50 protein-coding genes and 1 riboswitch (2 of these 51 running past the window's edge) are annotated in these 57,671 nt (G+C 57.4%); of the genes, 19 read left to right on the top strand and 31 right to left on the bottom strand.

The annotated features are described in order from the left end of the window. The 11 genes from MWU55_RS10720 to MWU55_RS10670 all read left to right on the top strand — a co-directional run. On the top strand, nt 1-645 hold the 3' portion of the coding sequence (locus tag MWU55_RS10720; RefSeq protein ID WP_246936171.1) for an ABC transporter permease. 303 nt of this gene lie to the left of the window's left edge; only the last 645 of its 948 coding nucleotides appear in the window; its start codon lies beyond the left edge, outside the window; it ends in the stop codon at nt 643-645. After that, a complete protein-coding gene (locus tag MWU55_RS10715) occupies nt 642-1,466 on the top strand; it encodes an ABC transporter permease (RefSeq protein WP_246936170.1) in 825 nt (274 codons plus the stop codon). Before MWU55_RS10720 ends, MWU55_RS10715 begins: the two co-directional genes overlap by 4 nt. After that, nucleotides 1,463-3,040, top strand: a complete 1,578-nt coding sequence (locus MWU55_RS10710) for a dipeptide ABC transporter ATP-binding protein (RefSeq protein ID WP_246936169.1) — start codon at nt 1,463-1,465, stop codon at nt 3,038-3,040. Before MWU55_RS10715 ends, MWU55_RS10710 begins: the two co-directional genes overlap by 4 nt. Continuing rightward, nucleotides 3,041-4,480 carry an aldehyde dehydrogenase family protein gene (locus MWU55_RS10705; RefSeq protein WP_246936168.1) on the top strand — a complete coding sequence of 480 codons (1,440 nt, stop codon included), beginning with the start codon at nt 3,041-3,043 and terminating at the stop codon, nt 4,478-4,480. A gap of 3 nt (nt 4,481-4,483) precedes the next feature. Then, nucleotides 4,484-5,641 carry a crosslink repair DNA glycosylase YcaQ family protein gene (locus MWU55_RS10700; RefSeq protein WP_246936167.1) on the top strand — a complete coding sequence of 386 codons (1,158 nt, stop codon included), beginning with the start codon at nt 4,484-4,486 and terminating at the stop codon, nt 5,639-5,641. 65 nt (nt 5,642-5,706) lie between these two features. After that, nucleotides 5,707-6,447, top strand: a complete 741-nt coding sequence (locus tag MWU55_RS10695; RefSeq protein ID WP_246936166.1) for an SDR family oxidoreductase — start codon at nt 5,707-5,709, stop codon at nt 6,445-6,447. After that, entirely contained in the window at nt 6,447-7,433 is a 987-nt protein-coding gene (locus tag MWU55_RS10690; protein WP_246936165.1) for a P1 family peptidase, read from the top strand. Before MWU55_RS10695 ends, MWU55_RS10690 begins: the two co-directional genes overlap by 1 nt. A gap of 37 nt (nt 7,434-7,470) precedes the next feature. Continuing rightward, nucleotides 7,471-8,028: a hypothetical protein gene (locus tag MWU55_RS10685; RefSeq protein ID WP_246936164.1), complete on the top strand. Its 558-nt coding sequence runs from the start codon at nt 7,471-7,473 to the stop codon at nt 8,026-8,028. Between the two features lie 272 nt (nt 8,029-8,300). After that, nucleotides 8,301-9,779 carry an NAD-dependent succinate-semialdehyde dehydrogenase gene (locus MWU55_RS10680; RefSeq protein ID WP_246936163.1) on the top strand — a complete coding sequence of 493 codons (1,479 nt, stop codon included), beginning with the start codon at nt 8,301-8,303 and terminating at the stop codon, nt 9,777-9,779. A 108-nt stretch (nt 9,780-9,887) separates the two neighbouring features. After that, entirely contained in the window at nt 9,888-10,427 is a 540-nt protein-coding gene (locus tag MWU55_RS10675; RefSeq protein WP_246936162.1) for an RNA polymerase sigma factor, read from the top strand. Then, nucleotides 10,424-12,382: a VWA domain-containing protein gene (locus MWU55_RS10670; protein ID WP_246936161.1), complete on the top strand. Its 1,959-nt coding sequence runs from the start codon at nt 10,424-10,426 to the stop codon at nt 12,380-12,382. The genes MWU55_RS10675 and MWU55_RS10670 overlap by 4 nt, the downstream gene beginning before the upstream one ends. 65 nt (nt 12,383-12,447) lie before the next feature. Here MWU55_RS10670 and MWU55_RS10665 read toward each other — a convergent pair whose 3' ends face one another. Further along, nucleotides 12,448-12,717, bottom strand: a complete 270-nt coding sequence (locus MWU55_RS10665; RefSeq protein WP_246936160.1) for a hypothetical protein — start codon at nt 12,715-12,717, stop codon at nt 12,448-12,450. A 148-nt stretch (nt 12,718-12,865) separates the two neighbouring features. Further along, a riboswitch (FMN riboswitch) is annotated at nt 12,866-13,011 on the top strand. A 75-nt stretch (nt 13,012-13,086) separates the two neighbouring features. Here MWU55_RS10665 and MWU55_RS10660 point away from each other — a divergent pair. Then, nucleotides 13,087-13,965, top strand: coding sequence for a DMT family transporter (locus MWU55_RS10660; protein ID WP_246936159.1), 879 nt, complete (start codon nt 13,087-13,089; stop codon nt 13,963-13,965). A 53-nt stretch (nt 13,966-14,018) separates the two neighbouring features. Here the strand turns inward: MWU55_RS10660 and MWU55_RS10655 are convergent, their stop codons facing one another. From MWU55_RS10655 to MWU55_RS10610, 10 genes are all read right to left on the bottom strand, one after another. After that, nucleotides 14,019-14,471: an Hsp20 family protein gene (locus MWU55_RS10655; protein ID WP_246936158.1), complete on the bottom strand. Its 453-nt coding sequence runs from the start codon at nt 14,469-14,471 to the stop codon at nt 14,019-14,021. 122 nt (nt 14,472-14,593) lie between these two features. Next, nucleotides 14,594-15,400 carry a serine protease gene (locus tag MWU55_RS10650; RefSeq protein WP_246936157.1) on the bottom strand — a complete coding sequence of 269 codons (807 nt, stop codon included), beginning with the start codon at nt 15,398-15,400 and terminating at the stop codon, nt 14,594-14,596. 13 nt (nt 15,401-15,413) lie between these two features. Then, entirely contained in the window at nt 15,414-16,241 is an 828-nt protein-coding gene (locus MWU55_RS10645) for a trypsin-like serine protease (protein WP_246936156.1), read from the bottom strand. A gap of 80 nt (nt 16,242-16,321) precedes the next feature. After that, nucleotides 16,322-17,614, bottom strand: a complete 1,293-nt coding sequence (gene glcF / locus MWU55_RS10640) for a glycolate oxidase subunit GlcF (protein WP_246936155.1) — start codon at nt 17,612-17,614, stop codon at nt 16,322-16,324. Nucleotides 17,615-17,617: 3 nt separating this feature from the next. Next, a complete protein-coding gene (locus MWU55_RS10635) occupies nt 17,618-18,781 on the bottom strand; it encodes an FAD-binding protein (protein ID WP_348646231.1) in 1,164 nt (387 codons plus the stop codon). Further along, nucleotides 18,778-20,208: an FAD-linked oxidase C-terminal domain-containing protein gene (locus MWU55_RS10630; protein ID WP_246936154.1), complete on the bottom strand. Its 1,431-nt coding sequence runs from the start codon at nt 20,206-20,208 to the stop codon at nt 18,778-18,780. Before MWU55_RS10630 ends, MWU55_RS10635 begins: the two co-directional genes overlap by 4 nt. Nucleotides 20,209-20,286: 78 nt before the next feature. Next, entirely contained in the window at nt 20,287-22,371 is a 2,085-nt protein-coding gene (locus MWU55_RS10625; RefSeq protein ID WP_246936153.1) for a hypothetical protein, read from the bottom strand. A 5-nt stretch (nt 22,372-22,376) separates the two neighbouring features. Beyond that, nucleotides 22,377-25,136: a DUF4159 domain-containing protein gene (locus MWU55_RS10620; RefSeq protein WP_348646244.1), complete on the bottom strand. Its 2,760-nt coding sequence runs from the start codon at nt 25,134-25,136 to the stop codon at nt 22,377-22,379. A gap of 2 nt (nt 25,137-25,138) precedes the next feature. Further along, nucleotides 25,139-25,993: a DUF58 domain-containing protein gene (locus MWU55_RS10615; protein ID WP_246936151.1), complete on the bottom strand. Its 855-nt coding sequence runs from the start codon at nt 25,991-25,993 to the stop codon at nt 25,139-25,141. Nucleotides 25,994-26,013: 20 nt separating this feature from the next. Further along, nucleotides 26,014-27,018 carry a MoxR family ATPase gene (locus MWU55_RS10610; protein ID WP_246936150.1) on the bottom strand — a complete coding sequence of 335 codons (1,005 nt, stop codon included), beginning with the start codon at nt 27,016-27,018 and terminating at the stop codon, nt 26,014-26,016. A 58-nt stretch (nt 27,019-27,076) separates the two neighbouring features. Here MWU55_RS10610 and MWU55_RS10605 point away from each other — a divergent pair, with 58 nt between their 5' ends. Further along, nucleotides 27,077-27,679, top strand: a complete 603-nt coding sequence (locus MWU55_RS10605) for a DUF1285 domain-containing protein (protein ID WP_246936149.1) — start codon at nt 27,077-27,079, stop codon at nt 27,677-27,679. 53 nt (nt 27,680-27,732) lie between these two features. After that, nucleotides 27,733-28,848, top strand: coding sequence for a class I SAM-dependent RNA methyltransferase (locus tag MWU55_RS10600; RefSeq protein ID WP_246936148.1), 1,116 nt, complete (start codon nt 27,733-27,735; stop codon nt 28,846-28,848). 48 nt (nt 28,849-28,896) lie between these two features. On the opposite strand, the gene MWU55_RS10595 is transcribed toward MWU55_RS10600, so the two are convergent. Then, nucleotides 28,897-29,673 carry a transporter substrate-binding domain-containing protein gene (locus MWU55_RS10595; protein ID WP_246936147.1) on the bottom strand — a complete coding sequence of 259 codons (777 nt, stop codon included), beginning with the start codon at nt 29,671-29,673 and terminating at the stop codon, nt 28,897-28,899. Between the two features lie 154 nt (nt 29,674-29,827). On the opposite strand from MWU55_RS10595, the gene MWU55_RS10590 reads away from it, so the two are divergent. Together MWU55_RS10590 and MWU55_RS10585 are read left to right on the top strand one after the other, a co-directional pair. Then, nucleotides 29,828-30,517: an amino acid ABC transporter ATP-binding protein gene (locus MWU55_RS10590; RefSeq protein ID WP_246937872.1), complete on the top strand. Its 690-nt coding sequence runs from the start codon at nt 29,828-29,830 to the stop codon at nt 30,515-30,517. A gap of 10 nt (nt 30,518-30,527) precedes the next feature. Continuing rightward, nucleotides 30,528-31,295, top strand: a complete 768-nt coding sequence (locus MWU55_RS10585) for an amino acid ABC transporter permease (RefSeq protein WP_246936146.1) — start codon at nt 30,528-30,530, stop codon at nt 31,293-31,295. A 15-nt stretch (nt 31,296-31,310) separates the two neighbouring features. Here MWU55_RS10585 and MWU55_RS10580 read toward each other — a convergent pair whose 3' ends face one another. From MWU55_RS10580 to acs, 7 genes are all read right to left on the bottom strand, one after another. Beyond that, a complete protein-coding gene (locus MWU55_RS10580) occupies nt 31,311-32,726 on the bottom strand; it encodes an exonuclease domain-containing protein (RefSeq protein WP_281501855.1) in 1,416 nt (471 codons plus the stop codon). Beyond that, on the bottom strand, nt 32,726-33,253 hold the full coding sequence (locus MWU55_RS10575; RefSeq protein ID WP_246936145.1) for a hypothetical protein: 528 nt from the start codon (nt 33,251-33,253) through the stop codon (nt 32,726-32,728). The genes MWU55_RS10580 and MWU55_RS10575 overlap by 1 nt, the downstream gene beginning before the upstream one ends. 22 nt (nt 33,254-33,275) lie before the next feature. Beyond that, nucleotides 33,276-35,111: a DUF294 nucleotidyltransferase-like domain-containing protein gene (locus tag MWU55_RS10570; protein WP_246936144.1), complete on the bottom strand. Its 1,836-nt coding sequence runs from the start codon at nt 35,109-35,111 to the stop codon at nt 33,276-33,278. A gap of 102 nt (nt 35,112-35,213) precedes the next feature. Beyond that, a complete protein-coding gene (locus tag MWU55_RS10565; RefSeq protein ID WP_246936143.1) occupies nt 35,214-37,001 on the bottom strand; it encodes a sodium:solute symporter family protein in 1,788 nt (595 codons plus the stop codon). 15 nt (nt 37,002-37,016) lie between these two features. Next, nucleotides 37,017-37,277 (bottom strand): DUF4212 domain-containing protein, encoded by a 261-nt coding sequence (locus MWU55_RS10560; protein WP_246936142.1) that lies wholly within the window; start codon nt 37,275-37,277, stop codon nt 37,017-37,019. A 64-nt stretch (nt 37,278-37,341) separates the two neighbouring features. Next, the gene (locus MWU55_RS10555) at nt 37,342-38,025 is read right to left on the bottom strand and encodes an adenylate kinase (protein ID WP_246936141.1); all 684 of its coding nucleotides are present in this window, start codon (nt 38,023-38,025) and stop codon (nt 37,342-37,344) included. Further along, nucleotides 38,025-39,995 (bottom strand): acetate--CoA ligase, encoded by a 1,971-nt coding sequence (gene acs, locus MWU55_RS10550; RefSeq protein WP_246936140.1) that lies wholly within the window; start codon nt 39,993-39,995, stop codon nt 38,025-38,027. The genes MWU55_RS10555 and acs overlap by 1 nt, the downstream gene beginning before the upstream one ends. A 405-nt stretch (nt 39,996-40,400) precedes the next feature. Between acs and MWU55_RS10545 the strand changes: the two genes are divergently transcribed. Further along, on the top strand, nt 40,401-41,093 hold the full coding sequence (locus tag MWU55_RS10545) for a nitroreductase (protein ID WP_246936139.1): 693 nt from the start codon (nt 40,401-40,403) through the stop codon (nt 41,091-41,093). Here MWU55_RS10545 and MWU55_RS10540 read toward each other — a convergent pair. The 6 genes from MWU55_RS10540 to MWU55_RS10515 form a co-directional block, all read right to left on the bottom strand. Continuing rightward, nucleotides 41,090-42,193, bottom strand: a complete 1,104-nt coding sequence (locus tag MWU55_RS10540) for a thiolase family protein (protein ID WP_246936138.1) — start codon at nt 42,191-42,193, stop codon at nt 41,090-41,092. The two genes, MWU55_RS10545 and MWU55_RS10540, sit on opposite strands and share 4 nt — an antisense overlap. Then, nucleotides 42,190-43,353 (bottom strand): AMP-binding protein, encoded by a 1,164-nt coding sequence (locus MWU55_RS10535; RefSeq protein ID WP_246936137.1) that lies wholly within the window; start codon nt 43,351-43,353, stop codon nt 42,190-42,192. Before MWU55_RS10535 ends, MWU55_RS10540 begins: the two co-directional genes overlap by 4 nt. A 188-nt stretch (nt 43,354-43,541) precedes the next feature. Further along, nucleotides 43,542-43,976 (bottom strand): universal stress protein, encoded by a 435-nt coding sequence (locus MWU55_RS10530; protein WP_246936136.1) that lies wholly within the window; start codon nt 43,974-43,976, stop codon nt 43,542-43,544. Further along, complete coding sequence (locus MWU55_RS10525) at nt 43,973-46,588, bottom strand: TRAP transporter permease (protein ID WP_246936135.1); 2,616 nt, start codon at nt 46,586-46,588, stop codon at nt 43,973-43,975. Before MWU55_RS10525 ends, MWU55_RS10530 begins: the two co-directional genes overlap by 4 nt. Before the next feature lie 125 nt (nt 46,589-46,713). Then, complete coding sequence (locus MWU55_RS10520; RefSeq protein ID WP_246936134.1) at nt 46,714-47,682, bottom strand: TAXI family TRAP transporter solute-binding subunit; 969 nt, start codon at nt 47,680-47,682, stop codon at nt 46,714-46,716. Nucleotides 47,683-47,708: 26 nt separating this feature from the next. Further along, nucleotides 47,709-48,572, bottom strand: coding sequence for a MurR/RpiR family transcriptional regulator (locus MWU55_RS10515; RefSeq protein WP_246936133.1), 864 nt, complete (start codon nt 48,570-48,572; stop codon nt 47,709-47,711). A gap of 123 nt (nt 48,573-48,695) precedes the next feature. On the opposite strand from MWU55_RS10515, the gene MWU55_RS10510 reads away from it, so the two are divergent. Together MWU55_RS10510 and MWU55_RS10505 are read left to right on the top strand one after the other, a co-directional pair. Then, the gene (locus tag MWU55_RS10510) at nt 48,696-50,015 is read left to right on the top strand and encodes an aspartate aminotransferase family protein (RefSeq protein WP_246936132.1); all 1,320 of its coding nucleotides are present in this window, start codon (nt 48,696-48,698) and stop codon (nt 50,013-50,015) included. Then, nucleotides 50,012-50,782 (top strand): 3-keto-5-aminohexanoate cleavage protein, encoded by a 771-nt coding sequence (locus MWU55_RS10505; RefSeq protein WP_246936131.1) that lies wholly within the window; start codon nt 50,012-50,014, stop codon nt 50,780-50,782. The genes MWU55_RS10510 and MWU55_RS10505 overlap by 4 nt, the downstream gene beginning before the upstream one ends. Nucleotides 50,783-50,801: 19 nt before the next feature. Here the strand turns inward: MWU55_RS10505 and MWU55_RS10500 are convergent, their stop codons facing one another. The 6 genes from MWU55_RS10500 to lpdA form a co-directional block, all read right to left on the bottom strand. Next, nucleotides 50,802-51,767: a helix-turn-helix domain-containing protein gene (locus MWU55_RS10500; protein ID WP_246936130.1), complete on the bottom strand. Its 966-nt coding sequence runs from the start codon at nt 51,765-51,767 to the stop codon at nt 50,802-50,804. 74 nt (nt 51,768-51,841) lie between these two features. Continuing rightward, on the bottom strand, nt 51,842-54,697 hold the full coding sequence (gcvP, locus tag MWU55_RS10495; protein WP_246936129.1) for an aminomethyl-transferring glycine dehydrogenase: 2,856 nt from the start codon (nt 54,695-54,697) through the stop codon (nt 51,842-51,844). A 59-nt stretch (nt 54,698-54,756) separates the two neighbouring features. Further along, complete coding sequence (gene gcvH / locus MWU55_RS10490; RefSeq protein ID WP_246936128.1) at nt 54,757-55,122, bottom strand: glycine cleavage system protein GcvH; 366 nt, start codon at nt 55,120-55,122, stop codon at nt 54,757-54,759. A gap of 24 nt (nt 55,123-55,146) precedes the next feature. After that, nucleotides 55,147-56,244, bottom strand: coding sequence for a glycine cleavage system aminomethyltransferase GcvT (gene gcvT, locus MWU55_RS10485; protein WP_246936127.1), 1,098 nt, complete (start codon nt 56,242-56,244; stop codon nt 55,147-55,149). A 250-nt stretch (nt 56,245-56,494) separates the two neighbouring features. Then, nucleotides 56,495-57,442 (bottom strand): lipoyl synthase, encoded by a 948-nt coding sequence (lipA, locus tag MWU55_RS10480; RefSeq protein ID WP_246936126.1) that lies wholly within the window; start codon nt 57,440-57,442, stop codon nt 56,495-56,497. Nucleotides 57,443-57,452: 10 nt separating this feature from the next. Next, nucleotides 57,453-57,671 carry the 3' portion of a dihydrolipoyl dehydrogenase gene (lpdA, locus tag MWU55_RS10475; RefSeq protein ID WP_246936125.1) on the bottom strand. 1,158 nt of this gene lie beyond the right edge of the window, so only the last 219 of its 1,377 coding nucleotides appear in the window; its start codon lies beyond the right edge, outside the window — the gene reads right to left on this strand; it ends in the stop codon at nt 57,453-57,455.

Raw genomic sequence — 57,671 nt, 5'->3', positions numbered from 1 at the left:
GCGCTTTTTGCCTTGGTCTTGTCCACGCTGATCGCCATTCCCGTTGGCATGATCGCCGCCAGCCGTCGTGGAACCGGATCGGATTACACCATCATGGGGGTGACACAACTCGGCATCGCGGTACCCAATTTCTGGTTCGCGATGCTTCTGGTTTTGGTCTTCGCCGTGCAGCTTCGCTGGTTTTCTGCTGGGGGATTTCCCGGTTGGGACCAAGGCTTTGGCCCCGGAATGAAAGCGCTGACCCTGCCCGCCATCGCACTGGCTTTGCCGCAAGCCTCTATCCTTGCCCGCGTCATGCGGTCTTCGCTTTTGGACGTATTGCATCAAGACTATATGCGTACTGCGCGCGCCAAAGGGCTAAGCGTTGCGCAAGCCACAAGGCGGCATGCGTTGCGCAACGCCTTCATCCCAGTTCTGACCATCATTGGCCTGCAGTTCAGCTTTCTTCTGGCGGGTGCGATTATCATCGAAAACGTGTTCTTCCTGCCGGGTCTTGGACGGCTGATCTTTCAAGCGATTACCCAGCGCGATCTGGTGGTTGTTGAAAGCGTTGTCATGCTTTTGGTCTTCGCCGTGATCCTTGTGACGTTCCTTGTTGATGTCGCCTATGCGGTTGTGGATCCACGGCTTAGGAGGCGCGCATGACCCGCCTGCCTGCCCAGCTTCTGATCGGCGCCGCGCTTAGCGCTGTGTTGCTTGCAGCTGCTCTGATCTCGTACCTGTGGACACCCTATGACGTGACTGCGTTGAACATCGCGGCCAAGCTCAAACCACCCTCGGCCGAGTATCTTCTGGGTACGGACCATTTCGGCCGCGACCTTCTGTCCATGCTGATGGAAGGCGGGCGGATTTCCATCGCCGTCGCCGTTTTGGCGGTGGGCATCGGCATGGGCGCGGGCGTGCCATTGGGCCTGATGGCTGCTGCCAATCGCGGTGGCTGGCTGGACGAGGTGATTATGCGCGGCAACGACCTGATCTTCGCGTTCCCCTCGTTGGTGATCGCGATCCTGATCACGGCCACTTTCGGGCCCTCAGCCACCAATGCGATCATCGCCATCGGTATCTTCAACATTCCCGTCTTCGCCCGTGTCGCACGCGGCGGGGCGCTGACCATCTGGACGCGCGAGTTCATCATGGCCGCGCGAGTCGCTGGGAAAGGCAAAGCTCGGATCAGTATTGAACACATCCTTCCCAACATCGCCAACCTGCTGATTGTGCAAGGCACCATCCAGTTCTCGCTGGGCATTTTGGCCGAAGCCGGGCTGAGTTATGTGGGTCTTGGCGCGCAACCGCCCACCGCCAGCTGGGGTCGGATGCTCGCTGATGCGCAGACCATGATCTACACCACGCCCCGCCTTGCCATCGCGCCGGGGTTGGCGATTGTCGCCATGGTGCTGGGCTTGAACCTGATGGGCGACGGGCTGCGTGACCTGCTGGACCCAAGGATCCGGAGGGCGCGCGAATGATCGAAATCCGCAACCTCTCTCTGTCCATCCATGACACGCCTATCCTGCATGACGTGGACCTGTCCATTGCGCCCGGCCAAGTGGTCGGGCTGGTCGGCGAAAGCGGGTCGGGCAAATCGATGACAGCTTTGGCCTTGATGGGGCTTTTGCCACGTGGGTCCGAGGCCTCCGGGCAGCTCTTGCTGGATGATCAGGATCTCTCAACCCTATCAGAAGACGCGATGTGTGATATCCGCGGCCAGCGCATCTCGATGATCTTTCAAGAACCAATGACGGCCTTGAACCCGGTGAAGACCATCGGGGATCAGGTGGCAGAAACCCTTCTGATCCATACAGACACGTCCCGCACCGAGGCCTTGCGCATCGCGGCGGAAAAATTGGCCCGCGTAGGCCTGCCACAAGACCGCTTCCCGCTGGACCGCTACCCACACGAGCTGTCGGGTGGTCAGCGCCAGCGCGTCTGTATCGCTATGGCCATCGCGCTGCATCCGGACCTTTTGATCGCGGATGAACCGACCACTGCGCTGGATGTGACCACGCAAGCGCAGATCCTCGATCTGTTGAAAGAACTGGTCGCGGAAGAGAATATGGGGCTTCTGCTGATCACCCATGATCTGGCCGTGGTGGCAGGTATGGCGGATCACGTGGCGGTCATGCGCAAAGGATATGTGGTCGAACAGGGCGAGACCGAAACGCTCTTTCGCACCATGTCCCATCCGTATACCCGGCAGTTGCTTGAAGCGTCCGAACACCAGCCAGACGGGCAAACGACCGCAGCGGAAGCGCCGCTACTTGAAGTTCGCAACGCCGTGCGTGACTATGCCTTGCCCCGAACTCGCATCTTTGGCCCCGCCCCGCAATTTCGCGCCGTGAACGGGGTCAGCTTTACGCTGAACCGTGGGGAAAGCCTTGGGTTGGTGGGCGAAAGTGGCTGTGGAAAATCGACCCTGTCGCGCGCGATTCTTGGTTTGGAACCGCTGCAAGCGGGCGAGATCCTTTTGAACGGCCAGCCCATTTCGCCTGATATGAACCCAGCCCGCCGCGCCGGGCTACAGGTCGTTTTCCAAGACCCTTATGGCAGCTTTAATCCGCGTTGGACTGTGGAAAAACTGGTCGCAGAACCATTCCACCTGCTGAGCAATCGACCCGATGATTGGCAGGATCGAGTGCGACAAGCTTTGGCCGAGGTTGGCTTGAGCGAAGAAGCCATGACCCGTTATCCGCACGAGTTTTCAGGCGGTCAACGTCAGCGCATCGCCATCGCACGTGCGCTCATCCTGCGGCCCGAGCTGATCGTGTTGGACGAAGCGGTCTCGGCACTGGATGTTTCAATCCGTGCTGACATTCTGGACCTGTTGGCGGACCTTCAGGCAAAGCACGGCTTGGCCTATCTGTTCATCAGCCATGACCTCGGCGTCGTGCGCTCTATCACCGATCGCGTCCTGGTGATGCAATCAGGCGAAATCGTCGAAGAAGGCATAACCGAGGCCGTCTTTACGGCGCCCTCGCAGGACTACACAAAAGAACTGATCAACGCGGCGCCCCGCATTCCGCCCGCGTGGAAGGAGGCATAAATGGACGCTCTTTGGTTTGACCCGACCGAAATCCTGCTTGGTGGCATCTGGCAGAAAGCTGGCCAAACGATCGACGTCGAAGACCCTTCGACCGGACAGGTGTTCGCCCAAATCGGGCGCGGCAGCGTACAGGATATTGATAACGCCGTAGCCTCTGCCCGTGCCGCGCTAGATGGCGACTGGGGCCGGATGACCGCCACCGAACGCGGGCGCATCCTGACCCGGATCGGCCAACTGGTTGAAACCCGGATCGACGCACTGACCCAGCTTGAGGCGCGCGACGTGGGCAAGCCCCTGACGCAGGCGCGCAACGATGCAGTGGCGCTCGCCCGGTACATGGAGTTCTACGGCGGCGCTGCCGACAAGGTGATGGGCGAAACCATCCCCTATCTGGACGGATATACCGTTTACACGTTGCGTGAACCGCACGGCGTGACCGGGCATATCGTGCCTTGGAATTATCCGATGCAAATCATTGGGCGTTCGGTTGGCGCGGCGCTTGCAATGGGCAATGCGTGCGTGTTGAAACCCGCCGAAGAAGCCTGCCTGACCGCGCTTGCCTTCGCGCGTATCGCCGAAGAAGCAGGGCTGCCCGCAGGCGCCTTGAACGTAGTGACCGGATTGGGCGAGGAAACGGGCGCAGCGCTATCCGCCCATCCAGACGTGGATCACATCAGCTTCACCGGATCGGTTCCTGTAGGCGGCCTGGTGCAGTCCGCTGCGGCTAAAAACGTGGTGCCTGTCACGCTGGAACTGGGCGGCAAGTCGCCTCAGCTGGTTTTTGACGACGCCGATCTGGACGCAGCCCTTCGCTTTCTTGTTGGTGCTTGCATCCAAAACGCGGGACAGACCTGCTCGGCCAGTTCGCGTATCCTTGTTCAGCGGGGTGTCTATGACGACGTGGTTGCGCGAATGGGCACGGCTTACGACGCGTTGCGCGTGGGGCCAGCAGATGCGGATTTGAATGTTGGGCCGCTTATTTCGGCTCGCCAAAAGGAGATCGTAGAGAGCTTCCTCGCACAGGGTGCGGATCTGAAAACTGCCGGGCGCGGTCAAGTCACTGACGCAACAGAAGGCGGGCACTACGTGGCCCCGACGCTTTTCGCCGATGTGCCACCCGACCACCCGCTCGCGCGAGATGAGGTCTTTGGGCCAGTTCAGGTTGTCATTCCTTTTGACACCGAAGACGAGGCCGTCCAGATCGCCAACGCCACGGATTACGGGCTGGTTGCCAGCATCTGGACCGCCGATGGCGCGCGCCAGATGCGGCTGGCCAAACGGCTGCGCGCGGGGCAGATTTTCATCAATAATTACGGTGCAGGCGGTGGCGTTGAACTGCCTTTCGGCGGAGTTGGGAAATCCGGCCACGGCCGCGAAAAAGGGTTCGAGGCGCTCTACGGTTTCTCACAGCTAAAAACCATCGCGGCGCGACACGGATAAATCATGACCACCCCCCTTCGTCTTACCAATCGACAGGCGCGCCACCTGTGGCTTTGGACCAATCTTTTGTCCAACACCCCCACCGGACCAGTCGATTTGCAAGAGATGATCTGGCGGTTGGGCTTCGTGCAAATCGACACGATCCGAAATGTGACCCGTGCTCACAATCACATTCTGTGGACCCGCAATCAGAACATCCGTGAAAGCGAGATCTGGAAACGGCTGCGCGCGCGGGAAATATTTGAACATTTCACCCATGACGCCAGCCTGATCGACATGCGCGTGTTGCCTTATTGGAGGCGGCAGTTTGACCGGCTTGGCGCCTATGCCGGTCGGTCCGAATGGTATCAGTCCGGACTGGCACAAGAACAGATCGCCACGATCCGCGCCCGTATCGAAGCCGAGGGCGCGCTATCCACACACGCCTTCGACACCAAGGTTGAAAAGCGCGAGATGTGGGCACGCCCCCCGCACAAAAAAGCGTTGGATCAGATGTGGTATGCAGGTGATCTTGCCACCTGTCACCGCGAGAATTTTGTGAAGTTCTATGATCTGGGCGATCGGGTGTTTCCAACCCATGATCCAGTTCCTGATGAGTATGCCGTCCACTGGCTATGCGAAAACGCAATTGATCGCTTGTCTTTTGCAACTACCGGTGAGGTCGGGCGGTTCTGGGATGCGATGACAGCACGAGAGGCGAAAGCCTGGTGCAGCGCAGCCAAGTTGATACCCGTTGAAATTGAGACAGCCGACGGTGGCAGCTACTTGGCCCACGCCCCTGCAGATGTCGAGCAGAGATTGGCAAACACGCCCGCCCCCACCACGCGGCTGCGTATCCTGAACCCGTTTGATCCGGCGATCCGTGATCGCGCACGGCTTGAGAAGCTGTTTGGCTTTGACTACCGCAATGAAATGTTCGTACCGAAAGACAAAAGGCGCTGGGGGTATTACGTCTATCCGCTTTTGGAAGGCGATCGTTTCGTCGGACGGATCGAGCTTAAGGCCGACCGGAAAACAGGCGCGTTGTCCGTAATCGGCTTTTGGCCGGAACCGGGCGTGCGTTGGGGACCTGTACGCCACAAAAAACTTGATGCGGAGCTTGCACGCTTTGGACGATTTGCCAGCCTGTCCGCGACGAATTGGCAGGTTGGACGCGGGTGACTTGCACGGGTTGAAGAATGGGCGCAAGCTGCCTCAGACAATCCGATGATCATAGGGAGAGTGTGATGCGGCTTCGGGACAAAACAGCGATTGTAACCGGCGGGGCCTCGGGTTTTGGCGCGGGCATCGTGCGCAAATTCGCAGCCGAAGGGGCACGGGTTCTGGTGGCTGATCTGAACGACGAACTGGCACGCGAGGTCGCAGATGAAGTCGGCGGCACAGCCCATCATGTTGATGTGTCATCAAGTGACAGCGTGGCCCAGATGGCGCGCGCCGCGCATGAGCTTTGGGGCCATGTAGACATCGTGGTGAACAACGCGGGCATTACCCATCTGCCCAAGCCGATGGAAGAGGTTGACGAAGGCGAATTCGACCGCGTTTTGGCGGTGAATGCCAAATCTGTTTACCTGACCGCGCGCTATTTCGTTCCGTGGATGAAAGCCGCGGGCAAAGGCGCGGTCTTGAACGTCGCCTCAACTGCTGGGTTAAGTCCGCGCCCGAACCTGAATTGGTATAATGCCTCTAAGGGTTGGATGATCACGGCAACCAAAGCCATGGCGGTCGAACTGGCCCCGCATGGGGTGCGCGTGAATGCGATCTGTCCGGTTGCCGGTGAAACGCCGCTTCTGTCCAGTTTCATGGGTGAAGACACGCCCGAGATGCGTGCAAAGTTCGTCTCGACCATTCCCATCGGCCGCTTCTCGACCCCGGAAGACATGGGGAATGCAGCTTGTTTCTTGTGCTCAGACGAAGCCAGCATGGTCACGGGCGTTGCCATGGAAGTTGATGGCGGACGGTGCATCTGATGAAACCCGGCGCAAACAATCTGATCACCGATGTGGCAGGGCTGCGTGTCGGCAACGCGGAAGATCACACCATCAAAACCGGGGCAACAGTTCTGGTTGGCGATGCGCCCTTCACCACTGCTGTGCATGTCATGGGCGGCGCACCCGGCACGCGTGAAACCGACCTTCTGGCCCCCGACAAACTGGTGCAACAGGTGGATGCGCTGGTGTTGTCAGGTGGGTCAGCCTTTGGATTGGATGCAGCCTCGGGCGTGGCGGATGCGCTTCGTGCTGAGGGTCGCGGGTTCCAAGTCGGTGACCAACGCGTGCCAATCGTGCCCGGCGCGATCCTGTTTGATCTGCTGAACGGCGGGGATAAGGGCTGGGCCGAGAACCCGTACAAGGCCCTGGGCCGCGTGGCGCTTGCGGCGGCGGATACTTCATTCCCGCTTGGCAGCGTGGGGGCGGGCTGCGGGTCTACCACGGCCAATCTGAAAGGCGGGCTTGGATCGGCGTCGCTTGTGCTAGACTGCGGCATCACCGTGGGGGCGCTGGTTGCCGTAAACTCCTTGGGTTCTGTCACCATGGGCGACGGGCCAGAGTTCTGGGCCGCCCCATGGGAAATGAACGGTGAATTCGGCGGCCACGGCATGGGCAATCATGATCCAACCCAAGAGCCCCGCCCCGAAGCGCGCCTTGGTGAAAACACCACGATCGCAATCATCGCCACCGATGCGGACCTTACGCAGGCACAGGCAACCCGATTGGCCACAGCGGCACATGACGGCATGGCCCGCGCCATCCATCCCAGCCACACTCCGTTTGATGGCGATCTGATCTTTGTTGCGGCGACGGGCGCGAAACCTCTGCCTGATCCGGGGTTTGACGCACTTCGATTGGGCCATGCCGCCGCCACCTGCCTTGCGCGCGCCATTGCACGCGGCGTCTATGCGGCTAGCCCTGCGGAGGGGGATACACTACCCTGCTGGGCAAACGCATTTGAATAAAAGGCCAAGTAAGCGGCCAATTACTTAGGAGTTTACCATGACCCATTTCGCCAAACTGGCCCTTGTCACTGCGCTTGTGCTGCCGACCTTCGCGGTAGCTGATGAAGTGTCGGACACATTGAAAAGCGCGCTGACCGCCTATGAAGAAGGCGACGTTCAATACGCCTTGGAAGAACTGGAATATGCCAAGCAGTTGATGCAGTCGATGAAGACCGCCAACCTTGCAAAGTTTCTGCCCGAAGCCCCGGACGGATGGACCCGTGAAGTGTCGACTGAGGTGAGCGCAGGGATGGCGATGTTCGGCGGGGGTGCCGGTGCTGAAGCCACTTATAGCGATGGAAACGAAGAATTCTCGATCACGATCATGGCCGACAACCCGATGGTTGGTGCGCTCTCGGGCATGATGGCCAATGCGGGCCTGATGGGCATGAAGCTGGAGCGCATTGGTCGACTGAAATACCTCAATCAAGATGGCGAATTGTCGGGCATCGTGGACGGGCGTATTCTGATCCAAGCGTCGGGCGCTGATCCAGAAGTAATGAAGTCCCTTCTGTCCGAAATTGACCACCGCGGGCTGGAAGATTTCGGGCGCTGACCAAAGCGTCAGCACCGTCTTCTCTGCACGTTTCTTGTGGCAAAAACGACGATTCTTCGAAGAATTCTGCGCGGGCACAGAAAAGCCCGCGCGACCCTCCAAAAAATGATCAAAAAAATGTATCCAATTGGGATGAATTTCGGGCATTGATGCGCTATGTCCGAATCCAAGAGGACCGGCGTGCTTGCGCCAAAACTACTTAACATGTCAACATAAAGACACCACCGACCGGATCGCCGATCCCGTCGGCACCAGATTTGGGAGAGACAACCATGGCTGCCAATGCAACAGAGCTCAAGAAGCTGCTGAAAGACCCCTCGTTGGTTGAAACCCGCGCCTATGTGAATGGCGAATGGATTGACGCCGATGATGGGGCCACATTTGACGTGACCAACCCGGCCCGTGGCGAAGTGATCGCACAGGTCGCTGATCTGTCGCGCACTGAAGTGGCTCGCGCCATCGAAGTGGCTGACAAAGCGGGCCGCGAATGGGCCAAGCGCACCGCCAAGGAACGCGCCAACATCATGCGCAAATGGTTTGAGCTGATGATGGAGAACCAGGCAGATCTGGCTGTAATTCTGACCTCTGAAATGGGCAAGCCGCTGCCAGAGGCCACCGGCGAGATCGCATATGGTGCCAGCTTCATTGAATGGTTCGGTGAAGAAGCCAAGCGTATCTATGGAGAAACCATCCCCGGCCACCAGCCCGATAAGCGCCTGATGGTGATCCGTCAGCCGATCGGTGTTGTGGCCTCGATCACACCGTGGAACTTCCCCAACGCGATGATCACCCGCAAGTGTGGCCCAGCGATTGCTGCAGGGTGTGGTTTTGTCGGACGTCCGGCAGAGCTGACCCCGCTGTCCGCCACCGCTTTGGCCGTTCTGGCTGAACGCGCTGGCATCCCCGCGGGCGTCTTCAACATCGTGCCCAGCTCGCGCAGCTCGGACATCGGGAAAGAGTTCTGCGAGAACCCGCTGGTGCGCAAGCTGACCTTCACCGGCTCGACCAATGTGGGTCGTATCCTTCTGCGTCAGGCTGCTGATCAGGTGCTGAAATGCTCGATGGAGCTGGGAGGCAACGCGCCTTTTATCGTGTTTGACGACGCCGATCTGGACGCCGCCGTGGAAGGCGCAATTGCTTGTAAGTTCCGCAACAACGGCCAGACCTGCGTCTGTGCCAACCGGATCTATGTGCAGGAAGGCGTCTACGACGAATTCGCCAAACGCTTCTCCAAAGCCGTATCGGCCCTGCCCGTCGGCGACGGCCTGAACGAAGGCATCGCGCTTGGTCCGCTGATCTCGCCTGCCGCTGTTCAGAAAGTGCGCGAGCATGTGGCCGACGCGACCTCGAAGGGTGGTGAAGTGATCCTTGGCGGTAAGGAACACGAAAAGGGCGGCCTGTTCTTTGAGCCGACCATCATTAAAAACGCCACACGCGAGATGGACGTCGCCACGGACGAAACCTTCGGCCCGATGGCGCCCTTGTTCAAGTTCAAGGACGAAGACGACGTGATCGCGCAGGCCAATGACACGATATTCGGGCTTGCGTCCTATTTCTACGCCAACAACCTGAGCCGCGTTTACAAAGTGGCCGAAGCGCTGGAATACGGCATCGTCGGTGTGAACACTGGCATCATCTCGACCGAGACCGCACCGTTTGGCGGCGTGAAGCAATCGGGCCTCGGCCGCGAAGGCTCGCGCCACGGGATCGAGGATTTCCTTGAGATGAAATACATCTGCATGTCGGTCTGATCTGCGTGAATACCCAATTATTAGAAAGCGGCGGGGCAACCTGCCGCTTTTTTTTGTTTTTCCGCCAAGGATTGACCTTCGGGCCGCGTCTTACTCTATGTGAAGATGATGACGGAACAGGATGAAGAGCTGGCCCTAGCGGCCGCGACAGGGGACAGAGCTGCGTTTGCGGCCCTCTTGTCGCGCCATTATGATCGGCTGTTTGCATTCACGTTCCGCCTAATGGGCAATCGCGCAGACGCTGAGGATCTGACGCAAGATATATGCGCTGCCCTGCCCGCCAAGCTACAAAGCTTCCGAGTGGATGCGCGGTTTACGACGTGGCTCTACCGCGTTGCTGTGAACGCAGCCCATGATCGTCGCCGTCGAGCCGCAACGCATGCGAAAGCCGCCGACAGTTGGGGCGAGTGGGAAGTAAACCGGCGCGAGGCGATCCGTGAAGAAGCCGAGGCGCAGGACTGGTTAAGCCAAGCCATGACCGCTCTGCCCGATGAATTGCGCGATACCGTCGTGCTGGTTTTGGGTGAAGAACTGACGCAAGCCCAAGCAGGCGAGGTTTTGGGTCTGTCTGAAGGGACAGTCGCCTGGCGAATGTCCGAAGTTAAGAAACGCCTGCGCGACATGCGGGCAGAGGAGGACGCGATATGAGCGACGATCTTGACGATCTGAAGGCCGCCTTGCGCGCGGCTCCGCCTGCGCCAGAGCCTTCGAAGAAAGAGGCCGATTTAGCGCTGGCCATGAAAAATTTCGATGATTTCCAAGGATCGCGGTCTGACGCGCGTCCTACTTCTGACGCCCCAAGATTTGGGGTGATTGGAAAAGGAGTATCGAAAATGTTGAACGCTTTGAATACGCGCGGTGGATTGGCCGCAACAACCGCAATGGTCGCCGTTGGGTTTGCAGTTTTTGTGGTGATGCCGAATGTCGATCAGGTGGAATTGCCGGACGTGACCGTGATCCCCGCACAGCCCGTCGACGACACCTTGGTCGATCAAGAGATAATCGCGGCACCTGCCCCAACCACGTTGGGCAAAGTCGCTGAACAGCCTGCGCGGACCCGGGCGGACACCGCTAACGAACTTCGTGCACAAGCGGGTCAGACTGCCCCGGCTGTGGTTGCTGAACCTCTAATGGAGGCCGACGCGTCAACCTTTGCAGATACTGACGGCATGATCTTCGAAGAAGAGATTTCGATCATGCCAATGGCCGGTGAAGCGGGCCGCGAAGAATACGCCAACGAAGCCCCATCGCCCCTGAAGATCACCTCGGAAGAACCTGTCTCGACCTTCTCGATCGATGTGGACACGGCAAGCTATGCCGTCATACGGCGTGATCTAAAATCGGGTTACATGCCCAACCAAGATGCCGTGCGGATCGAGGAGATGGTGAATTACTTCCCCTACGCCTATCCCGCCCCCGATGGCCCACATCCCTTTGCGCCGACAGTCTCGACAATGCAAACTCCATGGAACACGGGCACGCAATTGGTGCAGATCGGCATTCAGGGTGACGTGGTTGACGAACGCCCGCCCCTAAACCTCGTCTTTTTGATCGACACATCCGGGTCGATGTCCGACCCGGACAAGCTGCCACTTCTGAAGCAAAGCCTACGGATGATGTTGTCTGAACTGCGACCCGAGGATGAGATCGCGATCGTCGCTTACGCAGGCAGCGCGGGTGAGGTGTTGAAGCCGACGAAAGCGGCTGAGCGCGCCACCATTCTGGCGGCGCTGGACCGGCTGGATGCTGGCGGCTCGACCGCGGGCGCACAAGGGATCGAGCTTGCGTATCAGGTTGCCGAACGCATGTTTGATGACGGCGAAGTGGGGCGGGTACTTTTGGCCACAGACGGAGACTTCAACGTCGGCATTCACGACCCAGATCAGTTGAAAGACTTCATCGCCAAAAAACGCGATACCGGCACCTACCTATCGATCCTTGGCTTTGGACGCGGCAATCTGGACGATGCAACCATGCAAGCGCTGGCCCAAAACGGTAACGGTCAGGCCGCCTATATCGACACGCTGGGTGAAGCCCGTAAAGTGCTGGTCGATCAACTGTCCGGCGCGCTGTTCCCGCTGGCAGATGACGTGAAAATCCAGGTGGAGTTTAACCCCGCCCACATCGCTGAATACCGTCTGATCGGCTATGAAACCCGCGCGTTGAAACGCGAGGATTTCAACAACGACAAAGTCGACGCGGGCGAGATTGGCGCGGGCCACCAAGTGACCGCGATCTACGAGGTCACGCCGGTTGGATCGGATGCCGTGCTGACCGACACGCTGCGCTATGCGCCCGAGGTGATCACCACCGACAACGAGGAACTTGGCTTCCTGAAACTACGCTACAAGCGTCCGGGTGAGGACATCAGCACTCTGATTGAAACCCCAATCATTGCGGGTGCAGATAACGCCGGTGTGGAAGAACAATTCGCCGCTGCAATTGCTGGCTTCGGGCAGCTTCTGCGCGAAGATAAGTACCTTGGCGACTGGACTTACTCGGACGCGATCAGTCTGGCCAACGGCGCTAAGGGAAGCGACCCCTACGGCTACCGCGCCGAGGCCGTCACGTTGATGCGCTTGGCCGAAAGTCTGTCTAAATAGGACTGCACAAACGGTCGAGATCGCGTTCTTCCCGATCTTCAAGAGGGTGCTTCGGCACCCTCTTTTTATGAGTCAGATTGATCGGTGTTACGCCCACGCCTCGGCCACTTCAATTCAAGCACCGTGGCAACTGCCAAGGGATAGGCAAGAACGGTGAGGACCAGACTCCATCCTGACTTCAGTCCGAGCTCATTCAACAGGAAATCAATGCTGAAAGGCTCAATCACGCGAAGCAGATCGAGCACCAAAAACGGAAAAGAGATCCACACAACAATCTGGCCAACTACCGTATCCCGCAGCCATTGGTCTTTATTTGGATCTGTACTCAATTTCATTGACCTAACTCAGATTTGTTTGCGAACGCTCCTAACACAAATAGTCGTTGTTGGTTTCCACGCAAGCCTCACATGAACACGACACGATGAGACTTGACCCTCCCCATCCCCCACCCTACGTTCCCCATCGCTGCCCCTGCCGGGGTGGCGACATTCTCAGGGCGGGGTGAAATTCCCCACCGGCGGTAAAGAGGACGCGTTTCTCAAGCCCGCGAGCGGCCCCCGTTGGGGGTGACAGCAGATCCGGTGAAACTCCGGAGCCGACGGTTAAAGTCCGGATGGAAGAGGATGGTCTAAGGCACGCGGTGTTCCCGTGCGCCTTGTCCTTCTGCCTTGGGTCAACGCGTAAGGAAGAAAGGACACTACGCAATGGCTCATCAGCTTACTATGACCGCGCCCGTGAAGGCGGCTGGTCTGATGGTTCTGGCAGGCGCAAGTTTCGCTGTCGTGAACACGGCCCTTCAAGGGGCCACAATGAAAATGGGGGCGTCTGCGCCCTCGGTCACTTTCTGGCAATATTTGATTGCATTGGGTTTTTATTTGCCTTGGGTGTTTCGACATCGCGCGGCGGTGATGAAGACTTCTCAGATCTGGTTGCAGGTGCTGCGCGTGGCCTTGGCCGCAGGTGGCGTACAATTGTGGACGCTGGGGCTGGCGCATGTGCCGATTTGGCAAGCGATTGCACTGATCCTGCTGTCGCCCTTCTTTGTGACGCTGGGCGCCGGACTGATCCTGCGCGAGCATGTCTCCGTCCATCGCTGGGGCGCGGTGGTGCTGGGAATTATCGGCGGTGCAATTATCTTGGAGCCGTGGTCGGACCGCTTCCAGCTGGCAGCCTTGTTGCCTGTTGGTGCGGCGGGTTTGTGGGCAGCAAGCTCTGTCGTGACGAAGTTCCTGACCCATCGTGACAGCACCGAGACGATCACGATTTACTTGTTGCTATTACTGAGCCCGATTAACGCCGGACTGGCCCTTAGCACTGGGTTCACATTGCCCGCGAACGCGATCTGGATGGTGGTGGGCGCAGGTCTGGTGACGGCCTTTGCCCAACACGTTCTGGCGCGTGCCTATTCGATGGCAGATGCGGCTTTCTTGCAGCCCTTCGACCATTTGAAACTGGTGTTCAACGTGGTGCTTGGTTTCGTTGTGTTTGGCTTCTTTCCCACAGGCTCCATGTGGGTTGGGACGGCCATCATTCTGGCCGCGAGCTTTTGGCTTCTCGAGCAAGAACGCCGTCAAACCGTCTGAAAACAGAAAGGGCGCGGATATACCGCGCCCTTCGCATCAGTAGTCAATCCGACTTAGGCTTCGATCGCCGTAGCTTCGACATCATCTTTGCCAGCAATCTCGATCCGGCGGGGTTTCAGTGCTTCGGGCACTTCGCGCACAAGATCGATATGAAGCATGCCGTTTTCATGGGCTGCACCTGACACGCGCACATGGTCGGCCAAGTGGAAGCGACGCTCAAACGCGCGGGTGGCAATCCCACGGTGCAGATAGGTGCGTTCATCGTCTTCAGCCTTCTTGGCCGATACGAACAGGGCTTTATCGCGCAGCTCTACCGAAAGCTCGTCTTCTGTGAACCCGGCGACAGCGACGGAAATGCGCCACGCATCTTCGTCTGTTTTTTCAATGTTATACGGGGGGTAGCTGTCACGGCTGACATCATTGGTCAGAACCCGGTCCATCAGGTCAGCAATCTGGTCGAAACCGACGGTGGCACGGTATAGCGGCGACAGGTCAAAATTACGCATTGGGTGTCCTTTCATAAAGCGACATATGTTTGGGCTTTCCCTTCAGGGACAAGCAGTTCACGGACCCGCCCGGCGGCATCCGTATAGTAAAGATATGTGGGATTTTTCCGGGTTCAAGCCCCTCAGGGCTTTACAAACCGCGCGCCGCCACCGCTTTTCTGTCCGATACCAATGCGCCGCGATTTCACGACAGTTCCACCGACCACTCCCCTGCCCGCTCGCAAGGCTTGCTTCAATTCCGACAAGCGCGCTGGCAACATCATCCCAAGCCCGGCTTTCTTACCCCGATAGTTCGTGACGGCGGAAACCAAAGATACAATCCGTGGACGCCGCCCGGATGTGTTGAAAACCGGAGCCCCTGAGGATCCGAACCAGATATCACAATCAAAAACGACCAACTCTGTATCTCGGTCAATCACTGCACATCGCGCTTCACGCGACAGGGCGTCAGCGCGCCCACGCGCATAGCTGACAACTGAAAGATCTTGTTCTTTCCGCGACAAGGCCTCAACCGCAAAGGGGGCAGCAACTGCTGTGGAAATTGGGGCTGCCAGCTCTACCAGTCCGATGTCATAGCGAATATTGCGAAAGTCTGGGTTCGGCCCGGTATCATAGCTGGGATGCATCACAATACGCTTCGCCGCGCTTGCTGCCACATGTTTGCCGTCCCGCAATCCGGCCCGAAACCTGAGGCCATCAAGTGACCCCGCCGCAACGGCATCTTCCAGACAGTGGGCTGCGGTGAGGACCATATCACTGGCGATCAACACGCCCGAACAAAACCCACCGGACATATCAAGCCGCCCGACCGCTTCGAACCCCAGTAGGTCACTGCGTAGGGTAAGACGCTTCAGCGCCCCGCCTTCTTGCGCGAAAAGGGATTGGGGCAAAAGAAAAAGCGCAACAACGAATGAAAGAATCTGCTTCATAATAGTCAGAGTACTAGGGCCGGACGAACTTGGCACCCCCTGCCCCTGCTGCACCGGTTCCAATCTGTTTCACCTTGGGTTTCTGCACGGATTCAACACGGGTGAATACGCCATCCCCAGCGGCCAACATTTCGTACATTTCGGCCAGAGGGGTTTCCAGATCTGTCCCCAGAGACACAGGGATGTCGCGCACCATTGCTTTGGCCGAAATCACCGAGACGATCCGCGGTTCTCCCCCTTCCAGCACGAAGACCGGGGCCCCGGACGATCCGAAATCAACGGTACAGCTTAGGATCAAAGCCCCGCCCTGGCGTGCCAGAACTTTACAGGTTTCCTGCAAGGCCGGGCTTTCTTTGCGGTCGTGGGCATAAGACACCACACCAACCTCCGCCCCTTTGCGCGGGCGCGAGAAAGTTTTGAAGGGCCGGACGGACATTTTGCGGATCGGAGTATCAAGCTCCAACAAAGCAAGGTCGTCCGCCACCCGGGTCGGGTTTTCGGATGCGGTGAACTGATATCCCGGATGGACAACGGCGCGTTTGACACCACGATAGGCCGAGGCGCGTCCTCCGCGCCAACCGGCCAGAAATTCGATCTCGGACAGTTTGAACCGTTCGCCCGTGTCGCGATCATACAGGCAATGCGCTGCTGTCAAAACAAGGTTTTCGTCGATCAAAGACCCGGTGCAAAAGCTGCCACCGCCGATATTCAAACGCCCGACAGCTTCCCAACCTTTGCTGTCATCCCCAGTCATCAGGGTGCGCAAAGGCGAGGGGTCAGATGCCCCCAACGGACTGGTCAGCCATAGGGCTGCGGCCAGCAATGCCAGTAATTTCTTCATACTCAACTACCTTTATCGGGGCGGTTGTTCCACCCTCTCACACATGTTTACGGCGAAAATCGGGGCGAGAGAAAGGAATTTTATCCATGCAGCGTCAATTTGCGCGGCTGTGGTCCCCCGGTCGCCCAATCGAGCAGCTCGACCGTATGCACAACGGGAATGCCCGTCCCCGATCCGATTTGCATCATGCAGCCGATATTGCCCGCCGCGATAATTTGGGGCGACTTGGCTTCCAGATTGGTCACCTTGCGGCGCTTCAGCTCCTGCGAAATTTCGGGCTGCATCAGGTTATAGGTGCCCGCCGAGCCACAGCAAAGATGAGGGTCTGCAGGCTCAACCACCTCAAAACCCGCTTGTTTTAAAAGGGTTTTCGGGTGCGTTTTGATTTGTTGGCCGTGTTGCAGGCTACAGGCAGAATGGTATGCCACCCGCATGCCCATCTCGGCATTTGATACGTCCAGATCCATCAAAAGCTCACTCACGTCACAGGCAAGGCGCGACACCTCCGCCGCATCTTCGGCAAGCGCGGCATCGTTTCGGAACATGTAACCGTAATCCTTCACCGTCGTACCACAGCCTGAGGTGTTGATGACAATCGCGTCTAGTCCGTCGGATCGCTTTTCCCCCATCCAGGCACGAATATTGGTCGCGGCCTGTGCGTGGCTCGCATCTTCCTTACCCATGTGATGGGTCAGCGCGCCGCAGCAGCCCATACCCTTGGCCACGACAACCTCACAGCCCAATCGGGTCAGAAGCCGGATGGTGGCGTCATTGATGTCGGTATCAAGCGCCTTCTGCGCGCAGCCCGTCAAAAGCGCCACGCGTTTCTTGCGTTCGCCCTTGGCCGGGAAAACCTGAGGCTTATCGTTTTCCGAAGGACGTGGAAGTTTCGGCGGTGCCATCTCTAACATCGCTTCAAGTCGGGGATCGGGCATGAACTTGCGCAAAGGCCGCATAAGCCGCGCGCCCTGCATGGCCAGCCGGAACCGCCCGGGATACGGGATGATCTGCGCCAGCGTCCAGCGCAGCACACGATCGAACAGAGGACGTTTGTAGGTCTTTTCGATATGCGCGCGGGCGTGATCAATCAGATGCATGTAATGCACACCCGAGGGACAAGTCGACATACAGGCCAGACAGGACAGGCATTTGTCCACATGCTCGACGGTCTTCTTGTCTGCAGGCCGCCCTGCCTCCAGCATATCCTTGATCAGGTAGATACGGCCCCGCGGGCTGTCCAATTCGTCGCCCAAAACCTGATAGCTGGGGCAAGTGGCCGTGCAGAACCCGCAATGTACGCAAGAGCGTAATATCTCGTTGGCGCGCTGGATCGCGGGGTCGCGCAACTGTTCCTCGGTGAAATGGGTTTGCATGGATCAGGCTCCCATCAGGCCGGGGTTCAGAATGCCGCGTGGGTCGAATTTCGCACGCAAGGCTTGGGACAAACGCGACAACACAGGAGACTGCAGTTGAAACTTCGGCCCTTCAAATGCGGAAGCACTATGGATAAGTGTCGCATGTCCACCAACCCGTGTCGCGCTGTCCTGAAGGGCGCCATGCAAAGCGGAATGGTCCACTTCCTCGCCAGCCCAAACCCAGACACGACCGCCCCCCCAATCGTAGCTGTAGAGAACATCGAACCGATCAGAGATTTCGGCCATAACCGGCGATGCATCACTCGGTTTAAGCGACAATTGCCAAAGCGCCCCGCCCGATCCACGCACCGGTTGGGAAAAGGCGACCATCTCACGCATAGCTTTCCAACCTTCTGCATTTTCAGACGTCGTTACGTCACCATATCGCCCGAGCAGCTCTTTCAACTTCTCAGCGCGATACTGGACGGAGCCCTCAAACCCTTCGACGCGGACCATGGTGAACGGCTCTTCCTCAATACAGGCTGGGGCATGCACGGCCCCGGTCACATCGAAAGGGGATCCCAGTGCTGCGGACATGGCCGCTACCGCGTCTTCGTCGCTAAGCCCCGTGACTGCAACAGTCATCACATGTTCCGGCATCGGTAGGACCTTCAGGCTGACCTCGCTTAGGACACCAAGCGTGCCCCAGCTGCCAGCCATCAGTTTCACCAAATCGTATCCGGTCACATTCTTCATGACCCGACCACCGTTTTTCAGAACCTGACCCTCCCCGTCGACAAATCGAACACCCAGTAGAAAATCCCGCGCCGCGCCGGCCTGCACACGCCGCGCGCCACTGGCATTGGTGGCGACCACCCCGCCTATGGTCGATGCGCCTTTCGCACCTGTGACACCTGTCAAATCATAAGGTTCAAAAGCCAGCATTTGGTTCTCTGCCCGCAGAGCAGCATCGATTTCGTCCAAGGGCGTTCCTGCTTTGGCGACCAAGGTCAGCGCGCCGGGTTCGTAAAGCGTAATGCCAGATAGGGCCGCGGTCGACAGAACTTGCGCGTTTGCCACATCTCCAATGGGCCGCGTACCGCCGCCCATGATCCGCAACGGGCCACTGGACGCACGCACCAGATCTGCCAGCTCCGCTTCGCTTTGAGGGGTCAGATTTGTCATCCGCGCCGCCCTTTCGAAGCTTCAAGAGGGAACACCTTCGCCGGGTTCAAAAGCCATTTTGGGTCAAACACGTCTTTTACAGCCATTTGGATTTCCAGATCCTCAGGGCGGTATTGCTTGGTCATCAGATCGCGCTTTTCGACCCCGACACCGTGTTCGCCAGTCAGACAGCCTCCAACTTCAACACAGAGGGATAGGATATCAGCCCCAAACGCTTCGCATTTCTCAAGGTCACCCGGTTTGTTGGCATCAAACAGGATCAAGGGATGCATATTGCCATCGCCCGCGTGGAACACATTGCCCACGTCCAGACCGTAGTCCTTCGACATCTCGCCAATGCGTTTGAGCACGCGCGGCAGCTCAGACACCGGGATCGTGCCATCAAGGCACATGTAGTCGTTGATCTGCCCCATCGCGCCAAAGGCCGACTTGCGCCCCAGCCAGATTTTCGCGCTTTCTTCGGCTGATTTGCTTTCGCGCACCTCGACCGGATCATGGGCTTTGGCGATTTCGACAATACGGGCAAGCTGGTCGTCGATCTCGGCGTCAGAGCCTTCGACCTCGATGATCAAAAGTGCCTCGCAATCGGGATAGCCTGCGCCTGCAAAAGCTTCGGTCGCGCGGATGCAGGGGCGGTCCATGAACTCGATCGCAACAGGCAGGATGCCGGACTTGATGATGTCGGACACGCAGTGGCCTGCCACTTCGTTTGTGTCAAACCCGATCAGTACAGGCCGCGCGCCTTCGGGTTTGGGAAGGATACGCAAGGTCGCTTCGGTCACGATGCCCAACTGACCTTCAGAGCCGCAAATAAGGCCTAGCAAGTCCAGCCCGGCTGCATCCATATAGCCACCGCCGATTTCCACCACTTCACCATCAGCCATGACCATCGTCACGCCGAGCAAATTGTTGGTGGTCACACCGTATTTCAGGCAATGCGCCCCGCCGGAATTCATGGCGATATTACCTGCAATTGCACAGGCCAACTGGCTCGAGGGATCGGGCGCATAAAAGAAGCCATCTTCCTCGACCGCCCCCGTTACTGACAGGTTTGTGCGCCCCGACTGCACACGAATGATACGGTCGTCATAGCTCGTCTCTAACACATCCGTCAGGCGCGCCACGCCAAGAATGACGCTGTCCTCGGTAGGCAATGCGCCCCCTGCAAGGGACGTGCCCGCACCGCGCGGAACGACCGGAACGCCTTCCTCAAAGCAGATGCGCATGATGGCCGAGACCTCTTCGGTCGAAGCGGGCAGCACAGCGCAGAGCGGGGGGCATTTGTATGCGGTCAGTGCGTCACATTCATAGGCGCGGGTCTGGACCGGGTCATGCACAACCGCCCCTTCTGGCAGCACGGATTGGAGCCGCGCCACGATGTGGCCCTTCCGCGAAAGAATACTGTTACTTGGTGTCGGCATCTGCATGGTGCATACCTCGTGATGCAAATTGGTAAAAAAATATAACCAATTTTTCATCGCGGACGCAAGCCGGATTCGACAAGGCTACGATGTGACTTGCTTGCGGCCCCGTCCCTCAAGCAGCCACGCGGCGACAAGTGCGAGCGCGGCGAGCGTTAAAAACAAGGCTGCCGGAGCGAGTGGGCGCAGGCGAATGGCGGTCGTGACATAGGCCTCTTGCGGCACGTAACCCAGCCAACCACGCCCGTGTGCGGGACGCCCAGCGCGTACTGATCGAAGCGATGGGACGCCAGCCTCAATCCGACGTGCATCCCCGCCTGTAGGGGATAAAACAGGTTGCAAAAGATCTCCCCGGGCCAAGGGATTGCTGAACTCTTCCGATGTTGCAGCCCCTCTGACGACGACCGTGGACAAGTCGCCTTGGGTCACGCGAAACAGCCCCGTTGCTTCTGTGGCGAATCCAGCTTCGAACACGCCCAAATCATCATCGGGCATCAATTCAACCAAAGCTTCGTCGCCGGAAGGCGAGGTGACAACCGCGTTGGGCAGTTCGGATTGCATGGTGTTACGCTGAATCGTAAGGCCATCTTCGGTCGCGCGCGCGGCAAGGGCTTCCTCTTCCAGCTCAGGTTCTCGCATCAACCAATGCGCCAGCCTGCGCAAGAGCTCCAATTGCGGCCCGCCGCCCTTATGGCCCCGTGCCCAAAGCCATGCGTGGTCCGAAGCCAAAAGTGCAACGCGCCCCTCATCGCTCCGATCCACCACAAGCAGAGGAGATCCTTCTTCAGCAGAAAGGATCACATGGCCACGATCAGGCTCCACTTCGATATGCCGCATCCACGGCCCCCAACCACCTTCCGGGGCATGGCGCAAAAGGTTACGAGTGACCGGATGGCGCAGGCCGTCATCTGTGACATCTGGCAAAAATGGCGCTTCAAACAAACGCCCTGTCGGCGTGGCGGGCAAGATGTCTGCAAGGCCTGTGCGCGCGATGCTTTCGGCGCTCGCAAGGGAGGGTCCTGCCGCGACCAAAACCGCACCGCCGCGCCGCACATAGTCACGCACACTGTTCAGATACCCACCCGGCAGAATGCCACGCAGCTGATAGCGGTCGAAGATGATCAAATCGAACTCGTCAATCTTATCGATGAACAGTTCTTGCGTTGGGAATGCAATTAAGCTCAGCTCGCTCACTGGCACGCCATCTTGCTTGTCGGGCGGGCGCAAAATGGTGAAGTGCACCAGATCCACGGCGCTGTCGGATTTCAGCAAATTGCGCCACGTGCGCGTGCCCGGATGTGGCGTGCCCGAGATCAGAAGAACCTGCAAACGATCCCGAACCCCATTCAGCTCGATCACAACTTCATTGTTGCGGCCTGTCAGCTCGCCATCTTCCACCGGCAATGTCACATGAATGAGGTTGCGGCCCGCATGGTCCAAAACCAAGGGAATAACGATGTCCTTACTGTCAGTCACCGGAATGTCCTCAACCGGGCGACCGTCATGTGAAACGCTTATCACCGCAGGGGGGAGCACATTCGGACTGGCCCCGAGCGTTTCCATCTTCAGGCGCAGCTCAACCTCTTCCCCCAAGATGCCAAATGCGGGTGCGTTCACGACACTTAGTCGTCGATCCCAGTCGCTGTCTCGACCCGTTATTAATGCGTGCATGGGGGCGGACAAACCCGGGGCATTTTCCAGATCGTGCACCACGCCATCGGTGATCAGAACGCCCCCGGCCAGACGATTGGAAGGAAGCTCGGCCAATGCCTGTTTCAACGCAGTCATCAACCGCGTTTTTTCATCTGTTTCCGCGTCGCTTGGCAGGGTAAATTCTGACAGGTTGCGCACCACTGGCTCAAGCGAACTGCGTGTTGCGATTTGCGCCAACACGCCATCGCGCGCCTGTGCCGTTTGCGCCGGACGATCTGACAGAAATTGCGAAGCACTGTCATCCACAAGGATTAGAAACAATTCAGACAAAGGATCACGGTCTTCTTCCTGAAGCGACGGGCCGCACAAAGCTGCCAGCACGACAAGTGCAGCCACAGCCCGCAGTGCCCAGCCCGAAAGCCCACGCCATAGCGCCACGCAGAGCGACAAGACCACCACTGCGGCAAGCAACCCGATCACCGGCCAAGGCAGTCCGGGTGCAAACTGAAGGGACATGGCGTTCATTCCCCTAGCCTTTCAAGCAGCGCAGGCACGTGGACCTGATCGGATTTATAGTTGCCTGTCAGCACATGCATCACCAGATTGACGCCAAACCGAACAGCCATTTCGCGTTGCCGTTCCCCAGCTTGTCCGCGACCCACGGGGAACATGGGACGTCCGTCGTCGCGGATCGCCCAAGCGCTGGCCCAGTCATTGCCCCCAACGATGACAGGCGTCACGCCGTCATTCAGATTGCGAAAGGGCATTCCTTCGGCACGTTCCGCATCTGGGGGCGGTGCTTCGGCCCAGACCGGACCGCGATATCGGCCGGGAAATTCCTGCAATAGATAAAAACTTCGGGTGAGAACGTGATCATGCGGCACCTGATCTAATAGCGGCAAGCCCAAAGGCAGCGCCACAGCACGAAGGCGACGGCTGGTCGATGAGTTGCCCCCGACCCCGGCATCACGCGTGTCGAACAAGATCAACCCGCCCGCAGCTAGATACCGTTTCACGCGCACAATAGCATCCGGGCTGGGAATGGGTGTCTGGTCTGTCAGCGGCCAGTAAAGCATCGGAAAAACCGATAGGTCGCTGTTTTCAATGTCGACCGCGACGGGGGGTGCAGGCTCGACGGAACTGCGCATGAAAAGCTGATCCGTTAGCCCCTTTAGTCCGGCCTGCGCGATCCGATCAATGTCTGCATCACCACTTAGAACATGGGCCAAGGTCACGATGCCTGCGGCCTCTAATACATTTGGATCGGTGTCTGTCTGGGCCTCGACCGATGTTGTGGTGGTCATAAGAGCAAGCGCGGCAACCGCCCCCATTGCGGCATGACGCGCTGCTGGTCGCAAACGTCCAGCCAACATAAGCGTCAACACAACATCCAGAGCCCCCAACAACAGCGCGGCGGCAAGCAACCAAGGGCCAAATTCTTGCTGTTTCTCATCAACCTGCCAGCTTGTCGTCACATGGGCGGGCCAATCTGTGCGCTCCAACGTGCTGTCAGACCGCAGCACATTCACAGCCTGCACTCTGTCCCCATCTGCATAAAGTCCCGGCGCAAGGCTCGGACCAACCGGGTTCACCAACATGTTCCCTGGCACGCCTGCTGCGGCATCCTGAGGCGACAATTGCCCAAACGCATCCAGCACCTGCGTTGCCACCCAAGTCGTGCCCTCCAGCGCCACACTGTCGCGCGCAGCTCCTTGCGACGAGACCGCAAGGCGCTCCAACATCTGCACAAACAGGCCCGAAAACGGCAGCGACGACCATTCTGCATTGGCCGAAACATGGAACAGAACAACCTGTCCCGCGCCGATAGCCCGCCGCGTTACAATCGGCGTTCCGTCTGAAAGGGTAGCAATTGTTTTATCCGCAAGGTCCGGTCCGGGTTCGGCCAGAATTTGTGCCTCGACCCTGACGTCATCTGGAACAGTCAAGCCAAAGAACGGAGAGCTTTCTGGAAACGAGGCCAAAGCACGCGGGTCACCCCAGCTCATCGCACCACCCACCACGCGCCCGCCAGCGCGCAGACGGACCGGAAGCAGATCATCCGTGACCCCTTGCCCCAGATCGGCCGACGCCAGCAGTGGTCCGGCAAACCGCAATAAAAGCCCGCCCTGTTCTATCCAACCTGTCAATGATGCCCGATCAGCATCCGAGAACGTGGCGACGTCCGGCAAAATGACGACATCCGGGCTGGCTTTGATCAGCTCTGACAATGTTGGAAGCTCAATGATTTCAGCCGTCGTGGCCAGGGCTTCACGCAGATAGTGAAGCGGCGACAAAAGCTCCAACCCTTCGCGTTCACCGACAGTGTTCAAAAGCGCAACACGGCGGCGGCGCAGGCTGTCATCTGCAAGGGTCACGGCGCCAGCTGCCCGGTGATCTGTAATCTGAATGCGGGTGATCCGATTGCGCAGCTCACTGGGCAAGGTAAATCGAAGCTCGACGCGGTCGGCATTTTCGTTGAACTGAGTAGGGGTCGAGAGCAAAACCCGCTCGACACCTTCAGGATCAGGACCAATCGCTTCAATGGTAAGGTCTGCACTGGCCCCGGTCCGAGACCTGAGTATGGAAAGCACCAAATCGCCACCATCCAGCTTCGCAGGTAACAGGCCAAGACGCGCGGATGGGGGCTCCAACACCTCAACCGCGCCCAATTGTTCGAATTGTGACAACAGTTCAGCGCGCCCATCTCGTTTGACTCCGTCCGAAAGCCACAGCACATCCGTGGCCTGATCCGAAAGGAGCCAGCCCTCGACCGTTCCATACGCTGCATCCCACGCGACTGGCCGCAGGCCTGCAAGGCTTGCTTTCCAAATATCTGCGGCTTGCCAGTCGACTGTTTGGTCAACACCGCTAAGCTCTGTTTTACTTGCCAATACAAGGGCGACAGGACGGCCTGCGGTTTGCGCATTGTCCAATTGCGTTTCGATGGCCTCTATGCGTTGCGCCCAATCTGATACGGCGGGCCAGAAGTCATCGACGAATACTAGCAACCTACCTGTTTTGGTTGCCTGACCATCAGGATTCAATACAGGACCCGCAAATCCCACAATCAGCGCGGCAACGGCCAGAAGTCGTAAAAGTAAAAGCCACCAAGGGGTACGATCAGCTTGCGCAGTCTTATCTTCAAGCCCCAACAACAGCGTTACAGCCGGAAAAACCTGCTTGCGCGGTGTGGGCGGCACGGCCCGTAAAAGCAACCAGATCACCGGCAGGGCAAGCAACCCCAGTAGCAACCAAGGTGCGGCAAATCCTATGCCAAACACGCTCAACGCGCTGGTCCCCCGATTGCGTTCCACAGCCAAAGCAAGGCGGAACTGGGCGGTTGATGCGTATGGTAGGTATGGAACCGCCACCCCGCGCGCTTGGCGAGGTCTGACAGCTCGGCCTTGCGGCGCGCCAATCGATCCAAGTAACGGTTGCGTAAATCCGCTGCTTCGCGCGTGTCGTGGGTCAATACTCCAGAGACATCCTGAAACAGAACACGCCCTTGAAACGGAAACGCTTCTTCCATTGGATCAAGCAATTGAAACAATACACCTTTCTGACCTCTACCTTGTGCAGCAAGAACGAAATCGCGGGTTTCGTCCAGAGACCCAAGGAAATCAGAAAACACAATTTGCCGCGCGTGTGGAACGGCCGCGGCATGGGACAGTTTGGCATCATCCCCAGCATTTAGCATGTGATCCGCCATACGCGACAAGGCCAGACGCCCACGTCCCGGAGGCTGCGCCCCGCCTAATAGTCCAACACGCTCCCCCCCGCGCAATAGAAGCGACGCCAGCGCCAACCCTATCAGTCGCGCTTGATCGCGCTTTTGTGGCAAGTCCGGATCGGACGCAAAGGCAAGCGATGGCGCGGGATCAATCCAGATCTGCACCGAATGCGCAGCCTGCCATTCTTTTTCCTGGACATAGTGGCTGTCCGAACGGGCTGAACGCCTCCAATCAATACGATGTGCGGGATCACCCGGCTGGGCGCGGCGATATTGCCAAAACGCTTCGCCTTGCCCCGATTGCCGTCGTCCGTGTTCCCCAAGTTCAATGGATTGGGCAAGATGCTGGGCCGCCACAAGCAAGGGCGGCAGACGCGCTCCCAGCGCTTCGGCACGCGGCCGGAGCATGACAGAGGCGTCTTGTGAGGTCACGCCGCGACCTCGATCTGCAACACCTCAGCAACGGTTTGCGCGATCACATCCGAAAGCGCCACGCCTTCGGCCCGCGCAGCATATCCCAGCGCCATTCGGTGACTTAGGACCGGACCAGCCAAGGCGTGAACGTCATCAACGCCGGGCGCAAGCCGCCCATCCAATAAAGCACGTGCACGCGCCAGCAGCATCAAAGCTTGTGTAGCACGCGGCCCCGGACCCCAGCTTACGTTTTCCCGCACGATCTGCGGAGCAGTGGGATCTTCGGGCCGGCATGCACGCACAAGATCTAGTATGGCCTCAACCACGTTTTCACCAACCGGCATCCGGCGCAAAAGCTTCTGTGCAGCAATCAAATCCGACCTGTTGAACACCGCGGACACCTTGGCGTCTTCAGTGCCCGTGGTGGCAAGAAGAATGTCACGTTCTGAATCCCTATCGGGGTAATCAACATCGATCTGCACCAGAAAACGGTCCAACTGTGCTTCGGGCAGCGGGTAAGTACCTTCTTGCTCAAGCGGGTTTTGCGTGGCCAACACATGGAAGACTTCACCTAGATCATGGGTGTGCCCGGCGACGGAAACCTCATGCTCCTGCATCGCCTGAAGAAGCGCGGATTGAGTACGCGGGCTGGCGCGGTTGATCTCGTCCGCCAGTAAAAGTTCGCAGAAAACGGGGCCTTTGATAAACCGGAAAGACCGCGCACCCACGTCGCTTTCCTCCAACACTTCGGCCCCCAGAATATCGGATGGCATCAGATCGGGCGTGAATTGGATTCGGCCATCATTCAATCCCATAACCGATCCCAATGTCTCGACAAGTCGCGTTTTACCCAGCCCCGGCAGGCCGATCAAAAGCGCATGCCCCCCTGCAAGGATCGCTGCAATCGTCAGATCAACCACCTGATCTTGACCCATGATCCGGCGTGCCACCATCTTGCGCGCCTCGGCAAGCTTCGTGCCCAGGGTTTCGACATCACTCAGTAAGTCTTCGTTCTGCATGGCATTTCCTTCGCGTGGGTAATAGGATCATTAAAGGCCAGATTCAGATGGGGAACAAATGACAAAAGCGCCAAGTGCCGGAAAATCGGCGAAAACACGTCCCTCTGCGCCCGAAGCTTTGGCCAAGGCGGTTGGAACGGTTTCAGCCAAGGCACCGCCGCCCGTACATCTGTGGACCCCGGACTATAGCGGCGAGATCGACATCAGGATTGATCGCGACGGCACTTGGTTTCACGAAGGTGACCCGATCACACGAGACGGTTTGGTGCGGTTGTTTTCGTCCATCCTGCGCAAGGAGGAAGAATGTTTCTTCCTTGTCACCCCGGTCGAGAAATGGGGCATTACCGTCGAAGACGCCCCTTTTGTGGCCACGGATTTGGATGTCGAGGGTGAAGGTCGACAGCAATGCCTGCGCTTCACCACCCATGTGGGTGACACGGTCATTGCTGGCCCTAAACACCCGATCCGATTGGATCACATCGACGACATGCCCAGCCCCTACGTCGAAATTCGCGCGGGGCTTGAAGCACGCATTGATCGCAAGTCGTTCTATAGGTTGATTGATCTTGGTGTGGCCGAGGACCATGACAGCGCATCTTGGTTTGGCGTCTGGTCGAACGGGCAGTTTTTTCCGCTGATCCCCACAGATGAACTCGGCTGAAACTGCCTTCGCATTTCGCTCGCCGCCGGGATGCAGCTGGGATAGAAGGCCCCATGACCACAGATGATCTTGAGATATTCCTTGTCGCCCCACCCGGACTGGAAGGCGTGCTGGCTGATGAAGCGCGCGCCGCTGGCTTTGCAACACCAGAAGCCAGCCCCGGAGGCGTCACCACTCGTGGCAACTGGTCCGAAGTTTGGCGCGCCAACCTAACACTGCGCGGCGCGACCCGCGTATTGGTTCGCTTGGGCGAGTTTCGGGCCTTCCATATGGCGCAGCTGGACAAACGGGCGCGTAAGTTTCCGTGGGCCGATGTGTTGCGCGCTGATGTTCCTGTAAGGGTCGAAGCTGTATGCAAACGTTCGAAAATCTATCACCACAAAGGTGCCGCGCAGCGGGTCGAGCGTGCAATTTCTGAAACCCTTGGCGCGTCGGTGTCAAAAGATGCGGCTTTGACAATCAAGGTGCGGATTGACGACAACCTTGTCACCATCAGCTTGGACAGCTCGGGCGAAAGCCTTCACAAGCGTGGGCATAAGACTGCAACCGGCAAAGCGCCGATGCGCGAAAACCTTGCTGCTCTGTTTCTGCGGGCCGCTGGATATGACGGGCAAGAGGCGGTAATTGACCCGATGTGCGGCTCTGGCACGTTCCTGATTGAGGCCGCTGAAAGGGCGGCAGCTTTGCTGCCCGGACGCAGCCGCAGTTTTGCCTTTGAGAAGCTCGCGACCTTTGACCCCGCAGCCTTTGAGGCCCTACGCGCTGCCAGCACACCAGCCGCCATCGGTGGAGTTCGCTTCTTCGGATCAGACCGAAATGCCGGCGCAATTGCCAATGGTCGCAAGAACGCGGAAAGCGCGGGCGTCAGCGAAGCCATTCAGTTCACAGAAGCTGCGATTAGCGATCTTGAGCGCCCTGAAATTGCCCCAGGTCTAATCATCGTGAACCCGCCCTATGGGGGGCGCATTGGCAATAAGAAGCTGTTGTTTGCGCTTTACGGCACAATGGGCAAAGTGTTTCAGGAACGCTTCTCAAGTTGGCGGGTTGGGATCATCACATCGGATGGTGGATTGGCCAAGGCGACCGGTTTGCCGTTTTTGCCTCCGGGACCTCCGATAGATCATGGCGGCACAAAGGTGAAGCTCTACCAAACCGCACCACTTCCTTAAAAAAGGCCGGGTCAGATGCCCGGCCTTTCCAATTTCTCTATGTCCTGATCAGTTCAGGCCCCACTTAGCAGCGGTTGCATCGAAGAAGCCTTTTTCCTGCTTCAGTTTAATCCAGCTGTTCACATAGTTGATCCAGACCTGATCCCCTTGTGGCAACAGCATCGCAATCGGCGTAGGCGCACGAGGGGCGTCCACTGGGATGGCCGTAACCTGCGGGAATTTCTCGGTCAGGGTTGCACCTTCAATGTTCGACGTGATGAAGACGTCCGCGCGGCCCGACAAGACCTCTTGATAGCCGCGGGCGGGTGCTTCGACCACTTTGATATCGGCGTCCGGGAACCATTCTTTCACCATCTTCTCAAACGATGTGCCCAGAGTGGTCGCCACCTTGACCTCGGGCTTATTGATGGACTCCCAACCGCTAAAGCCAGCCTGCTTTTCCGAAGTCGTAAACGGCATAATCTGGACCGAGATGTACGGGTCCGAATAACCTGCCACCTTCATGCGTGACGGCGAAATCGAAGCCGATCCGGTCATGTGGTAGTTTCCGGCGACAATGCCGTTCACCAGCGTTTTCCAATCGGTGGGAACAAACTCCAGCTTGACCTCAAGGTCTTTGGCAAGCTCGGTCATGACGTCGATGTCATACCCCTTGTAACTTTCCGTCGCCGGATCACGCACCGACATCGGGTTCCAATCGCCGGTTGTTCCTACTTTCAGGACACCGCCCGACAGAATGTCATTCAACGCAGATTGCGCTGATGCCGCCCCGGTGAAAGTTGCCAAAGCCAGAAGCCCCGCCCCAAGAGTTCTCAAAAAGTTCATCGCGCCTTGTCCTTTTGGTGGTTATAAATTCGGTCTCATGTTCATATAGGTTACGGGAACAAAACCCGAGTGGATCATTCGTCACAATCAGTTGAACAAAAAACGGCCCGTAGAACAAGTGCAGAACACAAGACAGATTGATCCTGCGGTGCAGATGAAAGACGTATCGAAGTGGTACGGAGACTTTCAGGTTCTGCGCGACATTTCTTTGACCGTAGGAACTGGTGAAAAACTGGTGATTTGCGGGCCTTCCGGGTCTGGGAAATCCACCATCGTTCGCCTTCTGTCAGGGCTCGAGACGCATCAGGTTGGTGACATTCATCTGCATGATGCCAACAAACCCGGCGATATCGGGATGGTGTTTCAAAGCTTCAACTTGTTTCCGCATCTGTCTGTTCTGGACAATCTGACACTGGGGCCCATTCAGGCATTGGGTCTTTCCCGATCTGAGGCCGAAACACGTGCGCGCGGTTATCTTGAGCGCGTTCGCATTCCTGAACAGGCTGGAAAACGCCCAGCCCAGCTGTCTGGTGGTCAACAACAACGCGTCGCGATTGCGCGCGCTTTGTGCATGGAGCCGAAGCTCATGCTGTTTGATGAACCCACATCCGCGCTGGATCCCGAAATGATCGCCGAAGTTCTGGAGGTGATAGAGGATTTGGCAGCTGAAGGCATGACCATGATCTGCGTGACCCATGAAATGGGGTTTGCGCGGCGCGTGGCAGATCGGATCGCCTTCATGGACGCTGGGGAAATCGTCGAAATTGGCCAGCCGGAACAGGTGTTTAAAGCGCCAGAAAGTGAACGTTTCGCACAATTCCTTGACAAGATTTTGAAGCATTGACGGGGCAGAAATGAAATTTCGAACAATCGCCCTGATCTCATCTCTGCTTCTATTAACCGCCTGCTCTGCGGCCCCCGGAACCTGGGGCTGGTACGTCATTGATCCGACAACTGAAAACGGCTGGACCAATATCCGCTTTCTGATGCGCGGGTTTAGCTCGACCATCCAAATCTCTGTTCTTGCGGCAGTCACGTCCATCATCCTTGGGCTATTGGTGGCACTTCCCGCTTTTGCTCAAAGCCGCTGGCTTCGCCTTCCGAACCGGATTTATGTCGAGTTCATTCGTGCGATCCCACTGCTTCCGATGCTTTTTTGGGTTTTCTACGGCCTGCCCGTCGTCATGCGCAGTATGGGCATCAATATATCGATCGATCCGTTCTGGGGGGCCGTGATTACACTGGCCTTATCCGATAGCGCCTTCACCGCTGAAATCTTCCGCGCCGGCATTCAATCCGTTCCCAAAGGGCAGGCCGAAGCAGCGCAGACCATTGGTCTAAGTCGTGCGAAGGCCATGCGCTATGTGATCCTGCCACAAGCCATCAGACGCATCCTGCCCCCGTTGGCGAACCAGTTCATCTACATCGTGAAAATGTCCGCCTTTGCATCTGTCATTGGAATGCAGGAATTGACCCGTCGCGCCAATGAACTGGTCGTGACCGAGTATCGCCCGCTTGAGATCTACACCCTGCTGATCCTCGAATATCTGGTTTTGGTCCTGATTATCTCGGCCGGGGTGCGCTGGTTGGAGCGCCGCATGGGCGCGGATGAAAGCCGCTAAACAGCCATGCGGTGATCAGTTCAGGTCTTCCAACAGACGCTTGTGTTTTTTCGCCTCGGAAATGGCGCCGCCCAGCGTCTCGATCCCTTTTGAATGCAGCATTGCCAGCATCTTGCACAAGACCTCGGCGGTGGCGTGGGCATCGCCCAATGCTGTGTGGCGCAGCTCGGGCGGGATCACCACACCCAAACGATCGCAAAGCGCATCCAGGGTGTGAACTTCGGTGGTCCCATAAAGCGCGGCTGACAATAAAACGGTGTCCAGAATTGGATGGGTCCAATCCACCCCGCAAGTCTCTGCATGGCGACGTAGGAACGCCATATCAAAGGGCGCATTGTGGGCCACAAGCACGGCGCCACGGGCAAAGTCATGCAAAGATTTCCCGGCCTCGCGAATGGTCGGTTGACCTGCTACCATGTGATCAGTCACTTTGTGGACCTTGGTGGACGCCGGAGGGATTGGCATCTCAGGGTCAACCAGTTGGTTGATCACCTCACCCGGCACAATCTTTTCCTTCACAACACGCACCGCGCCAATTTGCACAATTTCATCTTTATGCGGCAAAAGACCCGTGGTTTCGGTATCGAAAACGACATATGTCAGATCTCGCAAGCTCATCTGCATCAGATCGTCGGTCGCCTGCCCTTCCATCAAATCAAAGTCAAAGACAACTGGTCGCCCTTCATCTGGCGCGATCATGGCATGGGCGTCGTCGATCATCAGAAGATAGCCTTCGCCGGGCGCAAGGGGTTTCAGGCGCGCGTCAAACTGCAGACCATTGGCTGCGGAAAGGTCTGTGAACTTCTGCTCTAACCCGGACGATATCATCTTGTCATAAGCCGCCAAGAAGGCGGATTTCTGGAAGTAGTCAAAAATAGAGGCGTTCAGCCGGGCCGGGCTGACCTGAGACAACACCGCAGCCGCCTGCTTGTCATAAAGAACGATCTGATGGGCCGGGTTGATCAAAACCATCGCAACCGGAATCTCGGATAAAAGTGCCGTTAGCCGGGCTTTGTCCGCGGACAAGCGTTGTGTTTCCGCAGCCACGATACTGGCCTGATCCATTGTGGATTTCATCAGCTGTTCCGATACAGCCTCGGCCGCAGGTGCCAAATCCCCCAAAAAGCGCGCGCTGTGCATATCCACCCCGCCGCTGCCAGCATGTGCGCGAGACCGCAACCCAGTGGCCAAACGTTCGATCGGACGTGCAACATTCTCGTCAAACAGAAACCAGACCCCAGCGACCAGAGCCAACAGACCGAAACCTGACAAAACACCTGCAAAGACAAATCCCGATATCACGTCTTCTGGCGTCGCACGACCCGCGCCGACAAAGAGCGCTGCGATGACAAGCGTGACCGAGGCCACAGCCAAAAAAGCAAAGAACAGAAAGATCCGAAATCGAAGGGACAGTTTTGTCAGAATTTGCATCAGGACACCTCGAGTTCGCAGATTGCCGTGACCAGCGGATCCCCCTCACCCGGCGAGAACCAATCAATTCCGCTAATGTCTCCGTCCGCGTCAAAGGTTACGCCATCAATCAGGGGCGCGCGTTTGCCGGATGTGCAATCAGCCAAAATCACCATCTTCTCTGGTGCGGACCAGCGGCCAAGGAAATAGGTGTCAACCATACGCATTGCGGGTTGGTCTGCATGGGTGCGTAGCGATGGTTCATCCAAGGCAATGAAACGTTCGGTAAACGGCTTCACATAGGTCCAAGGCCGATAAATCGCTTTCTTTTCAACCGTGTGAACAACCTTCATGCCTTCAGGCAAAGTGGCACGGGTCCGGTCATACCACGCATATTCATTGGCAATAGTGGTGGATATCATCGCGATCCCTGCCCCAACAGGCATGGCCCATTTGGGAAGGCGCCCACCGCTTATTTTGTTGAACAACAGAACGACACCGGCGCCCGCAAAGCCCGATACCAATGTTGCGACCATCTCAAAGAACATCCTGTATCCTCCTTACCCCGTGTTAGCCCAGCATCCCGCGCCCGTGCCCGATTGCGCTTTGCATGGATTTCACCACAACAAATGCGTCGCGCAAATGACTACGCTCAAATTCGGACAAATCAGACGGGGAAAGATAGTTATCCGGCTTACCACCGGCTTTGACTTCTGCGACCTGATGTTCAAGCCGTGTGTCAGCGATCAGATCATACGCATCCAGCAGGTCTTGCCCGCCAGATTTACTAAGACCACCTGCATGGATCGCAGCCTCAAGACGGGCACGCGTGTTTGCTTCGGTCAGTTTGCCCTGAAGGGCGTAAACGCGGCCCAGATCCACGATCGGCACAACACCGTTATGTTTCATATCCAGTTGGTTTTTATGCTCTCCCGACCGGATCGTTGCAAAGCCACGCAACAATCCCAGAGGGGGCGTATGCTTCAGTGAATTGGACACCATATGCGCTACAAAGATCGAATTCTTCGCGGCCATCGTCAATGTGTCTTTCTGCATTCCTTCAAAAAGGCTTTCGTCACCCGAGATCGCACGCAGATCAAACATGACCGAGGCCAGCATCTGTGCTTCCGGGCTTGGTTTCGCAATCCAGCCATCGAAGTACCCACGCCAAACAGACAGCGGCTGACACCAGCGGGGGTTGGTCGCCATCATGTCGCCCGGGCAATAGAAATACCCGCAGACATCCAGCCCGTCACACACGAAATTTGCCAAATCTGCGAAATAGCCTTCGCGGTCTGCATCACTGACATCATCATGTAAAATCATGCAGTTATCTTGATCGGACACGCCCGTTTGCTCTTGCCGCCCTTGCGACCCGCATGCGGCCCAAAGATAGGGCACAGGCGGCGGGCCAAATTTGTCTTCCGCCAATGCTAAAAGTCGCCGCGTCGCGGTATCCGCAATGTCAGTGATCAGCCGTGTGACCACTTGGTGCGGGCTACCACCAGCCACCAATTGAACCAACAATTGAGGTACGCGAGTCGTAACTTCGCGCATTTGTTCGGGCGTATCAGCTTGCGCAATCTCGCGCACCAGTTCGGCCGAGCTGACGGCCTGAAAGCGGGTCAAGTCGGTTTGGCTTACAATGCCGACCAGCTTGCCCCCCTCGACGATGGGAACGTGACCAACACGCCGCTCCATCATCGCGTGCAGCACATCTGATCCAATTGCCGATGGTGCAAGGGTAATTGGGTTATGGGTCATAATGTCGGATACGGGCGTATCCACGGGTTTCGCGTCTGCCAGAACTTTGCCGGAAATATCGCGCGTGGTCAGAATGCCGGTCAACGCTTCGCCTTCGGTCACGCACAGCGAAGAAACACGACGATCCCGCATCAGAATTGCGGCCTCTTGCACGGTTGCAGAAGGCGCGCAGGTGACCGGGTTGGCCGCCATCAAGGTATCAACTTGCGTTGTCGCAAGATCCTGACGATCCTGTTTGGAAGGGCGATCGGAACGCGACCGATCGAAGAAGCGCCTTACCTTGTCCTCCGCTGCAATCAGCGCGTGAAACTCGACGGTTGGCAAAATCAGCAAAGTCGTATCCGTGACCGCGCGGGCGGATGTCACAGCCTTTCCGTCACGCAGCAGCCCACGTTCGCCGAACGAGTTCCGCAGCCCGAGATGCGACACCACTGATCCGTTTTCGTCCGTAACCTCGACATCGCCCTCGTAAATGATGAACACTCCGGGAAGCTCATCACCGAAGCGATAAATTTCATCCGAAGCCGCAACGACCTGGGCGTCCAGAACCGGCACGATCTTTTCGACCACATCGGCCGTCAGTGCATCATAGGGGTGGACGGATTTCAGAAAACGAAAGATCTGATCTTGGCTGAGGGGCATATTTGCTGCCTTCATTAAAAGTTAGTCCCGCCCGATATGACACCGGACGGGACAAATTTAAAAGAGGGCGGGTCGCCGCATTGGGCCACCCACCCAAGCCGATTACTTGTTCTGAGCTGCACCGGCGCCGCGCGGAACGCGAACCGATTCAACCAGCTCTTTGATCTCTGCAGGCAGAGGCTTGGTCATACCCGACACGGTGTAAGCAACCGCGAAGTTGATCGCCGCACCAATTGCGCCGAACGAAGTCGACTTAACGGTGCCCAGAAGCGGATCAGCATCGGTGAAGCTGTTGGTGCCCGGAACAAAGAACCAGCCTTTGTGCAGGAAGATGTACAGCAAGGTAACCGAGATACCTGCAATCATACCTGCAACTGCGCCAGTGTTGTTGATCTTGGTCGAGAAGATACCCATCATCAGTGCCGGGAAGATCGACGCGGCGGCCAGACCGAAGGCAAGTGCCACGGTTTGCGCTGCGAAGCCCGGTGGGTTCAGACCCAGATAGGTTGCAACAACGATCGCAACTGCCATGGCAATACGTGCCGACAGAAGTTCGCCTTTTTCCGAGATCTGCGGGTTGATCGCACCTTTGATAAGGTCATGCGATACAGCCGACGAGATCGCCAGAAGCAGACCAGCAGCTGTCGAAAGAGCAGCAGCCAGACCACCAGCAGCAACCAGACCGATAACCCAACCCGGAAGGTTGGCGATCTCGGGGTTGGCCAGAACCAGGATGTCACGGTTGAACTTGGTCAGTTCGTTACCGGTCCAGCCTTTTTCAGCGGCCATTGCTTGCATAGCTTCAGACTTGTCGTTGTAGTACTGGATCTTGCCGTCGCCGTTCTTGTCTTCCCAGTTCAGAAGACCAGTTTTCTGCCACGTTTTCATCCAGTCGTAACGCTCTTCGGTTTCGATCTGCTCAACGGTCACAGCTTCGCCAGAGATGCCGCCATTGGGCCACATCATTTCCGAGATGTTCAGGCGCGCCATTGCACCAACAGCGGGAGCCGTCAGATACAGCAGTGCGATGAACACCAGAGCCCAACCAGCCGACCAACGGGCGTCCGATACTTTAGGAACGGTGAAGAAGCGCATGATGACGTGCGGCAGACCAGCCGTACCGATCATCAGCGACAGGGTGAACAGAACCATGTTGAAGGTATCGGCGTGGTGAGCAGTATACTCATTAAAACCAAGATCCGTCACGATGGCGTCCAGTTTCGCCAGAAGCGGCTCACCCGAAGCTGCGTGCTCACCGAACAGGCCCAGGGCCGGGATCGGAGTGCCAGTCAGCTGCAGCGAGATAAAGATCGCCGGGATGGTGTAGGCCATGATCAGCACGATGTACTGAGCCACCTGCGTATAGGTCACACCCTTCATGCCGCCGAAAACGGCGTAGGCGAACACAACAGCTGCACCGATCAGCAGACCAGTTGTGTTGTCCACTTCCAAGAAGCGGCCAAACGCAACACCAACACCGGTCATCTGACCAATAACGTAGGTGGTCGAGGCCACGATCAAGCAGATAACTGCAACGATACGTGCAGTCTGCGAGTAGAAGCGGTCACCGATGAATTCCGACACGGTGAATTTGCCGAACTTACGCAGGTAAGGCGCAAGAAGCAGCGCCAGCAGCACGTAGCCACCGGTCCAGCCCATCAGGAACGACGAGTTGTCGTAACCGGTAAAGGCGATAAGGCCAGCCATCGAAATGAACGATGCAGCTGACATCCAGTCAGCAGCTGTCGCCATACCGTTGGTGACCGGGTGAACACCACGCCCAGCGGCGTAGAATTCTGAGGTTGAGCCCGCACGGGCCCAGATTGCGATGCCGATGTACAGCGCGAAGCTCGCGCCCACAAACAGCAGGTTGATCGTAAACTGATCCATCTGTTTCTGGCCCCTTTATTCTTCGTCTACGCCGTGTTCACGGTCGAGCTTGTTCATGCGGAATGCGTAGTTAAAGATCAAAATCAAGAAAACGATGATTGATCCTTGCTGTGCAAACCAGAAACCAAGATCGGTCCCGCCAACAGCGATGCCGGACAGCATCGGACGCAGCAAGATGCCGAATCCAAATGAAACGATCGCCCAGATTACCAGGCTGATCATGATGATGCGCAAATTGGCGGACCAATATGCGTCGTTTGATGAGTTGTCGGCCATGAAAGCCTCCTCCCTGTGAAGTTCCTCCAACGGGGTCACATCTGCGCCCCCGCCCGTCCCTTTCTTATGCGATCGCTTCCTGAACGATCCCATTGAGATTGCCCGCAATGGTATCGATGGCCTTCATGGCATCGACCTTTTGCAAGCTGCCCTTGCCCCCGTAGTAGGCAATAAGCGGTGCCGTCTGCGCATGGTAAGCCACAAGGCGGCTACCCACAGTTTCGGCGTTATCGTCGGCCCGGCGTTTCATGCCCGTGCCGCCGCATTTGTCGCAGACGCCATCTTTGGCGGGCTGCTTAAACTCGTCGTGATACCCTTCACCGCAACCGCCACAGGTGTAACGGCCCGAAATACGGGTCACCATTGCAGCGTCATCGACCTCAAGGCTGATGGCTGCGTTAATCTTCTGACCGCTTTCCGCCAGCAGGGCGTCCAGCGCCTCGGCCTGAACGGTGGTGCGGGGGAAACCATCAAGGATCACGCCGTTGGCACAATCGGCGTCTTGCAGACGGTCGCGCAGAATGTTGATCACGATTTCGTCCGAGACCAGTTCACCGGCCTCCATAACGGCTTTTGCAGCAAGGCCCGCTTTGGTCCCTGCTGCTACGGCTGCGCGCAAAAGATCTCCGGTAGACAGCTGAACAAGTCCGAACTTGTCTTCCAGCATCCGGGCCTGAGTGCCCTTCCCGGCGCCCGGAGGCCCGAGAAGGATCAAAACAGGTGCGGCGGTTGTCGTCGCTGCGTCCATTATGCGCCCGCCTTATGCATGCGGTTGTCGATCAGCTCTTCCACCACCGACGGATCGGCCAGTGTCGAGGTGTCCCCCAGCGAACCAAAATCGTCCTCGGCGATCTTGCGCAGAATACGGCGCATGATCTTGCCCGAACGGGTCTTAGGCAGACCCGGGGCCCACTGGATGTGGTCGGGGCTGGCGATCGGGCCGATTTCCTGACGGACCCAGTTGCGCAGTTCGACTTTCAGGTCGTCGGTATACTCTTCGCCGTCCATCAAGGTGACATAGCAATAGATACCCTGCCCTTTGATGTCGTGCGGGAAGCCAACCACGGCGGCCTCGGACACCTTGGCGTGAGCGACCAGAGCGCTTTCCACTTCGGCGGTGCCCATACGGTGGCCTGATACGTTGATCACGTCGTCCACACGGCCGGTGATCCAGTAATAGCCATCCGTGTCACGGCGGCAGCCGTCACCGGTGAAGTAGTAGCCTTTGTAGTCGGCAAAATAGGTCGCCACGAAACGCTCGTGATCGCCATAGACCGTGCGCATTTGGCCGGGCCAGCTGTCTTTCATACACAGCACGCCCTCGGCTTCAGTCTCGTGGATCTCTTCGCCGGTGGTCGGCTCAAGGATCACAGGCTGCACACCGAAGAATGGCGTGGTGGCCGAACCGGGCTTGGTCGCCGTGGCGCCGGGCAGCGGGGTCAGCAGGTGACCACCGGTTTCCGTCTGCCACCAAGTGTCAACGATCGGGCAGTTTCCTTTACCGACAACGTCATTGTACCAGTTCCAGGCCTCGGGGTTGATCGGTTCACCTACTGTGCCCAGCACCTTCAGGTCGCTCAGATCATATTTGGTCACGAACTCTTCGCCGCGTGCCATCAGGGCGCGAATTGCGGTCGGCGCGGTGTAGAACTGGTTTACCTTGTGCTTCTCGCACACAGCCCAGAAACGGCCTGCATCCGGATAGGTCGGAACACCTTCGAACATCAGCGTGGTCGCGCCATTGGCCAGCGGGCCATAGACGATGTAGCTGTGGCCGGTGACCCAGCCCACGTCAGCAGTACACCAATAGATGTCGCCTTCATGATAGTCGAATACGTACTCGTGGGTCATTGCAGCCCAGAGCAGATAGCCGCCAGTACAGTGCTGAACGCCCTTCGGCTGGCCAGTCGAACCCGATGTGTACAGAATGAAAAGTGGATCTTCGGCGTTCATGACCTCGGGTGGGCAGTCTGCCGAAGCGCCCGCCATCAGCGCTGCATAGGAATGGTCGCGACCATCCACCATCGGCACGTCGCCGCCAGTACGCTCGACCACCAGAACAGGGGTCGACCCCAGATCACCATGGGCCAGAGCGGCATCCACGTTGGTTTTCAGAGGCGTGTTACGCCCACCACGGGGGGCTTCGTCGGCGGTGATCACCAGCGAAGCGCCACAACCTTCAACACGGGCCGCCAGCGCCTCGGGTGAGAAACCCGCGAAGACGATCGAGTGGATGGCACCGATGCGGGCACAGGCCAGCATCGCGTATGAAGCTTCAGGGATCATCGGGAGGTAAAGAACCACGCGGTCGCCTTTGCCGACGCCCATGCCTTTCATCACATTGGCCAACTTCGAGACGTTCTCGTGCAGCTCATTATACGTGATTTTCTTGTCGAGGTTCGGATCATCCGATTCCCAGATGATCGCAACCTGGTCGCCACGGGTCTCGAGGTGACGGTCAATACAGTTGGCCGAGACATTCAGCTCGCCATCTTCGAACCATTTGATCGACACATCGGGATGCGCAAAGGTGGTGTTCTTGATCTTGGTCGGTGTCTTGGTCCAGGTCAGACGCGTCATCTGCTCTGACCAGAAAGCTTCGGGATCATTTACCGATGCGGCATACATCTCTTGATATTTAGCGGCATCAATATGTGCATTCGAGACAAACTCCGCAGACGGAGCATAGGTCTTATCAGCCGTGGCTTGCGACGACATTCAGGTTCCTCCCAGCTTTTCCTCCAAACGCGACCGGATCGCGTGGGTTGGGAACGCACCATCAAAGTTTCGCCCCCCACTTGCCTTGAAAACTGGAGGATAAGACACATCTAAACAACAGATTTTGTGTAAATTTGTTTAACAGCGCCCGTTTTACTTGTAAATTTGGATGCCAAAATCAATTCAAACTATTGTTATATATCTAAAATAATGATAATTCATTGCTTTGTGAAATGTAAACATTTGGCACAACATGCTCACGCTTCCCCTTCTGTAAGTTCACTCTACGTCAACAATTCGGGTTATCTCTCCAAAATCCGTGTCAGCAAAACCATCAACGAAGCGATTCACCATTGTCATGCCTGTTCTTGACAGTTTGGCGTCCAGCAAGGCACACCCAAGAGCATGACAAGCCCGTTCCAAACCTTGCTCGATCAGCGCCAATCCGTGCGCGCATTTACATCTGATCCAGTGCCCAGATCCGACCTGGAAAGAATCTGCCGGGCTGCACGAAAAGCTCCAAGTGGTGCGAACCTGCAACCCGGAAAATTTCACGTTCTGACCGGGCAAGAGCTGACCGGGCTTACGGCGGCTCTTCAAACCGCATTGACGAATAACGAAGCACCGGTTGCCGAGTACTCGTATTTCCCAACACCGATGCCCGCGGACCTTAAGGCACGACAGCGATCTGCTGGTTTCGCGCTGTATCAAGCACTGGGGATCGAAAAACGCGATGTGGCGGGGCGGCGCACGCAATTCGCACGAAACTATGCCTTCTTTGACGCGCCCGTTGGAATTGTGGTGACCATTGATCGCCGCATGGGCAGCGGCTGCTTTATGGATTTAGGCATGTCGCTAATGACACTGCTGTTGGCGGCCGAAGATCTTGGCTATGGTGCAACCGGGATCGGCGCGCTGGCGAACTATGCACATATCGTCCACCGCCAATTGGACATGCCAGAATCCGAGCTGGTCGTGTGCGGGATCGCCATTGGCAAGAAAGACGAAGCCGCGCCCGTGAACCAGTTCCGCACAGAACGCGATGCGTTGGAGGTGTTCACCAGCTTTCGCGGGTTTTCTTCGAACGACGAAGGTTAAGGCGCAGAAAGCATCAAAGCCGTGCCAAGCCCCCCCGCTGCGGCAATGGCTGCAACCCCTACACCACCTTCTCGCAAGAGTGCGTGATAAAGCTTCACTGAAAGTATGGCACCCGAGGCGCCAATTGGATGCCCCCGCGCCAAAGCGCCTCCGGTTGTATTGACGATCTCACGCGAAAGGCCTGCGCCTTGCTGACAGGCAATGGCCTGCACAGCGAAGGCCTCCATGATCTCGGCCACCTTCACGTCTTTCGCGGTAAGGTTTGCTTGGCCCAACGCCGCCTTAATCGCAGCAACAGGTGCGATGCCAGGCAGCTCGGGCGTGCCGCCAAGGCTCGACCCGGATTCGATCCGTACTGAGGGCACGGATGCTCGGCGGGCGATGCGATCGGAAACGACCAGCACGAAAGCAGCCCCATCAGCCGCAACGGCCATATTTGCTGTTGTGACACTGCCCGTCACCACTTTCGCACGTTCGCAAAGTCGCGCTGTCAGGTTCCGGGTAAACGAATCCGTGTGAAGGCCCGCGACGGGAACAATTTCATAAGATTGATCCGCAGAAAGCGCGGTCTGATGGCTGGCAATGGCCCAATCGTCCTGCACCTCCCGCGCGATTTGCAATTCTTGCGCAAGGGCATCTGCGGCCTGCGTCATATCAGGATCTCTGTCAGGCCACGGGGTGAATTGGGCTTGTTCGTAAGGTTCTGGATCTCGCCCATCTACGAAAGTCCGGTATCGCAGGGGCCTGCGCGAGTAGCTTTCCGCCCCGCCAGCGATGACCAAATCATGCTGGCCGGACATCACCATGGCCTGCGCCAAAACAATGGCATCCAATCCCCCGCAACATTGACGGTCTATGGTCAGCCCACCCACCGTTTCCGGCAGCCCAGCGGCTAAGGCCGCGACGCGCGCAGGGTTTCCGCCTGCTCCAAGAGCGTTGGCCAAGATCAGTTCGCCCACATCCTCGGATCGCAAACCTGCTTGATCCAATATCTCGCGGATAACTGGCGCAGCAAGCTCGTGGATATCAAGCCCTGCAAAAGCCCCACCATGCGGGGCAACGGCTGTTCGCCGGGCAGCTATGATATGCGCTTGGGTCATGTTGTCTTTATCACCATGTGCTGAAGCCTTACCAGATCAGGTTTTCCTGCTGGCAGCAAAGGCAGTTCATCCAGATAGATCACCTGCTTCGGCGTTGAATGCGGACCGAATTGCGCGCGACATCCGGCTGTAATGGCTTGCGTCAATTTGGGAGAGCTTTCGCCCTCAACCACCGCGACAAGCACATTCCCACGTAGCGTGTCAGGCAAGGGAATGACGGCACAGCGCGCGCCGTTTGTGATCCGCGAAACCTCGGCCTCGACCAGTTCGGGAAAGACGTTGTTGTCAGCCACCGTGATCATGCGCGATTTGCGGCCCAGCAGATATAGGAACCCGTCTGCATCCATCTGGGCCATCTCTCCAACGCTCAGGAATCCGCCCTGCCAGCGCGTGTCCGAGTTGTCGCCGTCGACATAGCCTTCAAACAAATACGGGCTTTTCACCCAAAGCTCACCAGGCCTTGTTTTTGTCAGCTGGCCGTCATCATCCCGCAAAGCAATCTCGACGCCCGGATACGCCTTTCCGACGGACGTGATGGGAGCATTCACCTCGGCCATGGTCATGAAGCTGGTTTCCGATGCGCCGAAAAACTCATGAAGCTTTGCATTTGGAAACAGCCGCTGAACGGCCTCCGCCGTATCCTGATCCAGCTTTCCACCGCCAGAGAAAACCAAGCGCATCTGCGACAAAGGCGCGGATCCCACCTTCACCAACAACCGCAATTGCGCGGGTGTGGCGTAGAGCACCTGCACGGCATCTTTGCCCATCTCCGCGATCTGCGTGCGTGGTGACAGACCCGTTAAAACCGACAAATCCGCCCCCAGATGCAAGGCTTCAAGTATGGCAAACAGCACCAGCGAATGCCCGGGCACACCCAGCACTGCATAAGGCTTATCGGGACCCACCCCGAATTGCGCGCGTGTGATTTCGAAACTGGCCATCCAGCTTTCGGGCGTTCGCTGAATGGTTTTTGGGGCACCACTTGAACCTGAACTTTGGCATTCGAGAACTTGCCGCCCATCATCTGTGTGCCACAACGTGATGGGGATATCGGACACCTGACTTGCACGGATGCTCGCCCCTGCACCCAGACCACTTGCAATGCGCCGAACCGAGGCAGCTGCATGTTGCGCCTGCGCGGACCCAGCTTCGCCAGGCAACAGGATCCTGCTGCTTATGTCTTGCCGGAAAAACACTGGTGCCCATGGTCCTTGGTTGCTTGAGTACGGTTACGGGATCGCTACCCGCTTGGGCCTTTCTAAGTCCACCACCAGAGAATGAGAAGTCTAATGCAAAACGGGCACAGCCTTCGCCGCGCCCGTTCTAAGTGATTTATCGCTGCGCGGCTTTAGCCACGCACAACATAGACAGACGCCGTGGAGTGACGAACCACTCGCGCCGCGTTTGGCCCCAGAAGATAGTCCTTCAGGTCCGGACGGTGTGCCCCGATGACAATCAGATCAGCCTTATTTAGCTCGGCTGCGCGCAGTACTTCTTCATAGACAGAACCCATGGCGACGATGTGGCGGACCTTGCTGTCGGCCTCAGCGCCCAAAGACTTCAGCGTCATGGACTTCAGAAGATCACTTGCGTCATTCTGCGCCGACTTGACGTGGTGGTCCTGGAAATAGGCCCCCACCACTGACATACCAAAATCCGGTACGACAGTGATCACGTCAAGCTGTGCATCATGCAATTCGGCCAGTTCAGCCGCCGTTTTCAGAACTGAGTTCTCGGCCTCGACACGATTGATGTCGACAGCGCAAAGGATGGTCTTGGTCATGCCGTTTCTCCTTCCATGATTTCTTCTTCCTTGGCGCGACGCGACTGCAGGAAGGCCACAAGGCCAAGCAGCAGCAGGGCTGGGATGAAGATCAGCTCTTTCGGCATTTGGTTCGAAGGTGCCTGAACCGCCGAGATTTGAACGGGGTCATCCCCGTAGAAGTCGAACGTAGACAGCTTGTCTGCCAAAGGCGTGCCGAACATCGGTTCGTCGATGCGCATCACGTCCCCTTCTGGCATCAAAGCGATACCCGAAGCATCCAGTCGCGCAGCGCCACCTTCAGCCTCTGGCACATCCAGAACAACCGTCAGGTCTTTGACTTCAAGGGTGTCAAAGTCCGGTCCCGAGATCACGACGCGCAGTGGATCACCAGGATTGGCATCCCCAATCGCCTGCTCAATCTGAGCCGGTTCAATCTGCGTGAAGGGCGGTTGGATCTGGTTCATGAAGAAGCCCGGGCGGAACAACGCGAAGGCCACCACCAGAAGAGCAACGGTTTCCCAGATACGCGACTTCGTCAGGAAGAAGCCCATGGTACCCGCCGTAAAGACAAGGATACCGATCGTCGCCACAATGAAGACGATAATCCCTTGCGTGACCGTCACATCAATCAACAGAAGATCTGTGTTGAAGATGAAGACGAACGGCAAGGCCACCGTGCGGAGCGAGTAGAAGAACGCGGTGAAACCGGTACGGATGGCATCGCCACCCGATACTGCCGCTGCCGCGAAACTTGCCAGCCCAACAGGTGGCGTCACATCCGCCATAATCCCGAAATAGAAGACGAAGAGGTGCACAGCGATCAGCGGCACAACCAGGCCGGATTGCGCACCCAGCTCGACGACAACCGAAACCATCAGCGATGACACAACGATATAGTTCGCCGTTGTTGGCAAGCCCATCCCAAGGATGAGTGACAGGATCGCCACGAAGACCAGCATCAGGATCAGGTTTCCGCCAGACAGGAATTCGACAAAGTCTGCCATCACCTGACCAATGCCCGTCAAGGACACGGTCCCAACGATGATACCGGCGGTTGCGGTTGCAAGGCCAATACCGATCATGTTGCGCGATCCGTCGATCATCCCTTCAACAAGGTCCCCGACGCCTTCACGCAGTCGCCCAACCGGGTCGCCTTCGCCACGGAACATCGCTTTCAGGGATTTCTGTGTCAGCAGAATACCAAATAGCAGGAACGTGGCCCAGAAGGCCGACAGGCCGGGTGATTTGCGCTCGATCATCAGGAAGTAAACCAGCACGATGATCGGCAGCAGATAGTAAAGACCCGACTTATAGATCTTTGCGATATCTGGCAGCTCTACCACTTCTGCATTGGGGTCATCCGGTTCGAGATCTGGCACCTGTGCGGCCAGATAGATCAACGCGATATAGATGGCGAACAGCAAGATCGACAGCACCCAGCCAGAGCCCGACGGGAACAGCGATGTGATCCAGCCCACAGGATATTGCGTGGCATAGCAAAGTGCCGCAAACCCAGCAAAGAAGAAGAACATGCCGCCAATGGTTTTACCCATTGATACGACCTTGTTGCCGATCGTCGGCATTTTGTTTTTCACCGCCTCAAGATGCACGATGTAGACCAGCGCGATGTAGGAAATGATCGCTGGCAAGAAGGCGTGGGTGATCACCTCGACATATGAGATGCCCACATACTCAACCATCAAGAACGCAGCCGCACCCATGACGGGAGGCATGATCTGGCCGTTCACGGACGAGGCGACCTCGACCGAGCCGGCTTTCTCAGCCGAGAAGCCAACACGTTTCATCAGCGGGATTGTGAATGTACCGGTGGTCACAACGTTTGCGATCGACGAACCCGAGATCAGGCCCGTTGCGGCGGAGCCAACGACGGCGGCCTTTGCAGGACCACCGCGAAGGTGACCAAGCGCGCCAAACGCCATTTTGATGAAATAGTTGCCCGCACCTGCGCGGTCCAGAAGAGCTCCAAACAGAACGAACAGGAAAACGAACTTGGTCGACACGCCCAGCGCGATGCCAAAGACGCCTTCTGACGTGATCCACATGTGGCTCATGGCTTTACGAAGCGATGCACCGGCCCAGCGGATCTGGTCGGGCACGACTTCTGACGAGCCAAAGAACACGTAGAAAAGGAAAACGACGGCCAAGGCCACCATCACCGGACCAAGCGTCCGGTACGCAGCCAGGAACAGGAATCCCAGCGCAACAAGAGCAATATACGCATCGGTCTGGTCAGCAAGACCACCATTTGCGACGATTTTCTCGTAAAAGAAGTATCCGTACATTGCGAGCAAGGCGCCCCCAACCCCGAAAATCCAGTCATACCACGGGATGTAATCACGTGGGCTGGACTTAAACAGCGGATAGGCCATAGCGGCCAAAAAGATTGCAAACGCCAAGTGGATTTGGCGTGAGTTGTTGATCAGGTCACCGGGCAAAAGATATGGCGCGACTGGTGAGGCCAATAGAACCTGAAAGATCGCCCAGATCAGCGCCACAGCGGCAATCATCAATCCGACAGGCCCATGTGGGCTTCGGGCACCCGTATCGCTAGCAGCGACGAGCTCTTGTAGCTCCTCTTCGCTGAGCGCGCGTTCTTCTTTCGTGGACATTTATTATCTCCCTCGGCCACCAAAGCGACCAAACTTGTTCATTCTGTTACGTCGTCCGATCTTGTGCCGGATCCAGAAAACGAAGGGCGGCGCACCGCCCCTCGATTGTTCTTGCTGCTAAGCGATCACTCGATGATGCCAGCTTCTTTGTAGTACTTCTCGGCACCGGGGTGCAGAGGAGCGGACAGACCAGCAGTTGCCATCTCCTTGGGGTCAAGGTTGGCGAAGGCAGGGTGCAGACCTTTGAAGTCTTCGATGTTGTTCATCACTGACGAAACAACAGCGTAAACAGCGTCATCCGACACTTTGTCCGAACTCACGAAAGTCGCGCCCACACCGAAGGTCGCGGTGTCAGCATCGTTGCCGCGGTACATGCCGCCCGGGATCACCGCGGTACGGTAGAACGCGTTGTCTTCAACCAGCTTGTTGACGACGTCGCCCGACACTTCAACCAGAACCGAGTCACAAGCTGTGGTGGCTTCCTGGATCGAACCCGACGGGTGACCAACGGTGTAAACCATGGCGTCGATCTGGTTGTCGCACAGAGCAGCAGACTGTTCCGAAGCCTTCAGCTCGGTTGCCAGAGCGAAATCACCAGTGGTCCAGCCAAGTGCTTCCAGAAGAACTTCCATGGTGCCGCGCTGACCGGAACCGGGGTTGCCGATGTTGACGCGTTTACCTTTCAAGTCTTCGAAGGTTTTGATGCCGCTGTCGGCACGAGCTACAACGGTGAAGGGCTCTGGGTGTACCGAGAACACAGCGCGCAGACCTGGAAATGCGCCTGCTTCTTCGAACTTCGAAGTACCGTTATAGGCGTGATACTGCCAGTCAGACTGGGCCACACCAAATTCCAGCTCGCCTTCGCGAATGGTGTTGATGTTGTACACCGAACCACCTGTGGATTCGACCGAGCAACGTACGCCGTGATCTTTGCGGCCCTTGTTTACCAGACGACAAATGGCACCACCTGTGGGGTAGTACACACCCGTGACACCGCCGGTGCCGATGGTGATGAACTCTTCTGCAAATGCTGCAGGTGCCAACACGGCTGTGGCAGCAACCCCTGCAAATGCCAGTTTAATTCCTTGAAACATCTTGATCTCCCTTGATTGATGTTTGGTTACTCGCTCCACACCTCGGCAAGTTGCCGGTTGTGAAGTTCGATTTCGGCTATCCGGTCCTGTGCCGCGACCCCTGCACGCCCGACCACCAATCCAACGATGGCTTCGATCAGGAATACGGTTGAGACATAGGACGAATAAAAGTGAGGGCTTTCGGTCGAGACAACAAAGCTCGACGACGCATATTCCAACGCAGGACATGTGTGTGTATCGGTGATCACCACAACAAAAACCCCTAACTCACGCGCAAGCCTAGCTGCCTTGATCACTGAAACGGCAAAAGGCGGCTTGGTAACTATAAGTAGTGCATCACGTTTATCGAGACCTGACAAGGCTCCCCCAAGGGAAGCCCCCATTCGGTTGGCTAAGATCCAGTTATCTGCGCAGAAATTCGCCATATAAGACAGGTATTCGACAACACCTGTAGATCCCAAAGCGCCAAGCAAAAGCACTTTGCGGGACCCAGCCAACCTGTCTGCAACAGAGCGAATCGTGTCCCGGTCCAGCCCGGCCATCGTCTTACTTAAGTTGTGCTCGCAGGCCATGAAATGGGATTGAACAAAATCCGAATTTCCTTCCCCATGTTCCTTCTGAAGCTGCCCGGCACGATCCGCGAAGTTGTTTACCCTGCGGTCAATTTTGACCCGCATCTCTTCGCGCAGATCATCGAAATTTTGATAGCCCAGCGCCCGCGACAAACGTGAAAAAGCAGCAGGGGACACACCGCTATGAGCGGACACAGTGCGCAATGGTCGCGACACAGCATCAAGTGGGTTCTCCACAAGGTAATCGGCCGCAGCGCGCAACGCACCGCTCAGATCGCCATATGCCACAGCAAGCCTCTTTTCGAAGCTTTCACTCATATTCACGTCCAGGTGCCTCCCTGCTTGGACAAGGCTCAGTGTTCCTTTTGTTTCACGTATTGTCAAATGTGTTCGTTTTTGTTTCAATGCCAACAGTTTCAATCGGACACATGCGAGGGCATCATGTCTCATATTTTTCCGCGGCACTGCAAATCGAATCCACCGATCGCGAAGCGTGGAGATGGCATTTACATTATTGATTCACAAGGGAAAAAGTACCTTGATGGTTCAGGCGGGGCAGCCGTGTCTTGCCTTGGCCACTCTGACCCTGACGTGGCCCGTGCGATGCATGAACAGATCGACAGACTCAGCTTTGCGCATACCGGATTTCTGACATCTGAACCCGCAGAATCACTTGCTGACCAGCTGGTCAAACACGCGCCAAAGGGAATCGATCGCGTCTATCTTGTTTCAGGCGGGTCCGAAGCGGTCGAGGCCGCGTTGAAGTTGTCGCGCCAGTACATGATCGAAATTGGTCAGCACCAGCGCACGAAATTCATCGCACGCAAGCAAAGCTATCACGGCAACACGCTCGGTGCTTTGGGCACGGGCGGCAATATGTGGCGGCGCGAGCCCTTTGACCCCTTGATGATGTCGGCCAGCCATATTGATCCCTGCTATGAGTATCGTCTGCGCCGCGAGGGGGAAACGGAAGAAGAATATGGGTTAAGGGCTGCAAATGCTCTGGAAGATGAGCTTCTGCGCGTTGGGCCAGATACCGTCGTGGGTTTTCTGGCTGAGCCCGTTGTCGGGGCCACAGCTGGTGCAGTGCCCGCTTCCAAAGGATATTTCAAGCGCATTCGCGAAATCTGTGACAAGTATGGCGTCCTGCTGATCCTGGACGAAGTCATGTGCGGGATGGGGCGTACAGGGACGTTGTTTGCCTGCGAGCAAGATGGGATTTCACCCGACATCATCACCATCGCAAAGGGGCTGGGAGCGGGCTATCAGCCCATCGGTGCAATGTTGTGCACGGGTCAGATCTATGACGCGATCGCATCAGGCAGCGGCTTCTTTCAACACGGCCACACCTATATCGGGCACCCGGTTGCAGCCGCGGCTGCGAACGCCGTTGTCCACAAACTCACCACCGGCGGCATGGTGACCCGCGCCGCCAAAATGGGCGAGCGGTTGAATGATGCCCTGCACGCTGAGTTCGGCCAGCATGCCCATATCGGTGACATACGCGGACGCGGCATGTTCCGGGGTCTTGAAATCGTTGCAGACCGTGAAACCAAAGCCCCTTTTTCGCCGGATCGCGGAATTGCTGGCCGGTTGAAAAAACAAGCTTTTGAGAATGGCCTGATATGCTACCCGATGAGCGGCACGATTGACGGGCAGAACGGGGATCACGTGCTTCTGGCCCCGCCTTTCATCATCTCGGATGATCAGATTGATGAGTTGGTAGGCAAGCTGTCGAAGTCGTTGGAGCAAGTTCTGTGACACCCCTTCCCAAGGTCATGCTGGCCCCAAACGGGGCGCGCCTGACCAAAGCCGACCACCCTGCCCTGCCCATGACGCCTGTCGAGATTCTGGACACCGCATTGGCGTGCCAGGATCTGGGCGTTGACGGGCTGCACCTGCATATGCGGGATCAGGATGGAAAGCATCTTCTGGATGCTGACGCCTATGCCGACGCGCTGAACATGTTTCGGTCCGAGATGCCCGGCTTCCCAGTTCAGATCACAACCGAGGCCGTGGGCATCTATGATCCGAAACATCAACGCCATATCGCATTGAATTCTGGGGCGGACATGGTCTCGGCATCTGTGCGTGAGTTGTGCCGTGAAGACCACGCAGTCACACGTGCTTTCTACAAGGACTGCGAGCAGCGCGGCATCGCTGTTCAGCACATCCTCTATGATGTGGAAGATGCAGAATTGCTGACCCGCGTGCTGGATGATAAACTGCTGACTTCAGCCCACCTCCAACTGATCTTTGTGCTGGGTCGCTATGCGGTTGGCCAAAAATCAAACCCGGAAGAGCTGAACCCGTTTTTGGTCTGGCTGAAGAAAGCTGGCCTGACCCCAGATTGGGCCGTCTGCGCCTTTGGTCAGAACGAAACCCCTGCTCTTATCCGCGCCGTTCAAGAGGGCGGAAAATGCCGGATTGGGTTTGAAAACTCACGCCAGAATACGGACGGATCACTTGCCAAAAACAATGAAGAACGCGTGGCAGAACTGATCCGGGCTTGCGCTGAAATCAATTAAGCCAACACCGTCGCGGGTATCAGAACATCTTTGCCCGCGCATCAGATGGCGACATTCCAAACTGCTGTTTGAACGATCGCACCATGCTTGATCGGGTGCCAAATCCAGTGGCCGCTGCGATCTCGTGCATCGAATAGCTGGTTTGTTGGACCAACTGATTGGCCCGCTCAAGCCGTAAGCTGCGGTAAATTGTCAACGGACTGACGCCAAGCTGCGTTGAGAACCGTCGCTGCAATTGGCGCGACGAGACATTCAGGATTTGCGCAATCTGAACAATAGAGAGCGTGTTCTCCAAATTCTCCAGCATCACCGCGACGCAATCACCGATGATGCGATCCCCGCCGGAATAGCGCTTTATGATGTGCTCTTGCTTGCCTTGGAACGGTTCGCCCGACACTTCCAGCCCGACATAGTCACCAAAGGTGGCCGCAGAAAACCCACCGATCTCGGCCTCCAAGAGCTTCAAGAATAGGCGTAACGCGGCAAAAATGCTGGTCGCGCTACAGATGTTTCCATCGATCGCGAACGGCGCCCCGCTTTCGGTGCACATGAACCCTTCCTCTTCCGCGACGAAGCGTAGATTTGGGTGAACAGCAACGGCGCATCGTCCGGCAAACTCTGACCGGCACAAGGCAAAAACGCCACCGCCAACCAACACGCTTTGGCGCGCAAGACGCAGAAGTTGGTGGGCGCGGTGAAGCTGTTTTGAGGTCAGCTGCCAGCGTGCGTGAAAGTCGCTCCAGAACACGATGGTTCGGTTGCGCCAATAGCTGTGGTCGTGCGAGGGGCAGCCATCCAGGGAATAGACCGCGAAATCGCGGGGTGTTTCCGCATTGGTAAATTGATCAAGCGAAATGAAGAAATCGCGGAAGACACTGGCCAAAGACACGTGGCTTCGGTCTGGCACGATAATGGTGATGCCTTGAATGGGTCCGATGGAAGATAGGTCTGTAAATCGGGTCCCTAAAGAGTTTTGAATATTCATAGATGCATCCCGTTATCTGGTACGACATTATGAGCCCCCGCCCGGACCAATAAACGTCCGGGCGGGGGAATGATTTATGCCTCTTCTTCGTAAGCATCCATCGGAGGACAGGTACAAACGAGGTTGCGGTCGCCATAGGCGTTGTCGACGCGGTTCACCACGGGCCAGTACTTGTCCACCCCAAGGTTGCCGGCAGGGAAACAAGCCTGCTCGCGCGTGTAAGGACGATCCCATTCGCCCACCAGATCACGCACCGTGTGGGGGGCGTGTTTCAGCGGGTTGTTTTCCGGGTCGATCTTGCCGTCGATGATGTCCTGTGCCTCGGCACGGATGGACAGCATGGCGTCGCAGAAGCGGTCCAGCTCGGCCTTGGGTTCGGATTCTGTCGGCTCCACCATCAACGTGCCAGCAACAGGCCAGCTCATCGTGGGGGCGTGGAAGCCACTGTCCACAAGGCGCTTGGCTACGTCATCAACGGTCACGTTGCCCTCGTCCGCCAGCGGGCGGGTGTCGAGGATGCATTCATGCGCCACACGACCTGTCTTCGAAGTGTAGAGGATGTTGTAGCCATCTTGCAGACGTGCCGCGATGTAATTGGCATTCAGGATTGCCACGCGGGTTGCCTGTGTCAGACCCGCACCGCCCATCAGAAGGATATAGGCCCAGCTGACAGGAAGGATCGAGGGCGACCCAAAGGGCGCGGCCGAGACCGGACCAACAGCGGTGCCATATTCTGGGTGACCCGGCAGGTGCTCTTCCAGATGCGCCTTCACACCGATCGGACCCATGCCGGGACCACCACCGCCATGCGGGATGCAGAAGGTCTTGTGCAGGTTCAGGTGGCTGACATCGCCACCAATATCACCCGGACGGGACAGACCGACCATAGCGTTCATATTGGCGCCATCGATATAGACCTGACCGCCGTGATCATGGGTGATCTGGCAGACCTCTTGCACGGTTTCTTCAAACACACCATGGGTCGACGGGTAGGTGATCATGCAAGCGGCAAGATCATCCGAGTGCTGTACGGCTTTGGACCGGAAATCCTCGATGTCGATGTTGCCATCTTCGTCCGATTTCACCGGCACCACCTTATAGCCCACCATCTGCGCGGTGGCGGGATTGGTCCCGTGCGCCGAGGTTGGGATCAGGCAGACATTGCGGTGCCCTTCGCCACGTGCGGTGTGGTAGTTGCGGATGGTCAGTAGGCCCGCATATTCGCCCTGCGCACCAGAGTTCGGCTGCTGCGAAATCGCGTCGTAGCCGGTGATCTGGCACAGCTTGTCATTCAGATCGGCGATCATCTCGTGATAACCCTGTGCCTGATCTTCCGGCACGAAGGGGTGCAGATTGCCAAATTCGGGCCATGTGACCGGGATCATTTCCACGGTCGCATTCAGCTTCATGGTACACGATCCCAACGGGATCATCGCCCGATCCAGCGCCAAATCGCGGTCTGCCAGACGCCGCATATAGCGGGTGATCTCGGCCTCGGCGCGGTTCTGGTGGAAGATCGGATGGGTCAGATACTCGCTTTCACGCAGCGCATAATCAGGCAGACGATAGGCGCGATTGGCAACACTGTCGTCTTTCTTGTCGATGCCGAAGGCACCCCAGACCGCTTCGATCGTCTCGGCGCGGGTTTGTTCGTCCAGCGAGATACCGATCCGGTCCTCGCCCACGGCGCGCAGGTTTACACCACGGGCCACAGCGGCTTCCATCACGGTTTTTTGCAGCGGGCCAACCTCGACAGTGATTGTATCGAAGAAGACTTCTGGCTCTACTTTGAAGCCATGCTCTTCCAGACCGGCCGCCAGACGCGAGGTCTTGCGGTGCACCGATTGCGCGATGGCCTTGATGCCATCGGGGCCGTGATACACGGCATACATGGATGCGATCACAGCCAGCAGCGCCTGCGCGGTACAAACGTTCGAGTTCGCTTTTTCGCGGCGGATGTGCTGTTCGCGGGTTTGCAGCGCAAGGCGATAGGCCTTGTTGCCGCGCGCGTCGATTGAGACTCCGATGATGCGGCCCGGCATGTTGCGCTTCAGCTTGTCGGTAGTGGCCATATAAGCTGCGTGCGGACCGCCATAGCCCATGGGCACACCAAAGCGTTGGGTGGAGCCAACAGCAATGTCTGCGCCCATCTCGCCTGGTGATTTCAAAAGCGCCAGCGCAAGGATGTCAGCCGCCACAACGGCGATGGCTTTATGCTCATGCAGCGCGGCGATCTCAGCGGTGAAGTCGCGCACGTGACCATGTGAGCCGGGATACTGAAAAATTGCGCCAAAGACCGCACCTGGATCCAGATCATCGGGATCGGCAACCTGCACGTCGATGCCCAAAGGCTCTGCGCGGGTTTTGATCACAGCAACGGTCTGTGGGTGACAGTTCTTGTCGACAAAGAACGCCGCGTTATTGGCTTTAGAGCGCGAACCGCGATGGGCCATGGCCATGGCTTCAGCAGCGGCGGTGGCTTCATCCAGAAGCGACGCGTTGGCGACCTCAAGCCCGGTCATATCCGATACCATAGTCTGGAAGTTCAAGAGCGCCTCAAGACGGCCTTGCGAAATCTCGGGCTGGTAAGGCGTGTACGCCGTATACCAAGCGGGATTTTCCAGAATGTTGCGCAGGATCGGGGCAGGCGTGGTCGTGCCGTAATATCCCTGACCGATAAGCGAGGTCAGAACCTTGTTCTTCGAGGCCACCTGTTTCATGTGATAAAGCGCGTCGCGCTCAGACATGGCTGGACCCCAATCCAATGCCTCTTTCTGGCGAATGGCGGGGGGAACCGTGGCGTCGATCAGTTCATCAAGCGTCTTGAAGCCAATCACCTTCAACATGTCTGCCATCTCGCGCGGGGATGGGCCGATATGGCGGCGGTTGGCGAAATCATAGGCTTCGTAGTCGGTTAGTTTGAAGGCCATGCTGTGATCCTTGTGCGTAAACGAAGTGACCCGCCGGGTGGTCCGGCGGGTATGTGGTGTTAGCCGATCAGGGCTTTGTAGCCGTCCAGATCCATCAGGTCTTCCAGCTGCGCGGCATCCGCCAGCTTTACCTTATAGATCCATGCGTCGCCTTCGGGGCTTTCGTTCAATGCGCCGGGATTGTCTTCCAGCGCGCCATTGGCTTCGACCACTTCGCCGTCAACCGGAGCATAGATTTCCGACGCGGCCTTAACGCTTTCAATCACGCCGATCTCGTCGCCTTTTTCGAAATCGTCACCGCTTTCGCGCTGCTCAACAAAAACGATCTCGCCCAGTTGGTCGGCTGCGTGTTTGGTGATGCCGATGGTGGCAATGTCGCCTTCGACGGTGATCCATTCGTGCTCTTCGGAATAATAAGTGGTCATGTCAGGGTGCTCCCAAAGTTGATCTTAGCGTTTGTAGTTCTGCTGCACGAAGGGCAGCGATACGATTTCGGCAGGCTGAGCCTTGCCGCGAATGATAAGGTTGACCTTCTCGCCGACCTCGCCGTGTCCTTTCGACACATATCCCATGGCAACCGGGCCGCCAACGGTCGGGCCAAAGCTGCCCGAAGTGATTTCACCGATTGTGGTGCCATCTTGGGCTTGGATTTCCACGTGCTGACGTGCAGGTGCGCGGCCTTCGGGCTTGATGCCCACCAGCTTCTTGGCAGCACCTTCTGCCAGCTCGCGCTGAATACGGTCTGCACCGGGGAAACCGCCTTCTTCCTTACGGCGTTTTTGGATGGCCCAGCTCAGGCTGGCCTCGATGGGAGAGGTCGTCTGGTCGATGTCGTTGCCATAAAGGCAAAGCCCAGCTTCCAGACGCAGGCTGTCGCGGGCACCCAGACCAGCAGGCTCACAGTCTTCATGGGCCAGGAAGGCGCGGGCAACGGCTTCAGCCTTATCCTCGGGAATCGAGATTTCGTAACCATCTTCGCCGGTATAACCCAGACGCGAGATGCGGCATTCGACGTCGTTGATGTCACCCAAGGTGGTTTCCATGAAGGTCAGGTCGCGGGCAGCGGGGCAAAGATCGCCCACCACGTCCTCGGCCTTGGGACCTTGTACGGCCACAAGCGCGCGGTCGAAGATCTCAACCACTTCGACGCCGTCCAGATTGGCGGCCATATGAGGGATGTCCTGATGACGCATCGAGGCGTTCACCACGACAAAGAAATGATCACCGGCATTCGAGACGATTAGGTCATCCATGATGCCGCCGTCTTCGTTGGTGAAAAAGCCGTAACGTGCCTTGCCTTCTTTCAGCGAGGCATAGGCCTGCGGGCAGATGCTTTCCAGCTTCTCGCCGATATTGTCGCCCTTCAGGATCACCTGCCCCATGTGGCTAACGTCAAACAGTGCGGCTTTCTCGCGGCATTGTTTGTGTTCGCCCATGATGCCCATCGGGTATTGAACGGGCATTTCCCAGCCAGCAAAATCAACCATCTTGCCGCCAAGTTCGACGTGCAGATCATAAAGCGGTGTGCGTTGGGGGGTGTCGGTCATAGCCGCGCCTCCTGTGGTTTAGGTTTCAGGTGCAGTCGCATGCGACTGTAACAGTAGAAAACGCGTTGCGCACAACGCGGGCGAGATTCGGGGTCACATGGTCTATCTGGGCGAGTGCTGGACTCATAGAGTAATCGCTGCCAGCGATGTTGTGAACAGGTCGGCCGGACGTTCTGCATTGGGATATGATCCCTGCGAGTCTGCCCCGGTCGGCTGCGAACAATGCGTGAATTGCCATCTTTAACACCCCTCAGCCCGCACTTGCAGCAAGCGCTAGCTGGCGCACCTGTTTCAGGTTCGCGAAATCTTCATCGGCGTGGAAGGACGAACGTGTCAGCGGCGTGGCTGACACCCCAAGGAAGCCCTTTGCACGGGCTACCTGTTCAAGGCTTTTAAACTCTTCTGGTGTCCAGAACCGATCAATTTTGTGGTGTTTGGCTGTGGGTTGCAGATACTGCCCCACGGTCAGGAAATCGACATTCGCGGCGCGTAGATCATCCATCACTTGCCGCACCTCTTCCATCGTTTCGCCCAACCCGACCATTAGACCGGACTTGGTGAAAAGCTCTGGGTTGGCGCGTTTGGCGTCATCCAGAAGGCGCAAGGACTGATAATAACGAGCGCCAGGGCGCACGGTTGGATAAAGCCGCGGCACAGTTTCCAGATTATGGTTGAACACGTCAGGGGCAGCATCGAACACTGCCTGTCCTGCCTCGCCTTTGCCAAGAAAGTCAGGGGTCAGAACCTCGACGGTGGTGTCCGGGTTTTGATGGCGCACGGCGCGAATGGTCTGTGCGATATGTTCGGCTCCGCCATCGTCAAGATCATCGCGATCCACCGAGGTGATCACAACGTGACGCAGCCCCAGCTTTTTCACCGCCGCCGCCACGCGACCCGGTTCAAACGGGTCCAGCGCGTCAGGCCGCCCGGTCGAGACGTTGCAGAAGCTGCAACCACGGGTGCAGACTTCGCCCATGATCATCATGGTTGCGTGGCGTTTGGACCAGCATTCACCGATGTTGGGGCACGAGGCCTCTTCGCAGACAGTCGCCAGATCATGGTCCCGCATCAAGCGACGAGTCTCGTAATACTCGGCGCTTTCGATCTTCTTGTTACGAATCCACTTGGGCTTGCGCAGAATGGCCGTGTCGGGTTTATGCGCTTTTTCCGGGTGGCGAAGACGGGGAACAGTGTTCATCGGCAGCTCCTTACGCGTGAATGGCGCTGCCAAGCGCGTCCAGACAGGCTTCTTTCACGGCTTCAGCCATCGACGGGTGTGCGTGGCAGGTGGCGGCGACTTCGGACAGCGTGGCGCCTTTGACCATGGCCAAAACCAGCTCGGCAATCAGGTCACCCCCGTGGGCACCGCAGATATGCGCGCCCAGAAGCACGCCATCGGGCGAGGCCAACACTTTCACCGCACCATC

Source organism: Aliiroseovarius sp. F20344 (genome assembly GCF_023016155.1).
In the GTDB taxonomy this organism is placed as follows: domain Bacteria; phylum Pseudomonadota; class Alphaproteobacteria; order Rhodobacterales; family Rhodobacteraceae; genus Aliiroseovarius.
This window is presented reverse-complemented; position numbering and strand designations above follow the sequence as displayed.

Excerpts from the sequence above, each read along its gene's own strand:
- MWU55_RS10715 (WP_246936170.1), top strand. The coding sequence starts at position 642 with ATGACCCGCCTGCCTGCCCAGCTTCTGATCGGCGCCGCGCTTAGCGCT.
- MWU55_RS10710 (WP_246936169.1), top strand. The coding sequence starts at position 1,463 with ATGATCGAAATCCGCAACCTCTCTCTGTCCATCCATGACACGCCTATC.
- MWU55_RS10705 (WP_246936168.1), top strand. The coding sequence starts at position 3,041 with ATGGACGCTCTTTGGTTTGACCCGACCGAAATCCTGCTTGGTGGCATC.
- MWU55_RS10700 (WP_246936167.1), top strand. The coding sequence starts at position 4,484 with ATGACCACCCCCCTTCGTCTTACCAATCGACAGGCGCGCCACCTGTGG.
- MWU55_RS10695 (WP_246936166.1), top strand. The coding sequence starts at position 5,707 with ATGCGGCTTCGGGACAAAACAGCGATTGTAACCGGCGGGGCCTCGGGT.
- MWU55_RS10690 (WP_246936165.1), top strand. The coding sequence starts at position 6,447 with ATGAAACCCGGCGCAAACAATCTGATCACCGATGTGGCAGGGCTGCGT.
- MWU55_RS10685 (WP_246936164.1), top strand. The coding sequence starts at position 7,471 with ATGACCCATTTCGCCAAACTGGCCCTTGTCACTGCGCTTGTGCTGCCG.
- MWU55_RS10680 (WP_246936163.1), top strand. The coding sequence starts at position 8,301 with ATGGCTGCCAATGCAACAGAGCTCAAGAAGCTGCTGAAAGACCCCTCG.
- MWU55_RS10675 (WP_246936162.1), top strand. The coding sequence starts at position 9,888 with ATGACGGAACAGGATGAAGAGCTGGCCCTAGCGGCCGCGACAGGGGAC.
- MWU55_RS10670 (WP_246936161.1), top strand. The coding sequence starts at position 10,424 with ATGAGCGACGATCTTGACGATCTGAAGGCCGCCTTGCGCGCGGCTCCG.
- MWU55_RS10665 (WP_246936160.1), bottom strand. The coding sequence starts at position 12,717 with ATGAAATTGAGTACAGATCCAAATAAAGACCAATGGCTGCGGGATACG.
- MWU55_RS10660 (WP_246936159.1), top strand. The coding sequence starts at position 13,087 with ATGGCTCATCAGCTTACTATGACCGCGCCCGTGAAGGCGGCTGGTCTG.
- MWU55_RS10655 (WP_246936158.1), bottom strand. The coding sequence starts at position 14,471 with ATGCGTAATTTTGACCTGTCGCCGCTATACCGTGCCACCGTCGGTTTC.
- MWU55_RS10650 (WP_246936157.1), bottom strand. The coding sequence starts at position 15,400 with ATGAAGCAGATTCTTTCATTCGTTGTTGCGCTTTTTCTTTTGCCCCAA.
- MWU55_RS10645 (WP_246936156.1), bottom strand. The coding sequence starts at position 16,241 with ATGAAGAAATTACTGGCATTGCTGGCCGCAGCCCTATGGCTGACCAGT.
- glcF (WP_246936155.1), bottom strand. The coding sequence starts at position 17,614 with ATGCAAACCCATTTCACCGAGGAACAGTTGCGCGACCCCGCGATCCAG.
- MWU55_RS10635 (WP_348646231.1), bottom strand. The coding sequence starts at position 18,781 with ATGACAAATCTGACCCCTCAAAGCGAAGCGGAGCTGGCAGATCTGGTG.
- MWU55_RS10630 (WP_246936154.1), bottom strand. The coding sequence starts at position 20,208 with ATGCAGATGCCGACACCAAGTAACAGTATTCTTTCGCGGAAGGGCCAC.
- MWU55_RS10625 (WP_246936153.1), bottom strand. The coding sequence starts at position 22,371 with ATGTCCCTTCAGTTTGCACCCGGACTGCCTTGGCCGGTGATCGGGTTG.
- MWU55_RS10615 (WP_246936151.1), bottom strand. The coding sequence starts at position 25,993 with ATGCTCCGGCCGCGTGCCGAAGCGCTGGGAGCGCGTCTGCCGCCCTTG.
- MWU55_RS10610 (WP_246936150.1), bottom strand. The coding sequence starts at position 27,018 with ATGCAGAACGAAGACTTACTGAGTGATGTCGAAACCCTGGGCACGAAG.
- MWU55_RS10605 (WP_246936149.1), top strand. The coding sequence starts at position 27,077 with ATGACAAAAGCGCCAAGTGCCGGAAAATCGGCGAAAACACGTCCCTCT.
- MWU55_RS10600 (WP_246936148.1), top strand. The coding sequence starts at position 27,733 with ATGACCACAGATGATCTTGAGATATTCCTTGTCGCCCCACCCGGACTG.
- MWU55_RS10595 (WP_246936147.1), bottom strand. The coding sequence starts at position 29,673 with ATGAACTTTTTGAGAACTCTTGGGGCGGGGCTTCTGGCTTTGGCAACT.
- MWU55_RS10590 (WP_246937872.1), top strand. The coding sequence starts at position 29,828 with ATGAAAGACGTATCGAAGTGGTACGGAGACTTTCAGGTTCTGCGCGAC.
- MWU55_RS10585 (WP_246936146.1), top strand. The coding sequence starts at position 30,528 with ATGAAATTTCGAACAATCGCCCTGATCTCATCTCTGCTTCTATTAACC.
- MWU55_RS10580 (WP_281501855.1), bottom strand. The coding sequence starts at position 32,726 with ATGCAAATTCTGACAAAACTGTCCCTTCGATTTCGGATCTTTCTGTTC.
- MWU55_RS10575 (WP_246936145.1), bottom strand. The coding sequence starts at position 33,253 with ATGTTCTTTGAGATGGTCGCAACATTGGTATCGGGCTTTGCGGGCGCC.
- MWU55_RS10570 (WP_246936144.1), bottom strand. The coding sequence starts at position 35,111 with ATGCCCCTCAGCCAAGATCAGATCTTTCGTTTTCTGAAATCCGTCCAC.
- MWU55_RS10565 (WP_246936143.1), bottom strand. The coding sequence starts at position 37,001 with ATGGATCAGTTTACGATCAACCTGCTGTTTGTGGGCGCGAGCTTCGCG.
- MWU55_RS10560 (WP_246936142.1), bottom strand. The coding sequence starts at position 37,277 with ATGGCCGACAACTCATCAAACGACGCATATTGGTCCGCCAATTTGCGC.
- MWU55_RS10555 (WP_246936141.1), bottom strand. The coding sequence starts at position 38,025 with ATGGACGCAGCGACGACAACCGCCGCACCTGTTTTGATCCTTCTCGGG.
- acs (WP_246936140.1), bottom strand. The coding sequence starts at position 39,995 with ATGTCGTCGCAAGCCACGGCTGATAAGACCTATGCTCCGTCTGCGGAG.
- MWU55_RS10545 (WP_246936139.1), top strand. The coding sequence starts at position 40,401 with ATGACAAGCCCGTTCCAAACCTTGCTCGATCAGCGCCAATCCGTGCGC.
- MWU55_RS10540 (WP_246936138.1), bottom strand. The coding sequence starts at position 42,193 with ATGACCCAAGCGCATATCATAGCTGCCCGGCGAACAGCCGTTGCCCCG.
- MWU55_RS10530 (WP_246936136.1), bottom strand. The coding sequence starts at position 43,976 with ATGACCAAGACCATCCTTTGCGCTGTCGACATCAATCGTGTCGAGGCC.
- MWU55_RS10525 (WP_246936135.1), bottom strand. The coding sequence starts at position 46,588 with ATGTCCACGAAAGAAGAACGCGCGCTCAGCGAAGAGGAGCTACAAGAG.
- MWU55_RS10520 (WP_246936134.1), bottom strand. The coding sequence starts at position 47,682 with ATGTTTCAAGGAATTAAACTGGCATTTGCAGGGGTTGCTGCCACAGCC.
- MWU55_RS10515 (WP_246936133.1), bottom strand. The coding sequence starts at position 48,572 with ATGAGTGAAAGCTTCGAAAAGAGGCTTGCTGTGGCATATGGCGATCTG.
- MWU55_RS10510 (WP_246936132.1), top strand. The coding sequence starts at position 48,696 with ATGTCTCATATTTTTCCGCGGCACTGCAAATCGAATCCACCGATCGCG.
- MWU55_RS10500 (WP_246936130.1), bottom strand. The coding sequence starts at position 51,767 with ATGAATATTCAAAACTCTTTAGGGACCCGATTTACAGACCTATCTTCC.
- gcvP (WP_246936129.1), bottom strand. The coding sequence starts at position 54,697 with ATGGCCTTCAAACTAACCGACTACGAAGCCTATGATTTCGCCAACCGC.
- gcvH (WP_246936128.1), bottom strand. The coding sequence starts at position 55,122 with ATGACCACTTATTATTCCGAAGAGCACGAATGGATCACCGTCGAAGGC.
- gcvT (WP_246936127.1), bottom strand. The coding sequence starts at position 56,244 with ATGACCGACACCCCCCAACGCACACCGCTTTATGATCTGCACGTCGAA.
- lipA (WP_246936126.1), bottom strand. The coding sequence starts at position 57,442 with ATGAACACTGTTCCCCGTCTTCGCCACCCGGAAAAAGCGCATAAACCC.